Genomic DNA, 57,671 nt, shown 5'->3' with positions numbered 1-57,671 from the left:
CCCCTGTACCCGTCTGATGACCGACGAGGAGATCAACGGCGAGTACGAATGGGAAACCGGCGCGGTGATCGTCGAAACCTTCCGTGAAAAAGGCATCGATCCAGCGCAAATGCCCGGCGTGCTGGTGCACTCGCACGGCCCGTTTGCCTGGGGGAAAAACGCCGAAGACGCGGTGCATAACGCTATCGTGCTGGAAGAGATCGCCTATATGGGCATCTTCTGCCGCCAGCTGGCGCCGCAGTTGCCGGAGATGCAGCAAACGCTGCTGGATAAACACTATCTGCGCAAGCACGGCGCGAAAGCCTATTACGGGCAGTAGCGCCACGGTTTCCCGGCTCGCGCTGCGCTTAGCCGGGCTACAGGTGCACAACCGTCTGCAGGACGGGTAGCCGGGTAGCCCGGATAAGGCGTTTACGCCGCAATCCGGGAAACAGCGCGCAACCCAACCTCCGGACTATACCTGTATAAAACCCCAGCATCATTCCGTGAACCAGGCTATAATCAGGCCTGGTTTTCACTCATGAGAGCACGGCGTGACGCAGCCACGAGCAGGTTTTTTACTCACCCGTCACTGGCGGGATACCCCACAGGGCACCGAACTGACTTTCTGGCTGGCGACCGATGACGGCCCGCTTGAGGTTACGCTGCCGCCGCAGGAATCCGTAGCGTTCATTGCCGAATCCCAGCGTCCGCAGGTTGAACGCCTGCTGCAGGGGGAAAACGGCCATCGCCTTGCTGCGCTCAATCTGCAAGATTTTCATCGCCAGCCGGTTTTTGGCCTTTACTGCCGCGCTCACCGCCAGTTGATGCGGCTGGAAAAAAAGCTGCGTGAAAACGGCGTCACGGTATATGAAGGCGACATCCGCCCGCCGGAGCGCTATCTGATGGAGCGCTTTATTACCGCCCCGGTGTGGGTGGAAGGCGAGGCGCGCGGCCAGCAGCTGGTCAACGCGCGAATGAAGCCCAACCCCCACTACCGTCCGCCGCTGAAATGGGTTTCGCTGGATATCGAAACCAGCCGCCACGGCGAGCTCTACTGCATCGGCCTTGAAGGCTGCGGCCAGCGGGTCGTCTATATGTTAGGTCCGGAGCCCGCCACCCCGCCTGCCGTCGATTTCACGCTGGAGTACGTCGCCAGCCGCCCGCTGCTGCTGGAAAAGCTTAACGCCTGGTTTGCCGCTCACGACCCGGACGTGCTGATCGGCTGGAACGTGGTGCAGTTCGATTTACGCGTTCTGCAAAAGCACGCTGAGCGCTATCGCATCCCGCTGATGCTCGGGCGCGGCAACAGCGAACTGGAGTGGCGCGAGCACGGTTTTAAAAATGGCGTCTTCTTTGCTCAGGCCAATGGCCGACTGATTATCGACGGCATCGAGGCGCTGAAATCCGCGTTCTGGAATTTCTCCTCTTTTGCCCTGGAATCGGTCGCCCGCGAACTGCTCGGCGAGGGCAAAGCCATCGATAACCCCTGGGATCGGATGGATGAAATCGACCGCCGTTTTCATCACGATAAACCGGCGCTGGCGACATACAACCTGCAGGACTGCGAGCTGGTTACGCGCATCTTCCATAAAACCGAGATCATGCCCTTTTTACTGGAGCGCGCGACGGTCAACGGCCTGCCAGCGGATCGCCACGGCGGTTCGGTCGCCGCCTTCAGCCATCTCTATTTCCCGCGCATGCACCGGCTCGGCTACGTTGCGCCGAACCTTGGCGCAGTACCGCCGCAGGCCAGCCCCGGCGGCTACGTGATGGACTCGCGCCCCGGCCTGTACGACTCGGTACTGGTGCTGGACTACAAAAGCCTGTATCCGTCGATTATCCGCACCTTCCTGATCGATCCGGTGGGGCTGGTTGAAGGGCTAGCGCATCCCGATGACGCTCACAGCACCGAAGGCTTTCTTGGCGCGCGCTTCTCGCGAGAAAAACACTGCCTGCCGGGGATTGTCGGGCAGATCTGGCACGGGCGCGACGAGGCCAAGCAGCATAAAAACAAGCCGCTGTCGCAGGCGCTGAAGATCATTATGAACGCCTTCTACGGCGTGCTCGGCACCAGCGCCTGCCGCTTTTTCGATCCCCGTCTGGCCTCCTCCATCACCATGCGCGGCCACGCGATTATGCGCCAGACCAAAGCGCTGATTGAATCCCAGGGCTACGACGTTATCTACGGCGATACCGACTCCACCTTCGTGTGGCTCAAGCGGGCCCACAGCGAAGAGGAAGCCAGCAGCATCGGCCGCTCGCTGGTGGCCTTCGTCAACGAATGGTGGGCGGCGGAGCTCGCTAAAGATGGGCTGGCCAGCACCCTGGAGCTGGAGTTTGAAACCCACTTCTGCCGCTTTCTCATGCCCACCATCCGCGGCGCGGATACCGGCAGTAAAAAGCGCTATGCCGGAATGATTCAGGAAGCGGATGAGCAGCGCATGGTGTTTAAAGGGCTGGAAACGGTGCGCACCGACTGGACGCCGCTGGCCCAGCAGTTTCAGCAGGAGCTTTATCTGCGCATTTTCCGTCATCAGCCCTATCGCGATTACGTACGCGAAACCATCGATAAGCTGATGAACGGCGAGCTTGACGATCGGCTGGTCTACCGCAAACGCCTGCGCCGTCCGCTGGCGGAGTATCAGCGCAACGTGCCGCCGCACGTGCGCGCGGCCAGGCTCGCTGATGAGCAAAACGTCAGGCTGGGCAGGCCGCAGCAGTATCAGCAGCGCGGCAGCATTAAATACGTCTGGACCACCGGCGGGCCGGAGCCGGTGGACTATCAGCAATCGCCGCTGGATTATGAACACTACCTTTCTAAGCAATTAGAGCCTGTCGCCGAAGGAATACTTCCCTTTGTCGACGACGATTTTGCTACAATAGTGACGGGACAACTGGGGCTATTTTGATTTTTCCTCACCCATTCCGCTGGCGCAAAAGCCGTAAAATGAAGGGTGAGGAGGACGTGACGAACGTTCCGCCATCCAGTAATATAGCGCCCTTTCCATTCCTGGACCCAATTTTGACGTATCTCCGATTCTCCATGGAGATGATCAACTATTGCCTGCAATCAAAGAACTAAAGAGCCGAACATATATGCCTTTTACACTTGGTCAACGCTGGATTAGCGACACAGAGAGCGAACTGGGATTAGGGACGGTCGTTGCGCTGGACGCGCGCATGGTGACTCTGCTTTTCCCCGCCATCGGCGAAAACCGTCTGTACGCACGCAACGACTCCCCGATCACCCGCGTGATGTTCAACCCGGGCGATACCATCACCAGCCATGAAGGCTGGCAGCTCCAGGTTGACGAAGTTAATGAAGAGAACGGTCTGCTGGCCTACACCGGTACCCGCCTCGATACCCAGGAAGCCAACGTCACCCTGCGTGAAGTGCTGCTCGACAGCAAACTGGTCTTCAGCAAACCGCAGGACCGTCTGTTCGCCGGGCAGATCGACCGCATGGACCGTTTCGCCCTGCGCTATCGCGCGCGCAAATTTCAGAGCGAACAGTACCGCATGCCGTGGAGCGGCCTGCGCGGCCAGCGCACCAGCCTGATCCCGCATCAGCTGAATATCGCTCACGACGTTGGCCGCCGCCACGCGCCGCGCGTCCTGCTGGCGGACGAAGTGGGTTTAGGTAAAACCATTGAAGCCGGGATGATCCTGCATCAGCAACTGCTCTCCGGCGCTGCCGAACGCGTTCTGATCGTCGTTCCGGAAACTCTGCAGCACCAGTGGCTGGTGGAAATGCTGCGCCGCTTTAACCTGCGCTTTTCGCTGTTTGACGATGAGCGCTACGCCGAAGCGCAGCACGACGCCATTAACCCGTTCGAAACCGAACAGCTGGTTATCTGCTCGCTGGACTTCGTGCGCCGCAGCAAGCAGCGCCTGGAGCACCTGTGCGATGCCGAATGGGACCTGATGGTCGTCGATGAAGCGCACCATCTGGTGTGGAGCGAAGACGCGCCAAGCCGCGAATATCAGGCTATTGAACAGCTGGCCGAGCGCGTGCCGGGCATTCTGCTGCTCACCGCGACGCCGGAACAGCTCGGGATGGAGAGCCACTTCGCCCGCCTGCGCCTGCTCGACCCTAACCGTTTCCATGATTTCGCTCAGTTTGTTGAAGAGCAGCAGAACTACCGTCCGGTTGCCGACGCCGTCGCCCTGCTGCTGGCCGGGAATAAGCTGAACGACGCCGAGCTGAACGCGCTGAGCGATCTGATCGGCGAACAGGATATCGAACCGCTCTTGCAGGCGGCCAACAGCGATCGCGATGATGCCCAGGCCGCCCGCCAGGAGCTGGTCTCCATGCTGATGGACCGTCACGGCACCAGCCGCGTACTGTTCCGCAACACGCGTAACGGCGTGAAAGGCTTCCCGAAACGCGAGCTGCACACGATTCGCCTGCCGCTGCCGACCCAGTACCAGACGGCTATCAAGGTTTCCGGGATTATGGGCGCCCGTAAAACCGCCGAAGAGCGCGCCCGCGATATGCTCTATCCGGAGCAGATTTATCAAGAGTTTGAAGGCGATACCGGCACCTGGTGGAACTTCGACCCGCGCGTTGAGTGGCTGATGGGCCATCTCACCAGCCACCGTTCGCAAAAAGTGCTGGTCATCTGCGCCAAAGCGGCCACCGCGCTGCAGCTGGAGCAGGTCCTGCGCGAACGCGAAGGTATTCGCGCCGCGGTGTTCCACGAAGGGATGTCGATTATTGAACGCGACCGCGCCGCCGCCTGGTTTGCCGAAGAAGATACCGGCGCGCAGGTGCTGCTGTGTTCTGAAATCGGCTCAGAAGGCCGTAACTTCCAGTTCGCCAGCAATCTGGTGATGTTCGATCTGCCGTTCAACCCGGATCTGCTGGAGCAGCGTATCGGCCGTCTTGACCGTATCGGCCAGGCTCACGATATTCAGATCCACGTTCCCTATCTGGAGAGAACCGCCCAGTCGGTGCTGGTACGCTGGTATCACGAAGGTCTGGACGCGTTCGAGCATACCTGCCCGACCGGCCGTACCGTTTACGACAGCGTGCATAACGAACTGATTAACTATCTCGCCGCCCCGGAAAATACCGACGGCTTCGACGAGCTGATCAAAGCCTGCCGCCAGCAGCATGACGCGCTGAAAGCGCAGCTGGAGCAGGGCCGCGACCGCCTGCTGGAGATCCACTCCAACGGCGGTGAAAAAGCCCAGCAGCTTGCGGAAAGCATTGAAGAACAGGATGACGACACCAGCCTGATCGCCTTCTCCATGAACCTGTTTGATATCGTCGGCATCAACCAGGACGATCGCGGTGAAAACCTGATTGTCCTGACCCCCTCCGACCATATGCTGGTTCCGGATTTCCCGGGTCTGCCGGAAGATGGCTGCACTATTACCTTTGAGCGTGATGTCGCCCTGTCCCGCGAAGACGCACAGTTCATCACCTGGGAGCATCCGCTGATTATCAACGGTCTGGATCTGATCCTCTCCGGCGATACCGGCAGCAGCACCATTTCGCTGCTGAAGAACAAAGCGCTGCCGGTGGGAACCCTGCTGCTGGAGCTGATTTACGTCGTTGAAGCGCAGGCGCCGAAGCATTTACAGCTTAACCGCTTCCTGCCGCCGACGCCGGTGCGTATGCTGCTCGACAAAAACGGCAACAACCTCGCCGGTCAGGTGGAGTTCGAAAGCTTTAACCGTCAGCTGAGCGCGGTCAACCGCCACACCGGCAGCAAGCTGGTTAACGCCGTCCAGCAGGACGTCCACGCGATTTTACAGCAGGGCGAAGGCCAGGTCGCCAAAGCGGCCCAGGCGCTGATCGACGCCGCGCGTAAAGAAGCCGACGACAAGCTGACGTCCGAGCTGTCGCGCCTTGAAGCGCTGCGCGCCGTGAACCCGAACATCCGCGATGATGAACTGGCAGCTATCGAGAGCAACCGTCAGCAGGTGATGGACGCGCTGGCTCAGGCAGGCTGGCGTCTTGATGCGCTGCGCTTAATCGTCGTCACCCACCAGTAACGGAACGCGAATATGGCGATGGAAAACTACAATCCGCCGCAGGATCCCTGGCTGGTTATTCTTTACCAGGATGAGCACATTATGGTGGTCAACAAGCCGAGCGGCCTGTTGTCCGTGCCGGGGCGGCTTGCTGAGCACAAAGACAGCGTGATGACGCGCATTCAGCGCGACTTTCCGCAGGCCGAGTCGGTACACCGACTGGATATGGCGACCAGCGGCGTGATTGTGGTGGCCCTGACCAAAGCGGCAGAGCGCGAGCTAAAGCGGCAGTTCCGCGAACGCGAGCCGAAAAAGCAGTACGTCGCCCGCGTCTGGGGGCATCCGGAAAAAGCGGAAGGTCTGGTGGATTTACCGCTGATTTGCGACTGGCCGAACCGGCCAAAGCAGAAGGTGTGTTACGAAACCGGCAAAGCGGCGCAAACCGAGTATGAAGTGCTGGAGTTCGCGGCGGACAACACCGCCCGCGTACGCCTGAAGCCGATTACCGGGCGTTCGCATCAGCTGCGCGTGCATATGCTGGCGCTGGGCCATCCGATTCTCGGCGACCGCTTTTATGCGTCGCCGGAAGCGCTGGCGATGGCGCCGCGTCTGCTGCTGCACGCCGAAACGCTGACCATCACCCATCCCGCTTTCGGTAATTCGATGACCTTCCGCGCGCCGATCGACTTCTGATCGTTTATCTCTGTCCCGGGTCGTGCCGCCAGCGGCTCACCCGGGCTATCCGTCGCTCATCATCGCAACGGGAAACAGGCGTTAGTCGCGGGCAAACCACGCATCAATCATCTGCTCGACGCGGGCAACAACCTCCCCGGTATCATGACGGCGGCTGCGGGCGCAGGCATGCGCGGGCTCGTCGCACAGCAGGCAGCGGCGCTGGTTCTCCCCCATAGACTGACGGCCCACCAGGCCATTCTTCGGGCAAATCACATCAATATCCCACAGGCGGCCCAGCGGGTGAGTATGCTCGAGGTCGGTACAGAAGGCTTTGATTTCGCTGGCGGCGTGATCGACGCACCACAGCGCTTCCGGCCCGGTCGGCAGCCACAGCACCTGGCGATCCAGCGTCTGCCAGCGGTGTTTCCACAGCATCTGATCGCAGGCCTGCAGCGCCACGCCCATCATATTACGGTAGCGAATGCTGTCTTTCACCGCGCCCGGCGTCACCAGGGTCAGCGAAATCAGCGGCCGTTGATAATGGGCTAACCAGTCGGCCTGGCGAGCCGCACGCTGCTCTTTCGCCGCCAGCAGCGCTTCCATGCTTACGCCCTCACGGGCGAGAGTATCCACTGACATTTGTTTCTCTCCTCACTTAATAAAAGGCAGCGGACAGGCTGCCGTCGCGGTCGCGAATAATGGCGCTGATTGTATCGCTAAACGATCCCTGTTTTGGAGACGGGGCGCAGAAATTTTCTGCGCTATTTAGCACGAAAAAGCAGACTTAGCTGTTATATAAAAGTTAAATCACGCCAGAAAGTGACTGAGGAACAGCAATCCCAGCGATACATTAATCGCGCCGCCGATTCTTGTTGCGATCTGGGCGAACGGCATCAGGTTCATGCGGTTGCCGGAAGTCAGAATCGCCACATCGCCGGTGCCGCCCTGCCCGCTCTGGCAGCAGGAGACAATCGCCACGTCAATCGGGTGCATGCCAATCTTTTTGCCGACCAGGAAGCCGGTCGCCACCAGCGCCGATACGGTGCTGATAATCACCAGCAAATTGGTAAGGGTAAAGGCGTTGACCAGCTCCTGCCACGGCGTGATCGCCACGCCGACGGCAAACAGAATCGGATAGGTCACCGCCGTGCGGAAGAACTTATATACCATCTGCGAGCCCTCCTGCAGACGCGGAGAGACGCCGTTTACCAGCTTAAGCAGCACCGCGAGAAACAGCATTCCCACCGGCGCGGGCAGGCCGATGGTCTTCTGGCCAAGCATACCCAGCATATAGAGCAGCACCGCCAGCAGCGCGCCGGAGGCCAGCGTCGTCACGTCCATTTTGCCCTCGGCGGGCGTTTCGCGGTGCGTCTCGTTGCGGCGGTTCGGCATCAGCTGCCCCTCGCCGGTCAAATGCGGGAAACGCTTGCCCAGCTGGTTTAAACCGCCGGCGATCACAATCGCCGTCAGGCTGCCCAACATCACCATCGGCAGCACGCGACCGAGCGCAACGCCCTGATCCATATGCATCAGCGCGGCGTAGCCAATCGACAGCGGAATCGCCCCCTCGCCGACGCCGCCGGCCATGATTGGCAGGACGATAAAGAAAAACACCTGAAACGGCTCCAGCCCCAGGGCGGTACCCACGCCGACGCCGACCACCATACCGACGATTTCTCCGCACAGCATCGGGAAGAAAATCCGCATAAAGCCCTGAATCAGCGTGGTACGGTTCATGCTCATAATGCTGCCGACGATAATGCAGCAGATATAAAGGTAAAGAATGTTGGTCGACTTATAGAATTTGGTAGTCGACTCCACCACCACATCCGGCAGCAGGCCGTAGTGAACCAGCGCAGAAGGAATAAAGGTCGCGCAGATGGCCGCCGCGCCGAGTTTACCGAGTATCGGCAGGCGCTTACCGAATTCGCCGCAGGCAAAGCCGAAAAAGGCCAGCGTCGCCACCATCACGACGATATCGCTCGGCAGCTTGCCGCCCAGACAGTCCAGCGCGATCAGGCCGCCGGCCAGCAGGAAGAGCGGCAGCGGGATAATACCGACTTTCCAGTTATCGAGGATATGCCACCAACGCTGCTTAAGCGGCGCTTTTGGCGTATTAATAGGGTCGATGGTTGCAGGGAATGCATTGTCTGTGGTGCTCATAATTAAGCCCTCTGGTTATTATTATTTTTCAGGTTAGAGGGCCATACGCAGAGTTAATGTGAGGATCGGCAGATTAAAAACGAAGTTTTAATGGTCACTATGGTTTTTATGGTTTCTATTATTATTGTGAAACCGCTCTGATTTATAGCCGTGGTTTTTAAGGTTTTTAAATCCAGCGCCTGAATAACCTTGATAAATTCCCCGCCAGCGGATAATTGTGGTTCCCTGACGCCCGCGTGGACGTCCACCGGTCACCCTCAGCCACGATGCCGGTAGCGAAAAAATGATACGCTGCCGCATCCCTGATACTGTGCATTATACTTATGAAGGTTTCATTTCAGTTTAAGCTGTTCATTTCGCTGGTCGCTTTTTTCTCAGTGCTGTTCGCGCTCCTGGGAGTCTATTACTATTTCGACGCCAGCCATCAGCTTTATCAGGAAATGAGCGCCCGCGCGAGAATACAGGCGGAAGAAATCGCGCTGATGCCTAATTTACGTCAGCAGGTGACGCGTGAAGATGCGCAGGCGATAAAGCCTTTTATGCAAAATATCGCCGCCCACAGCGACGCCAGCTTTATTGTTATTGGCGACAAGCGGGGCGTGCATCTGTTTCACTCGGTACACCCGGAGTGGGTCGGCACGCGACTGGTTGGCGGCGATAACCAGCCGGTGCTCGAGGGGCAAAGCACGACCACTATCCGTAAAGGGGGGCTCGGTATTTCCCTGCGCAGCAAAGCGCCGATTTTCAATGACGCCGGCCGGGTGGTCGGTATTGTCTCCGTCGGCTATCTCACCAGCTATCTCGACAGCATCACGCTGGAAAAAGTCATCAACATCTTCGTCGCCGCGGTGCTGCTGCTTATCGCACTGTTTATCTTCTCCTGGTACTTCACCCGCAGCATTAAAAAGCAAATTTTCTCGCTGGAGCCGCGCGAAATCGGCCTGCTGGTGCGTCAGCAAAAAGCGATGATGGAGTCGATATACGAAGGGGTGATCGTGATTGACCATCACCGGCGTATCGAAGTGATAAACCACGCCGCCCGCAGCCTGCTCGGACTGAGCCAGCCCGCGCACCAGCTGCGCGGTAAGTCGATCGATAGCGTCATTACCCCGCAGCCGTTTTTCGCCAGCGGTGAGATGCTCGAAAACGATACCCACGATGAGCTATGCCGTTTTAATCAGCTTACCGTGCTCGCCAGCCGGGTGCGTATCATGCTGGAGAATTCGCTCCAGGGCTGGGTGATCACCTTCCGCGACCGCGATGAAATCAACTCGCTGAGCGCCCAGCTCAGCCAGGTGAAACGCTACGTCGATAATCTGCGCATCATGCGCCATGAACAGCTCAATCGGATGACCACCCTGTCCGGCCTGCTGCATATGGGCCACTATGATGAGGCGATTCGCTATATTCAGGCGCAGTCGGAGCATGCCCAGGAGCTACTGGACTTTATCTCATCGCACTTTAATTCGCCGACGCTGTGCGGCCTGCTGCTGGGCAAAGCCGCCCGCGCGCGGGAAAAAGGGGTCGAACTGAGCTTTGACCCGGCCTGCCGCATCGACCGTCCGCTGCCGTCGTTGATGGAGTCCGAGCTTATCTCTATCATCGGTAATCTGCTGGATAACGCCATTGAGGCCACCCAGCGCGCCGAACTGCCGCACGAACCGGTCGAGATCCTGATTCAGCTCAACGCCCGGGAATTAATGATTGAAGTCGCCGATCGCGGCGTCGGTATTCGCCCGGAGATCCGCGAGCATATCTTTGAGCGCGGCGTCACCACCAAAACTCGCGGCGATCACGGTATAGGACTGTATCTTATTGAACGCTATGTCACCCAGGCTGGCGGCACGATTGAAGTGGCCGACAACGCGCCGCGCGGGGCGATTTTCACGCTGTTTATTCCCGCCGACGGGCCAGCCCATCCGCAAGAAGAGAAGCACTATGCATCATGACCTGGTCGATGTTCTGATCGTTGAAGATGAAAGCGAACTGGCGCGGCTGCACGCCGAGCTTATCCAGAAACATCCGCGTATGCGGCTGGCGGGCACGGCGGCTTCTCTCGCCCAGGCGCGGCAGATACTCAACGCCAGGCCGCCGCAGCTGGTGCTGCTGGATAACTACCTGCCGGACGGCAAAGGGGTCACCTTGATGAACGACCCTATTATGGGCCACGCTGGCTGCTCGGTGATCTTTATCACCGCCGCCAGCGATATGGAAACCTGTAGCCAGGCAATTCGCAACGGCGCCTTCGACTACATTCTCAAACCGGTGTCGTGGAAGCGCCTGAGCCAGTCCCTTGAACGGTTCGTACAGTTCTACGACCAGCAGCGCGAATGGAAGATTGTCGACCAGCAGAACGTGGATTCGCTGTATCAGCTGCAGGCTAAAAACTACCGAGCCGATAGCGGCAGTAAAGGTATTGAAGAAAAAACGCTGGCGCTGGTGCAGAGTCTGTTTACCGGCGAAGATGAACGCTGCTTTTCGGTGGATGACGTGGTGAGCGAGGCTGGATTGAGCAAAACCACGGCCCGGCGCTATCTGGAGCACTGCGTGGAAATCGGTTTTCTGCAGGTAGAAATGCTGTACGGCAAGATAGGCCATCCGCGGCGCATGTACCGCCGCGCCGCCAGCGCATCGTGACGCCTCTCCCGTTCGGGAGAGGCCGGTCATTTAGAAGCCGCGCTGCTCTTTAATCAGCTCCCAGGCTTTCTGGATCTCCTGCGCTTTCTGCTTAGCCATCTCCATCATTTCCGGCGGTAGCCCTTTCGCCACCAGCTTATCCGGATGGTGCTCGCTCATCAGCTTACGATAGGCGCGCTTGACGGTGGCGGCATCGTCGGTCGCTTTAACCCCCAGCACATTGCAGGCGTCTTCCAGGGTTGGCCCGCGCTGCGCCTGCTGCCAGCCGGCGTTACCGCCGCGCTGCCCGTAAGATTGCTGCTGCGAACCGCCGCCAAACTGCGCCCCGCCCTGCATCATGCGCAGGAACTGCTCGAACTGAGCGCGGGAGATGCCCAGCTCATCGGCAATCACAAACAGCACGTCGCGTTCGTTGGGATGCAGTTCGCCGTCGGCGAAAGCCGCCTGCAGCTGAATTTCCAGAAACATCCGAATTAAATCAAAACGCCCAAAACAGACGCTGCGCAGCTGGCGCATTTTCTCACGCAGCGGGTAATCATCTGATTTCCCTACCCGAAACGCGTGCTGCGCCGCGGTTCGCGCTTCGCCGTGCAGACTCATGCGATCCATCAGCAAATTGGCGACATGAATATCGGCTTCGGTGACGCGTCCTTTCGATTTGGTCAGATGCCCCATCACTTCAAAAGTGGTGGAGAAGAACAGCGACTGACGCTCCTGCTGGTTGGCGAAGACATTCAGCCGGCGACTGCGCGCACGATCAAACATATGCCCGACTAAGAACCCCAGCACCACGCCCCAGAAGCCGCCCCCCATCATCAACGCAACCGCAACGCCAATTATTTTACCCAAATACTGCATAGACTCCCCAATCTCTCTGCCGCCAGTTAAGCTATATCTGACCGCACGTTACAAAGCGTTTACGCCTCGGTCAATTGTGGGACATAGCCTATAATTTGCTTTATCATACTCGTCATTCTACACAGTGCCTAACGCTCGGGAAGTAAACGGGCAGGATTAACACTAGCGCGATTTAGACGAGTACGTTAGGCTCTGACCGTTTGCAAGCCGCTGCCACACGATGACGGAACAACAAATACAACGTATGAAAAAACGTATTCCCAGCCTCCTGGCCACTATGATTGCCAGCGCCTTGTATAGCCAACAGGGCCTCGCTGCCGATCTCGCCACGCAGTGTATGCTTGGCGTACCAAGCTACAATCGTCCTTTGGTTGAAGGGAAACCCAACGACCTGCCGGTGACGATCGATGCCGATCATGCGAAAGGCAACTATCCTGATAACGCCGTATTTACCGGCAACGTTGATATCAATCAGGGGAACAGCCGACTGCAGGCCGATGAAGTTCAGCTTCACCAGCAGCAGGCCGACGGCCAGCCGCAGCCGGTGCGTACGGTTGATGCCCTCGGCAACGTTCACTATGACGACAATCAGGTGATCCTCAAAGGGCCGAAAGCCTGGTCGAATCTGAACACCAAAGATACCAACGTCTGGCAGGGCGATTACCAAATGGTTGGCCGTCAGGGGCGCGGTACCGCTGACCTGATGAAACAGCGCGGCGAAAACCGCTACACCATTTTAGAAAACGGCAGCTTCACCTCGTGTCTGCCCGGCTCTGACACCTGGAGCGTGGTCGGCAGTGAAGTTATCCACGACCGCGAAGAACAGGTCGCTGAGATCTGGAACGCTCGCTTCAAGCTCGGTTCCGTACCGATTTTTTACAGTCCCTACCTGCAGCTGCCGGTGGGCGACAAGCGTCGTTCGGGCTTCCTGATCCCCAACGCCAAATACAGCACCAAAAACGGCGCAGAGTTCTATCTTCCTTACTACTGGAACATCGCTCCGAACTTCGACGCCACGCTGACCCCGCACTATATGAGCAAGCGCGGCGGCGTCATGTGGGAGAACGAATTCCGCTATCTGACCAAAGCAGGAACCGGCTTAATTGAGTTCGACTACCTGCCTTCGGATAAAATTTACCAGGACGATCACTCAGGCGACAGCAATAGCCGCCGCTGGCTGTTCTACTGGAACCATTCGGGCGTCGTAGACCAGGTGTGGCGCTTCAACGCCGACTACACCAAAGTCAGCGACCCGGACTACTTTAACGACTTCAGCTCGAAATACGGTTCCAGTACCGACGGCTACGCCACGCAGAAGCTCAGCGCCGGTTACGCTAATCAGAACTTTGACGCCACCGTATCGACCAAGCAGTTCCAGGTCTTTAACCGCGACTCAAGCAATGCCTATTCCGCCGAGCCGCAGCTGGACGTGAACTACTACCAGAACGATGTCGGCCCGTTTGATACCCATCTTTATGGCCAGGCGGTGCATTTTGTTAACTCGAACAGCAGAATGCCGGAAGCGACACGCGTTCACTTCGAGCCAACTATCAACCTGCCGCTGTCTAACGGTTGGGGAAGCATCAATACCGAGGCAAAACTGCTGGCAACCCATTACCAGCAAAGCAACCTTGATGACTACAACGCGGCCAACGGTACCGATTATAAAGACTCCGTTAACCGCGTGATGCCGCAGTTTAAAGTCGATGGCAAAATGGTTTTCGAGCGCGATATGCAGGAGAACTATACCCAGACGCTTGAACCGCGCATGCAGTACCTGTACATCCCGTATCGCGACCAGAGCAAAATCGGCACCTACGACTCAACGCTGCTGCAATCGGACTACAGCGGCCTGTTCCGCGACCGTTCGTACAGCGGTCTCGATCGCATTGCGTCCGCCAACCAGGTCTCCACCGGCATCACATCTCGCGTTTATGATGCCGCCGCCGTTGAACGTTTTAATATTTCCGTTGGTCAAATCTACTATTTCACCGAGGCGCGTACCGGTGACGACAACATCAACTGGGAGAACAACGACACGCGAGGTTCACTGGTATGGGCTGGCGATACCTACTGGCGCATCACCGACGACTGGGGTTTACGCGGGGGAATTCAGTACGATACGCGTCTGGATAACGTCGCTACCGGCAGCGGAACCGTGGAATACCGTCGCGACGAAAACCGTTTAGTACAACTTAACTATCGTTATGCGAGCCCGGAATACATTCAGGCGACCCTGCCGTCTTATTCCACCGCTAAGCAGTACAAAGATGGTATCTCGCAGGTGGGGATGACCGCCAGCTGGCCAATCGTCGATCGTTGGGCAGTCGTCGGCGCGTATTACTACGACACGAATACCAGAAAGTCAGCGAACCAGATGTTAGGGGTTCAGTATAGCTCCTGCTGCTACGCTATCCGCGTCGGCTATGAACGTAAGATCAACGGCTGGGATAACAGCAGCAGCGAAAGCAAATACGACAACACCTTCGGCTTTAACATTGAGCTGCGCGGCCTGAGCTCCAACTACGGTCTCGGCACCCAGCAGATGCTGCGTTCGAACATTTTACCGTACCAGAGCTCCCTGTGATGTGGCTGGTTTACACGTAATCCGCAATTGCGGTTAATTGAAATGGAAAAAGTATGAAGAACTGGAAAACGCTGCTTCTCGGTATCGCCATGATCGCGAATACCAGTTTCGCTGCCCCACAGGTTGTCGATAAAGTAGCGGCTGTCGTCAATAATGGCGTTGTTCTGGAAAGCGACGTCGATGGCTTGATGCAATCGGTAAAACTTAACGCCGGCCAGGCCGGGCAGCAGTTGCCGGATGACGCCACCCTGCGTCATCAGATCCTTGAGCGTCTGATCATGGACCAGATTGTCCTGCAGATGGGCCAGAAAATGGGCGTGAAGATCTCTGACGATCAGCTCGACCAGGCCATCGCCAACATTGCTAAACAAAACAACATGACCATGGATCAGATGCGCAGCCGTCTGGCCTATGACGGTATCAACTACAGCACCTACCGTAATCAGATTCGTAAAGAGATGCTGATTTCGGAAGTGCGTAACAACGAAGTTCGTCGTCGTATTACCGTTCTGCCCCAGGAAGTTGAAACCCTGGCCAAACAGATTGGCGATCAGAACGACGCCAGCACCGAGCTGAACCTCAGCCACATTCTGATCCCGCTGCCGGAAAACCCAACTTCCGAGCAGGTGGCAGAGGCTCAGGAGCAGGCGAACTCGGTGGTTGAGCAGGCGCGCGGCGGCGCGGACTTCGGCAAGCTGGCTATCACCTACTCTGCCGACCAGCAGGCGCTGAAAGGCGGCCAGATGGGCTGGGGCCGGATTCAGGAACTGCCGGGCATCTTCGCCCAGGCGCTGAGCACCGCGAAAAAAGGCGATATCGTCGGCCCGATACGCTCCGGCGTTGGCTTCCATATCCTGAAAATTAACGATATGCGCGGCGGCAGCCAGAACATCTCCGTGACCGAAGTTCACGCCCGCCATATCCTGCTGAAACCGTCGCCGATCATGAACGACGATCAGGCTCGGGCGAAGCTGGAGCAGATCGCGGCTGACATCAAGAGCGGGAAAACCACCTTTGCCAAAGCGGCGAAAGAGTTCTCTGAAGATCCGGGCTCTGCCAACCAGGGCGGCGATTTAGGTTGGGCGACGCCGGATATCTTCGATCCGGCCTTCCGTGACGCCATTCTGCGCCTCAATAAAGGCCAGACCAGCGCTCCGGTTCACTCCTCCTTCGGCTGGCACCTGATTGAGCTGCTGGATACCCGCAACGTCGACAGAACCGACGCCGCGCAGAAGGATCGCGCTTACCGCATGCTGATGAACCGCAAGTTCTCTGAGGAAGCGGCGACCTGGATGCAGGAACAGCGCGCCAGCGCCTACGTGAAGGTTCTGAGCAACTAATCGCATTAGCCTCATACACAACATCACGCAGGGTGTATCGAGGCGGCTGAGCAAATCGCCCCGGTCTCTGACGGGGGCGACGAAGCGCAGCTAGTAAGAGACCGCCTGAAGGATGAAGTGTATGAATCGAGTTGTTATCACTCCCGGTGAACCTGCCGGGATTGGCCCCGACCTCGTTGTGCAGCTTGCGCAGCGCGACTGGCCGGTAGAGCTGGTGATCTGCGCCGATGGCGCTCTGTTATCCGACCGGGCAAAGCTGCTCGGTCTTCCTTTATCGCTTCTGCCTTACGACCTCACTGCCCCCGCTACGCCACAGCGCGCAGGCACCCTGACGCTTCTCCCCGTCGCGCTTAACGCGCCGGTTGAACCGGGCGTGCTCAACGTCAGCAACGGCCGCTACGTGGTGGACACGCTGGCCCGCGCCTGCGATGGTTGCCTGAACGGCGAATTCGCCGCCCTGATTACCGGGCCGGTGCACAAAGGCATTATTAACGATGCCGGGATCGCGTTTACCGGTCATACCGAGTTCTTTGAAGAGCGCTCGCAGGCCAGTAAAGTGGTGATGATGCTGGCGACTGAAGCGCTGCGCGTGGCGCTGGTGACCACTCACCTGCCGTTAAAAGCAATAAGCGATGCGATTACGCCCGAGCTGCTGCGGGAAATCATCACCATCCTGGATCACGATCTGCGTACCAAATTTGGCATCAGCAACCCACACGTGCTGGTTTGCGGCCTGAACCCGCACGCCGGCGAAGGCGGCCATATGGGTACGGAAGAGATCGATACCATCATTCCGGTGCTCGAAGAGATGCGCGCGAAGGGCATGAACCTCAGCGGTCCGCTGCCGGCGGATACCCTGTTTCAGCCGAAATATCTCGATCATGCCGATGCGGTGCTCGCGATGTATCACGATCAGGGCCTGCCCGTGCTAAAATACCAGGGCTTTGGCCGCGGCGTGAATATTACGCTCGGTTTACCATTTATTCGCACTTCCGTTGACCACGGCACCGCGCTTGAACTTGCGGGCCAGGGGAAAGCGGAAGTCGGCAGTTTTATCACGGCGCTTAATCTCGCCATTAAAATGATTGTTAATACTCAATGAATAATCGAGTCCATCAGGGCCACTTAGCCCGTAAACGCTTCGGGCAAAACTTTCTCAACGATCAATTTGTGATCGACAGCATTGTCTCGGCCATCAATCCACAAAAAGGTCAGGCGATTGTTGAAATCGGCCCCGGCCTCGCCGCGCTGACCGAACCGGTTGGCGAACGCCTCGACCAGCTCACCGTTATCGAGCTGGACCGCGACCTGGCCGCTCGTCTGCAAACGCATCCGTTCCTCGGACCTAAGCTGACGATTTATCAGCAGGATGCGATGACCATGAACTTTGGCGAGCTGTCGCAGAGCATGGGCCAGCCGCTGCGCGTCTTCGGCAACCTGCCGTACAATATCTCGACCCCGCTGATGTTCCATCTGTTCAGCTATACTGATGCCATTGCCGATATGCACTTTATGCTGCAAAAAGAGGTCGTCAATCGCCTGGTTGCCGGGCCGAACAGTAAGGCGTATGGTCGGTTAAGCGTAATGGCGCAGTACTACTGCCAGATCATCCCGGTGCTTGAAGTGCCGCCGAGCGCCTTTACGCCGCCGCCTAAAGTCGATTCCGCCGTAGTGCGTCTGGTGCCTTACCGCACGCTGCCGCATCCGGTGAAAGAAGTACGCGTACTGAGCCGTATCACGACAGAAGCGTTTAACCAGCGTCGGAAAACGATCCGCAACAGCCTCGGCAACCTGTTCAGCGTTGAGGTTCTGACCGAACTGGGTATCGACCCGGCGAAGCGCGCAGAGAATATTTCCGTGGCGCAGTACTGTCAGCTAGCTAACTGGTTATCTGAGAACGCGCCCACCAAGGAGAGCTAACCATGATTAATTCGCCCCGAGTATGTGTGCAGGTACAAAGCGTCTATATCGAATCGCAATCTTCTCCGGAAGAAGAGCGCTACGTCTTTGCTTATACCGTCACTATTCGCAATCTGGGGCGAACTCAGGTTCAGCTTCTTGGCCGCTACTGGCTTATCACCAACGGCCACGGTCGCGAGACCGAAGTCCAGGGTGAAGGGGTTGTCGGCGAGCAGCCGCATATTCCCGCTGGCGGTGAGTATCAATATACCAGCGGCGCGGTCATTGAAACGCCGCTGGGCACCATGCAGGGGCATTATGAGATGATCGATGTGAACGGCGCGCCGTTCTCCATTGAAGTCCCTGTTTTCCGTCTCGCAGTACCAACCCTCATCCATTAAAACAATGTCTACATACCTTATTGGCGACGTTCACGGTTGCTACGATGAACTGATCGCATTATTAGAGCAGGTGGAGTTTAACCCTGAGGTTGATACGCTGTGGCTCACGGGCGACCTGGTCGCGCGCGGCCCCGGTTCTCTGGAAGTGCTGCGTTTCGTGAAACAGCTTGGCGATAGCGTTCGCATCGTGCTGGGCAATCATGACCTGCACCTGCTGGCGGTCTTTGCGGGCATTAGCCGCAATAAACCCAAAGATCGGTTGAAATCGCTGCTTGAGGCGCCGGACGCCGACGATCTGCTCAACTGGCTGCGTCGTCAGCCGATGATGCAAATCGATGAAGAGAAAAAGCTGGTCATGGCCCACGCCGGGATCACTCCGCAGTGGGATCTGGAAACCGCCAAACAGTGCGCCCGCGATGTGGAAGCCGTGCTCGCCAGCGACTCCTATCCGTTCTTCCTCGACGCGATGTACGGCGACATGCCGAACAACTGGAGCAATGAGCTCAGTGGCCTGGCGCGCCTGCGCTTTATCTCCAACGCCTTTACCCGCATGCGCTACTGCTTCCCGAACGGGCAGCTGGATATGTACGCCAAAGAGGCGCCGGAAAACGCCCCCGCGCCGCTGAAACCGTGGTTTGCCATTCCCGGGCCGGTGGCCAACGAATACAGCATTGCCTTTGGTCATTGGGCTTCACTGGAAGGAAAAGGCACGCCGGAAGGCATTTACGCGCTGGATACCGGCTGCTGCTGGGGCGGCGATCTGACCTGTCTGCGCTGGGAAGATAAAACGTACTTCACCCAGCGATCGAACCGGCAGACAAATCTTGATGAAGGCGAGGCGATCGCCTCCTGAAGAGAGTCACCCCGGTGAACGAACGCCACCGGGGGAAACCTTAGCGACGCTCCAGGATCTCGAAGCAGTAGCTATGGGAATTCTGCGCATCGGCATCGTGGAACTCGCTGAATACCGACTCCCACTCGTCCGGGTCGTAATCCGGGAAATGAGTATCGCCCTCCACCTCCGCATCAATATGCGTCAGATAGAGCTTGTGCGCTTTCGGCAGGAACTGCTCATACACGCGACCGCCGCCGATCACCATCATCTCTTCCACATCGCCGCAGGCGGCAATCGCTTCATCAACCGACTTGACCCACTGCACGCGATCGTCGGTGCCGGGCTGGCTGCTAATCACGATATTTTTACGTCCCGGTAACGGGCGACCGATGGATTCCCAGGTAAGACGCCCCATCACTACCGGTTTGTTTAAGGTATTGCGCTTAAACCAGGCGAGATCGGCAGGCAGGTTCCATGGCATGGCGTTTTCCATACCAATGACGCGATCTACCGCTAACGCCGCAATCAGACTGATCATTAAATAATTCCCGAATGCAAAAAATTGTCGCCACTATACGGAAAGCGTAATACTTCGTCGACTGGGCGAAGGGTAAAGAATCAGAAAATTTTAAGTTTTGCTGGCGAGCCCACGTAAGCCCCGTGAGCCGCCAGAACAGGATTTAAATTGAAAACAAAATGTTACTTGTAAAGCTAACGTAACACCCTGAATTTACCCTATAGCGAGGGCTTATTCTCCGGCTCATCGGCGATGTCGCCGGTATGCCGTCCCTCTTCCGTCCCCTGCCAGCCGTGACGCTGAACCAGCGATAAATGATTGCGGTCCTCGTTAATGATGCCGGTCAGCATATCGCTGGTGCGCTTGAATACCGCCACCCGGGAAGCCGCGTCGTTTTCCGCCATCGCCACCATCTCTTCGACCATTTGCAGGTTGAAACGGCGGAACAGATCGGCGCGTTCGCGGGCCTCATACGCGCCGAGGCCCAGCGCTTCCAGCGTCATGCGCCCGGACTTCAGCGCCGCTTCGAAGGTTTCGCGCTCCGGCGCTTCGACCCCGGCCTGGCGCAGCTTAATATAATGATCGACATCGCGGGCGCGGGAGATGATCTGCAGATGCGGGAAATGCTCTTTTGCCAGCTCCGCCAACTGCAGATTCGTCTGCGGATCGTCGATGGCGTTAATCAGCACTTCCGCTTTTTCCGCCCCCGCCGACTCCAGCAGGTCTACCCGCGTCGCATCGCCGTAGAACACCTTCATATCAAACTTACGCAGGGTATCAACATGGTCGGGATCGTGATCGAGGATCACCATCTTCACGCCGCTGGAGAGCAGCACGCGGCCGGCAATCTGCCCGTAACGACCGAAGCCAGCGATAATCACCCGCGGCTGCTCTTCATCAATTTCATCGGCTTCGCGCTCCTGACCGCTGGCGGATTTCTCCAGCCGGGTCAGCAGCACCAGCAGGATCGGCGTCGCCGCCATCGATAGCGCCACGGCCAGGGTCAGCGCCTTCGCCCACTCGCTATCCAGGACATCGGCCATCTGCGCCGCGCCGAAAACCACGAAGGCGAATTCGCTTCCCTGCCCCAGCAGCACCGCAAACCAGCGGCGCTGGGCGCGCGGCACGCCTAACGGCCGGGCGATCAGCCACAGCATCAGGGATTTAATCACCAGGAATCCCACCAGCAAAATCAGGATCCGCAGCGGATGGGTGACCAGGGTACCGAAGTCGATAGACATGCCGACGCCGATAAAAAACAGCCCCAGCAGCAGGCCCTTAAACGGCTCAATATCGCTCTCCAGGGCGTGGCGATACTCCGAGCTCGCCAGCAGCACGCCGGCAAGGAAGGCTCCCATCGCCATCGACAGCCCGACCTCTTCCAGCAGCAGACCGAAACCAAATACCAGGAACAGGGCCACGGCGCTGAAGACTTCGCGCAGGCCGGAGCGCGCGACAAAACGCAGCATCGGCCGGGTCAGATAGCGCCCGAGCGCCACCACCAGCGCCAGCGCGCCCGCCACTTTCAGCGCCGAGAGCGCAAACGCGCCCAGGGTCGTCGAGCCGCCGCTCGCCGCCAGTAGCGGGATCATCGCCACCAGAGGAATGGCCGCGATATCCTGAAACAGCAGCACCGCAAAAGCGCTGCGGCCCAGCTGCGTGACCATCAGGTTACGTTCGTTCATCGCCTGCATGGCGATCGCCGTTGAGGAGAGCGCCAGAGTCATGCCAATCAGCTCGGCAACCTGCCAACGCAGACCAAGCGACATGCAGAACAGGCCGATCAGCACGCCGCAGACGACCATCTGCAGCGCCCCGCCGCCGAACACCGAGGCACGCAGTTTCCACAGCCGTTGGGGATCCAGCTCCAGGCCGATAACAAAAAGCATCAGCACCACGCCGATTTCGGCAAAATGCAGAATCGACTCGGCGTCGGTGACCAGCCGCAGCCCCCACGGGCCAATAATACAGCCGGCAATTAAATAGCCGAGTACCGACCCCAGCCCAAGACGTACGGCAATCGGTACAATCAGCGCGGCGGATCCTAAATAGATCAGCGCCTGTATCAACGTATGGCTATCCATTATTGTGCGCCTCCTGCCATTCGATTAAGCGTTGACGATAGCGGCGCGCCTGCGCCTGAAGGGTTTCGTCATCGCAGATAAAAGTGCAATGCATCGCGAACGGCGGCAACCATTTCATGCCGCAATACAGCGCGGTGGCCTGCAGCGGCTGCGCCAGCACGTCGAAACCGGGGAAGGAACCAATATCAAAGTGGCTTTCGCCGCCGCCGGTGGTGACCGCCCACATCAATGACTTACCGCGTAATGCGATACCGTTGTGCCCATACGCCCAGCCGTGCGCCAGTACCTTATCCAGCCACAGCTTCAGCAACGGCGGTACGCTGTACCATTGCATCGGATGCTGCCAGATGACCAGATCGGCACGGGCCAGCGCGGCCTGCTCGGCGGCGATATCGATATTGAAATCGGGATAAAGTTGATAGAGGGAGCGTATCTCTACGCCGTCAAGCGTCCCTGCCTGTTCAAGCATCCGCTTATTCGCATGCGAGTGCTGCGGATAAGGGTGCGCATAAATTATGAGGATCATTGATTAGCCTGCGTTTACTCTTGTTGTAATCAGCAAGAGTGTAGACAGTTAATGCTGATACTTACAGCTTCCGTTGGCGTAACCGCAGGAATTGGGGGTGCCTGACACCCCGCGAGTCATGGCCGGTTTGCCCGCTACAGGCGTCGGTCTTGCGCATTTGGATAGCTTAATGGCACGCTTTTTTAATTCCGCTAACCCGGCTTTTTACCGTCTCGTTATGATTTTTATCTAACGTATCAATATAGCGTAAAAACTGCGGCCCAATATCCGAATGGCAAATGGACCGTATCGCCTCATCATTAAATGTCTCGCCTGTATTGGGCCAGTGACTCCTATAAAAGTCATCAGCGGCGATCTCCCACAATTGTCGATCAGGGATGTTCGGTTGGTTACGTAACTGTGTATTCAGCAAAAGGGTAAAGATCTCAATTGCGTCCTTATTTGTTTCCAGCGAGGCATTATGGAAAGCGTTCTTAACGCGCCGTGCCGCGTAGGCTAAAACAAGGCTATTACCTTTATTATAATACAATTCAGGATCCTGCCAGTTTATGCGGGGAATGACCTGCTGAATGATATCTTTTTTGCCAAACATAACGACATAGAATAATAAATTAGTACTGCCGGAATAATACTTGCCAATATCAATTTGTTGACGCAATAACGAAGGTTGTTTTTTTAATATATCAACAAATTTATCCGTTTCTCCGCCAAGAACATAGCTTGCCGCAGTTAATATTTCTGAACCTGGTTGAGAATACTTTGCAAATAATCTCATAGCGCGAACATCCGCGTTTTGAATGGTACGATCAATAATAGCGGCACCCGTTTGGGTTTTAGCTAATTCAGGAAATGCGGAAAGCAGCAGTTCGGCTTGCTTAATAACGCTATCGGGGTGGGTGGGTCTTTTATAATAAACATCGATCGGCTGGGCAAAGGTATGCTCCAGTCCTGTCCATTGTGCAGGAGCAGCATAAACAATGTCCTGAGCCTGCTTGCGCTCTGCGGCAGATGAAGCCTGAATAGCGTCAATAAAAACCTGCAGCGCCGTTAAATTTTGAGAATGGATGGCCTCGAAAAAGGGAATGGTATAATAATCACTCTGATTCGCAACGTAATCAAAAGAGCCTTGCCGGTTTTTTAATGGGCTACCCAACTGCTGTACAAAATATTGATATAACTCTTTCGGCAATGATTTATCATAGATGGCAAATAAATAGATTTCGTATTGTTCCTGCTGAGATTTACTTTTAAACAAGCGGTCAAACTCGGGTAATTTTTGCACTGTAAACTTACCCAGCCTGAACTCAGCAATGCTGTTCGCGCGGTCCCGTTCGGCAAAAGACATGTCGACCTGTTCCATTGATGGGCCAATAAATTTATTGGCGATAAGCGCAAAGGTCAGCAAAGTCAACGCATGAATAAATCCCGCATTTTTTACGGAAAAAGTGCTAAAAAGTATTAACGCTAAAATCAACGCGGCGCCGGCAGCCCAACTAAAATAAATAAAGTGGTCAAGTGTAAATGTATATAAAAAACCTAAATACTTATAAACCGCACACAATATTATCGCAGCAAAAAACAGAAAAACATAGGCTACTGACATGTTTTTCCCAATAACCCTACCTTTACTCCATAAAATAAGGAAAATCAGGAATCCCCCACCGATGAGCGCGGGGATAATAAAAACGCAGAAGATAACAAACAAAAAACCGTTACCATTCATTGAAACCATCCATATTTATCACCTGTTGTATATTCCATTTCCATTTTTTTTTATGCGTATCAGGAACATCGGTAACTTAAAACAGAACGAGTATAGAATTAAAAATAAAAAGAATAAATGGATTAGTCACGGGCTGGTTGCAGTTTGCGTAAGACGTTACTGATGGCAGGGCAACACACTATTTTAATCGGCGTTTTTGAAACAGAATAAACCATTGCCGAACCGGCCCCGCCGTACTCCTCGCGAGGCCAGAGATAACGCTTAGTTATCCAGTTCATCCATCGATTTAACCTGATCGCGATTGATCTGCTCGGTACGACCGGTTTCCGCATTTTTGTAGGACACCAGACCGGTGTCGTCATCTACCTGCGGTTTGCCGTCGGTCACAATGGTTCTGCCGTCGGTCGTTTTCAACGACTGATTAGATGAACAACCGGCCACGGTAAGAAGCGCGGCGGCGGCGAAAACAGCTGCGGTGAGGGGCTTATAGTGCATCGTGTTTCTCTCCCATTATTCAGTCATATTCATTATCACCCTAACCATCTTAGGCTAGCTGACTGACCGGGGAGAGAAAACCAGAACTCTCCGAAGTAGGCTGTTAACGCCGATCCCCCTGTTTTTGTTCGAAGTTCACCGCCGCGCCGATCAGGTTAGCCTCGTTGCGGTACTGGCAGAGCACCACGTGCGGGAGAAATTCCGTTAACGCTTTTTCATTGACCAGCTCGGCCAGGCGTTGCTTAATACCACCGAAAATCTTATCGCTGGCGGAGATACCGCCGCCGATAATCAGACAGTCTGGGTCATAGCACACCTGCAAATTCAGTAAGCCTACCGCCATCCAGTGGTAAAACTGCGCCACTTCCTGCTGCGCGATATTGTCGCCCTCCTCGGCCAGGCGAAAGACATCCTCTCCGGAGACGGAGTCAGCCGCCAGCGACATGCGCCGGGCATAACGACGCGCCGTAGCGACGGCGGTTGCCAGTTCGCTAAAGGTTTGCCCCTCGTGCAGGGTCATCATGCCAAATTCGCCGGCGTAGCGATGGCTGCCGTGGCGCAGGACTTTATTGTCGACAATCGCGCCACCGATACCTGAACCGGCAATCACAAACAGTACGCTGTCATACTCGCGGCCCGCGCCCAATGCCGCCTCTGCGATACCCGCCGAGTTGGCGTCGTTCTCAATGCATACCGGAAGTGAAAACAGCCCGGAAAGCTCTTCGACGATGGGAAAGTGATGAATATAGGGAATGGCGCTCAGGCCGCTAATGACCCCGCTCTGCGGATCCACACACCCGGGAGCACTAATTGAGATCCCATCAATGGCGTAGCGCGGCTGGAACTGTTGATATAGATCCAATAGCCGATTTTTCATCTCTTCCCAGCTATCAGGCGTCTCAACCGATGCGGTGTCCTTCAGCTCCCCCTGCTGCCAGACGCCATATTTAATCGATGTACCGCCCCAATCAAACAAAAGTATCGCCATGTAGTTATCCTTGCGTGCGTCATGAAATGGTTTTGTTCCATTAAGGATGAACCCTCCCGCCCCGTTTCGCTTTATCGCGACGCAAAAAAAAGCGCCTCCGGCGTTGGCCACCGGAGGCGCTTTTACTGGCAGATGAGATTACTTTTTAATCTGCGCGTGCATTTCCTGTACCGAGGTCACCTTCTCCATCGCGTTGGCATTCAGCGCCATTGCGGTAGCGAAACCGCCGTTCAGCGTGGTGTCGTAGTGCACCTTGTACTGCAGCGCGCTGCGGCGAATCAGCTTGGAGTCTTCAATCGCCTGACGGCCCGCGGTGGTGTTGATGATGTAGGTATATTCGCCATTCTTGATACGGTCCTGAATGTGCGGACGGCCTTCATGCACCTTGTTCACCAGACGCGGGTTGATGCCGGCTTCGCCCAGCACAATCGCGGTACCGTGGGTCGCATCCAGCTCGAAGCCAAACTTCAGCAGTTTTGCCGCCAGATCCACCACGCGCTCTTTGTCGCCTTCGCGAACGGAGAGCAGCGCGCGTCCCTGTTTCTTCATCGTCGAGTTGCTGCCCAGCTGCGCCTTGGCGAACGCTTCCGCGAAGGTGCGGCCTACGCCCATGACTTCACCGGTAGAGCGCATTTCCGGCCCTAACAGCGGGTCAACGCCCGGGAATTTGTTAAACGGCAGCACCACCTCTTTCACCGAGTAGTACGGCGGGATGATCTCTTTGGTTACGCCCTGCTGGGCCAGCGTTTGGCCGACCATTACGCGCGCCGCGACTTTTGCCAGCGGTACGCCGGTGGCTTTCGAGACGAACGGGACGGTACGCGCCGCGCGCGGGTTGACTTCAATCAGGTAGACTTCGTTGTTTTTAACCGCAAACTGCACGTTCATCAGGCCGCGAACCTGCAGCTCAAAGGCCAGCTTCTGCACCTGCTCGCGCATCACATCCTGAATTTCCTGGCTCAGGGTGTAGGCCGGCAGTGAACACGCGGAGTCGCCGGAGTGCACGCCCGCCTGCTCGATATGCTCCATGATGCCGCCAATCAGCACCATTTCGCCGTCGCAGATTGCATCGACGTCGACTTCAACCGCATCGTCAAGGAAGCGGTCCAGCAGCACCGGCGCATCGTTAGAGACGCTGACCGCGGTCTGGAAGTAGCGACGCAGGTCGATTTCATCGTAGACGATTTCCATCGCACGGCCGCCAAGCACATAGGACGGGCGCACCACCAGCGGGTAGCCAATCTCTTTCGCCTTTTCGACCGCCATTTCGATCGCGGTCACGGTGGCGTTGGCCGGCTGCTTCAGCTTCAGGCGGTCAACCGCGTGCTGGAAGCGTTCGCGGTCTTCCGCGCGGTCGATAGCATCCGGGCTGGTGCCGATAACCGGCACGCCAGCCGCTTCCAGCGCGCGCGCCAGCTTCAGCGGAGTCTGGCCGCCGTACTGTACGATAACGCCTTTTGGCTTCTCTATACGCACGATTTCCAGCACGTCTTCCAGGGTTACCGGCTCGAAGTAGAGGCGGTCTGAGGTGTCGTAGTCGGTGGAGACGGTTTCCGGGTTACAGTTGACCATAATGGTCTCGTAGCCGTCTTCGCGCAGCGCCAGGGAGGCGTGGACGCAGCAGTAGTCGAATTCGATGCCCTGGCCGATACGGTTCGGGCCGCCGCCGAGCACCATGATCTTGTCGCGGTCAACGGACGGGTTCGCTTCGCACTCGTCTTCATAAGTGGAGTACATGTAGGCGGTGTCGGTGGCGAATTCCGCCGCGCAGGTATCCACGCGCTTGTAGACCGGGTGCAGGTCGTACTGGTCGCGCAGCTTGCGGATTTCCGCTTCGCGCACGCCAGCCAGCTTCGCCAGACGCGCATCGGCAAAGCCTTTGCGCTTGAGCTGACGCAGGAAGTCGGCGTCGAGGCCGGTAATACCGACTTCAGCCACTTTCTCCTCCAGACGCACCAGCTCTTCAATCTGTACCAGGAACCAGCGGTCAATATTGGTCAGGTTGAACACGCCATCAACGGAGAGGCCCGCGCGGAAAGCGTCAGCGATGTACCAGATACGCTCTGCGCCAGCATCTTTCAGTTCGCGGCGAATCTTGGTCAGTGCTTCCGGGTCATCAAGGCTCACTTTCGGGTCGAAACCAGTGGCGCCCACTTCCAGGCCGCGCAGCGCTTTCTGCAGGGATTCCTGCTGGGTGCGACCAATCGCCATCACTTCGCCCACCGATTTCATCTGGGTGGTGAGGCGGTCGTTAGCGCCGACGAATTTTTCAAAGTTGAAGCGCGGGATTTTAGTCACGACGTAGTCGATGGACGGTTCAAACGACGCCGGGGTACGGCCGCCGGTGATATCGTTCATCAGCTCATCAAGGGTGTAACCTACCGCCAGCTTCGCCGCGACTTTGGCAATCGGGAAGCCGGTGGCTTTCGAGGCCAGCGCCGAGGAGCGGGAGACGCGCGGGTTCATCTCGATAACGATCAGGCGACCATCTTTCGGGTTCACCGAGAACTGAACGTTGGAACCGCCGGTTTCGACGCCGATTTCACGCAGTACCGCCATCGAGGCGTTACGCATGATTTGGTACTCTTTGTCGGTCAGGGTTTGCGCCGGCGCCACGGTGATGGAGTCGCCGGTATGGATGCCCATGGCGTCGAAGTTTTCGATAGAGCAGACGATGATGCAGTTGTCGTTTTTATCACGCACCACTTCCATCTCGTACTCTTTCCAGCCGATTAGCGATTCATCAATCAGCAGCTCGTTAGTCGGCGAGAGATCCAGGCCGCGTTCGCAGATTTCTTCGAACTCTTCACGGTTGTAGGCAATACCGCCGCCGGTGCCGCCCATGGTAAAGGAAGGACGGATGATGCACGGGAAGCCAACGTCAGCGGCAACCGCCAGCGCTTCTTCCATGGTATGGGCGATGCCGGAACGCGCGGTGTCGAGGCCGATTTTCTTCATCGCCACGTCGAAACGGCGGCGGTCTTCGGCTTTATCAATCGCATCGGCGGTCGCGCCAATCATGGTCACGCCGAACTCGGCCAGCACGCCCTGACGCTCCAGCTCCAGCGCGCAGTTCAGCGCCGTCTGGCCGCCCATAGTCGGCAGAACCGCATCCGGACGCTCTTTCTCAATAATCTTGCGCACCACTTCCCAGTGAATCGGCTCGATGTAGGTGGCATCGGCCATTTCCGGGTCGGTCATGATGGTAGCCGGGTTAGAGTTCACCAGAATGACGCGGTAACCCTCTTCGCGCAGCGCTTTACACGCCTGGGCGCCGGAGTAGTCAAACTCACACGCCTGACCGATAACAATCGGGCCCGCGCCCAGAATCAGGATACTTTTTATATCTGTACGTTTTGGCATGGCTCTCTTAACTCCTGATTATTTCGCGGACTGACGGTACTGCTCAATTAATTCGATAAAATGGTCGAACAGCGGTGCGGCATCGTGCGGGCCAGGGCTCGCTTCCGGGTGCCCCTGGAAGCTGAACGCCGGTTTATCGGTACGGTGAATGCCCTGCAGGGTGCCGTCGAACAGCGACTTGTGGGTCACGCGCAGGTTAGCGGGCATAGACGCTTCATCCACCGCAAAACCGTGGTTCTGCGCGGTGATCATCACCACGTTGTTATCCATATCTTTTACCGGATGGTTGCCGCCGTGGTGGCCGAACTTCATCTTCACGGTCTTCGCGCCGCTCGCCAGCGCCAGCAGCTGATGGCCGAGGCAGATGCCGAATACTGGAATGTCGGTTTCCAGGAACTTCGTAATCGCGTCGATAGCGTAATCACAAGGCGCCGGGTCGCCAGGGCCGTTGGACAGGAAAATACCGTCCGGATTCATCTTCAGCACCTCTTCGGCGGAGGTCTGCGCCGGAACCACCGTCAGACGGCAGCCGCGATCGACCAGCATGCGCAGAATGTTGCGCTTGGCGCCGAAATCGTAGGCCACCACGTGGAACGGCAGCTCGCTTTCCGCTTTGGCTTCCGGCAGGTCTCCCGCCAGCGTCCAGCTCCCCTGCATCCAGCTGTAGGTTTCTGCGGTCGTCACTTCCTTCGCCAGATCCATACCGTTGAGGCCCGGGAACGCTTTCGCTTTTTCCAGCGCCAGCTGCGCGTCCGGACTGTCGCCGGCGATGATGCAGCCGTTCTGCGCGCCTTTTTCACGCAGCAGACGGGTCAGCTTACGCGTATCGATATCGGCAATCGCCACGATGTTATGGCGCTTCAGATAAGAAGAGAGGTCTTCGGTATTGCGGAAGTTGCTGGCAATCAGCGGCAGATCGCGAATGACCAGACCCTGAGCATGTACCTGAGAAGACTCTTCATCGGCGGCATTGGTGCCGACGTTGCCGATATGGGGATAGGTTAGAGTGACGATTTGGCGGGAATAGGAAGGATCAGTGAGGATTTCTTGATAACCGGTCATTGAAGTATTGAAAACGACTTCCCCAACCGCCGTGCCGGTAGCCCCTATGGCCCGACCGTGAAACTGGGTTCCGTCTTCCAGAACCAATAGCGCTGACTTAATCAAAACACCCTCCAGAGAATATCCACTCACTTTATTTGCATATTAATTCATAATGTAGATCTGAATCAATGCAAATCTGTTGCCCGCAGAATTTTGGCAAACGGCGGCATTCTGGAGAGATGGCCGGTAAAAGTCAACTTAAAGCGGATATTTTTAATCTTGTTTCAGGCGACTATTCAGCAATACCGGTCTTAACGGGCAAAAAGATCAACTAACTAGCCTGGGAAAACGCTTGCGGAGGTGGATGATTGTAAAATCTTAGCGCAGGGATTGAAAAAGTAGACCAGACGGTCAAAATTTACAATAAAACAACAAAAAATACGCAGATAACGTATTATTTTGTAGCTTTAACAATAAAAAATATCTAAAACCCAAAAAATAAAAAAGGGCAATAAAATATTGCCCCTTGCAATCAATTACTTATTGAATGCAATAACCACATCACGATGGGTAATAATCGTTATAAAGAGTTCAGTTCAAGCACATCACGCATATCAAAAAGACCGTTTTTCTTACCTTTCAACCATAAAGCAGAGCGTACGGCGCCATTAGCAAAAGTCATCCGGCTGGAGGCCTTGTGACTGATTTCAATGCGTTCACCGATATCCGCAAACATCGCCGTATGCTCGCCGACGATATCCCCGGCGCGGACGGTCGCAAAACCAATAGTGCCGGGAACGCGTTCGCCGGTGTAGCCTTCGCGACTGTAGACCGCACACGCTTTCAGATCTTTATCCAGGGCACCGGCAATCGCTTCGCCCATCGCCAGCGCCGTACCCGATGGCGCATCCACTTTGTGGCGATGATGCGCTTCGATAATCTCAATATCGGTATAGTCGCCCATCACCTTCGCTGCCTTCTCCAGCAACTTGAGCATCACGTTGACGCCGACGCTGAAGTTGGCGGCAAAGACGATGGCGATCTCCTGCGAAGCCTCGCGAATGGCCTGTTTGCCGGCGTCGTCAAAACCGGTGGTGCCGATAACCATTCCTTTACCGTGTTGACGGCAAAAGGCGAGATGGTTCAGCGTGCCTTCCGGGCGGGTAAAGTCGATGAAAACGTCGAAATCATCTTTTACCGCCTCAAGGCTGCTTTGCACCACAACCCCCGCCTTGCCTGCGCCCGCCAGCTCGCCCGCGTCGCTGCCGAGCAGCGACGAACCTTCGCGCTCCAGCGCCGCGCCAAGCGCCGCGCCGTCCATCTGCTGTACTGCCTGAATTAACTGGCGTCCCATCCGGCCGCCCGCGCCCGCGATGGCCACGCGGATTTGTGCATCATGCATAGCTATTCTCTTTTGTTAACACTACGTAAATTGTTTTCAGAGTAACCAGCCCATCGATGGGCCGCTACTCAAAAACACCGATAATTAGAAATTTATGACAAACTGCCGCCGATATCAGTAAAAACTATAAGATTGTGCCGGGAATTTGCCGTTGAGTAGTGAGGAGAGAGGAGCAAGCGCGGTCCGCAACCCCGGATCGGCCCTCTGCTGGCCAATCCGGGTAAACCGTCGAGATAAAAGCGAGCGATTAGTGCAGGAACAGCTCCCCGGCCGGGAAACCGGACAGGAACGAGGTGACCGCCAGCAGGTCGGCGCTGCCGCCGGGGCTAAGGTGACGGACAATCAGTTCATCATCCAGCTGGCGAAGCGCTTCCAGACCGCCGTCGGTCAGCACACCGCCTTCCCACAGCAGCCTTTGCGCCTGCTGCTGCACAAAATTCAGCCCTTCAAGCCCGCCGCGCGACACCAGGTTGGTGTCGTCATTCCAGGCCATCAGGTGCAGCAGGGTCTGCAATAACGCCAGATTGGTATCGCCGGTCTCCGCCATAACGCGATTGAATACCGGCATCGCCTGGGTGCGCACGGTGCGAAAGCCACTCTCCGCTTCGCCCCGGGCGCCGGAGAGCCCGTAGCGCAGGAAATGACCTTCGCCTTTACTCACCTTCTTTCCCGCGGCAGAGGAGAGCTCACGCCCGACCAGCCCCCGGCAGAAGCGGGCCACCTGATCGCAAACCCGGTGCTGCTCAACCGGCTCCCCTCTGGCCACCAACCTTCCCACCGCCGCGCTGAGCAGGCCAAAAGCGAAGATCGCGCCGCGATGGGTATTCACTCCGCCGGTGGCTGCCAGCATATCCGTCTCGCAGGCCATGCCCACCGGACGCAGCATCGTCAGCACCTTTTCCGGCATGATATTGGCGGTGTCGTGGCCCATAATGAAAAACTTCTCCATCCACGGGGCGACAACCGCCGTGCTGGCCTCAAAGGAGGCCAGATCCATATCCCGATGCGCGCCGGCGTTACGAATATCCACCAGCCCGGGCTTCGGCGTCAGGCGAACTTCGGTCAGCAGCGCCCGTTCCACACGTGAAACCATCTCCTCCGCCGCCACCGTTTGACGGCTCGATGGGCGATGCTGGCTCATCATCACTTCGCTCATGCCTTTCTCCTCAGCGCGTTTAACCGGCGCTTTTAACCTGATGAATGACGTCGATCACCGAACCGTCGCGATAGCGCACGACGGCCACCACCCGATCGGTAAATGCGATCGGCTCAGGCTTGCCGGTCAAAAGCTCGGCGCGCTGCTGTAGCGCTTCGATGGTCATCAGCGGGATATCCGCCTGACGCAGGCGATCGATCAGATCCTGACGCGCCGGGTTGACGGCGATACCGTGGTCGGTCACCAGCACATCCACGCTGGCGCCCGGCGTCACGCGGGTTAGCACCTTCTCGACCACGCACGGAATGCGTCCACGCACCAGCGGCGCGGTGATAATGGTTAAGTCAGCACCCGCCGCCGTATCGCAGTGGCCGCCGGATGCCCCGCGCAGCACGCCGTTAGAGCCGGTCATCACGTTAACGTTGAATCCGGTATCGATTTCCAGCGCGCTCAGCATCACCACGTTCAGGCGTTCGCAGGCGATGCCTTTCGAACCCGGATTGGCGTATTGATTAGCGGAAATTTCGATATGGTTAGGGTTATTGGCCAGCGAACGCGCGGCGTCGCCGTCGAAAGACTGGGTATCCAGCAGCGCTTTGATCAGGCCCTTTTCGTGCAGATCGACCATTGTGCCGGTAATCCCGCCCAGACCAAAGCTGGCGGTAATGTTGTGACGGCGCATCTTATCTTCGAGGAAGCGGGTCACCGCCAGCGAGGCGCCGCCGGTACCGGTTTGCAAAGAGAAGCCGTCTTTAAAATAACCGGAGTGCTCGATCACTTTCGCCGCCTGGCGGGCGATCAGCAGTTCGCGCGGGTTGCTGGTCAAACGGATCGCCCCGGCGGTGATTTTCGCCGGATCGCCGACCTCGTCGACCTGCACGATCAGATCGACCTGATCCTGGGCGATGCTGGCCGGATAGTTTGGATAATCCACCCACTCTTCGGTCAGCAGCACCACGCATTTGGCGGCATCGGCATCCACTTTGGCGTAGCCCAGCGATCCGCAGCGGGATTTACCGCTAAAGCCGTTGGCGTTGCCGTATTCATCGCAGCACGGCACGCCGAGGAACGCCACGTCAATGTTTAGCTCGCCGCTTTGTACTAAATACGCGCGGCCGCCGTGGGAGTGGATTTGGACCGGATTTTCCATCAGACCGGCGGAGATCTCTTCTCCCAGCTTACCGCGCAGGCCGGAGGTGTAAATCTGGCGGATCACGCCATTTTTAATATGTTCAATCAGCGGCCAGTGGGCGTCGATCAGCGAGCTTGAGGCCAGCGTCAGATCGCGAAAGCCCATTTCAGCCAGCTTCGCCACCACCATATTGACCACCTTGTCACCGCCGCGAAAGGCGTGGTGAAAAGAGATGGTCATGCCGTTTTGCAGGCCCGAACGGCGAATCGCCTCCTCCAGCGAGGCGCAGATTTTACGTTGGCGCTTTTCGCTTTCGCTGGCCAGCCACGGGCTTTTCGCCGTCACGCCCGCATAGGGCGCTAATCCTTCCGGCATCACGTACTGCTGATTAAGCATTGCTACGGTCTCTTTCATTATTTGCTCCTTAATCACGAATGCCGGAAGCCGACAGCGCCACGACTTTGCGCGCATGGTCGATAATCGGTCCATCTATCATCTTACCGTTCAGCGATACCACGCCCAGACCGCGCTCTTCCGCCTCTTCCGCCGCCGCGATCACATCGCGCGCATGCTCAACGTCTTTCAGGGTTGGGGCATAAACCTGATGCAGCAGTTCAATCTGGCGCGGGTTGACCAGCGATTTGCCGTTAAAGCCGAGGTTTTTCGCCAGATTCGCTTCCGCGAGGAAACCTTCTTCATTGTTAATGTCCGACCACACCACGTCATAGGCCGCGATCCCGGCGACGCGCGCCGCGTGCAGCACCGCGCAGCGGGCATAAAACAGCTCGGTGCCGTCGCCGCGGCAGGTGCCCATATCCATCACGTAGTCAAAGGCCGCCAGCGCGATCGCCGACAGACGCGGGCTGGAGCGCGCGATCTCGACCGCGTTCACCACCCCCAGCGCCGACTCAATCGCCGCCATGAGCTTAGTGCTGCCCACTTCCCGTCCGCACTCGCGCTCAATACGCACAACGTGCGCTTCCAGTTCGTGGATATCTTCTTTGCTATCGGTTTTCGGCAGGCGCACCATATCCACCCCCGCGCGCACTACCGCCTCCAGATCGGCGAGGCCAAACGGCGTATTGAGCGGGTTAATACGCACCACGGTTTCCACATCCCGATAGAGCGGATGCTGTAGCGCGTGATGCACCAGCAGGCGGGCGGTATCTTTTTCACGGAGCGAGACGGCATCTTCGAGGTCAAACATCACCGCGTCGGCGCCGTACACAAACGAGGTGCTTAACATCGCGGCGTTGGCGCCGGGGATAAACAGCATACTGCGACGAGGTTTCATAGCTGGCTCCATTGCAGTTGAGATTGTTGCGCCGCGCGCAGCGCCGCGGCCTGAACGCGAGCCTTCAGCACGCACTCCAGCGCGCCTTTATCATCGACGACCACATTCGCGCGAGTGACACCAAGCTGCGCCAGGGTCTCTCTGACCACCTGCTCAATCGCCGCGCCGAACTGCTGCTTCACAATACTGTCGATTTCAAGCTGAATACCCGGCTCATTGGCAGGCCCAATCCTGACCATGACATCGCTGGATTCCAGCGTGCCGGCCAGGGCGTCAATCATCATTTCCATAGAGGCTGATCCTTAGTTATGGAGGTAATATCTAGGCGGTTTGATGTTCGCTTTCCGCCAGCTGCATCAGAAAAGAGAGCGTTCCCGGCGGAACCAGCGGCGCAATAGCCGACCACTGGCGCTCCTTATAGAGTTTGCGCACCCGTGAAGCCGAAATCGGTGCGCCGTCTTTCTCGACCCGCTCCAGCTCCACCACCTGAATCGCGGGCGTCTCGCCGGGCGCTTCCAGCAGTTCCTTCATGCGCAGGTTGTAGTTACGGGTTAAAGAGCACAGCGGCTCGCTACCGACAAAACGGTGGGTAATCTGTAGCGCCGGGGCTAAATGTTCGCGGAAAAGCTGTAGGTCGATCTGGCAGTGGCAATCATCGACCACGCCTTTATCTTTGAGGAAATAGCCGGGGAAAGTCGCCCGGGAGATCAGATAAGCCGAACCTGGATGTAAGGTCACGTTGGCGATCCCGGCGATCCCCTGTTCAATCAGCGCCACGCGATCCTGATAGCTGAAAAATGAAGCGTCTTCTTTCACCACAAACAGATGCAGCCAGTCGCACTGGCGAGCGGCCTGCTCTACCAGCCAACGGTGTCCCAGGGTGAATGGATTGGCGTTCATCACGATGGCGCCGATTTTTTCCCCGGGCTGGCGGTACATGGTCAGCTGGCGGCAATAGCGCGCCAGGCGTTCGCGGCTATTTTCCATTAACACCGCCTGGTCACCCGCGCGGGCGATAGGCCAGAATCCGGCGCTGGAAAATAGCGCCGCGTTATCGGGTTTAGTGAACAGGAACAGCTCGCTGCGGCCCAGCTCATACGCCAGGGTCATCAGCTCAGTCAGCAGCTTCAGGCTGAGCCCTTCTCCCTGTAGCGACGGGTCGACGGCAATACACTTCAGGACGCATCCGGCAATCGCGCCGCAGCCGACAATGCGCCGCTGATCCTCGGCGACAATCACCCTTTCGCAATCCGCCTCCAGCGAGAGCTGATGCTGATGAAGAAAGAGGTCAACGGCCTCTCGCCGCCGGGGATCTTTTTGTACGGTGACGCGTTTTATTATCAGATTCATTTTTTAGCGCTTCATTAACCAAAAACGGACTGTATTTCGCCACCGTTCCCGCAGCGGTTCTTTTATTTAAATCACATTTTTCCGCGTACCTTAATTGGCTTTATGGTTTTTATGTTGTTAATTAATTCAGAAGAATAAAAACAATTAAATTAATTAAAAACACGGCCAATCAGTGAAGATAATCACATATCGCCGTGGAACATATTTATTATTATGCCGCCGTTCTATTATTGCTTGTTCTAACGCCATTATTCCTTTTTTTAACAGGGTGACGTCATATGACTAATATGAGCCAGGCTCCATCTGCGGAGAAAAAAGGCGTTAGCGATATTCTGGGGTTTAAAATCTTCGGCATGCCGCTACCGCTTTACGCCTTTGCGTTAATCACTTTACTACTTTCACATTTTTATAATGCCCTGCCGACCGACATTGTCGGCGGCTTCGCCATCATGTTTATTATTGGCGCTGTTTTTGGAGAAATTGGCAAACGCCTGCCAATCTTCAATAAATATATCGGCGGCGCGCCGGTGATGATCTTCCTCGTTGCCGCCTATTTCGTTTACGCTGGCATTTTTACCCAGAAAGAAATTGAGGCGATCACCAATGTGATGGATAAAAGTAATTTCCTGAATTTATTCATCGCCGTGTTGATTACCGGCGCCATTCTCTCGGTTAACCGTAAACTGCTGCTGAAATCTCTGCTCGGCTATATTCCAACCATCTTAATGGGGATCCTCGGCGCATCCATCTTCGGTATTCTTATCGGCTTGTGCTTCGGTATTTCCGTAGACCGCATCATGATGCTGTACGTCCTGCCGATTATGGGCGGCGGCAACGGCGCTGGCGCGGTGCCGCTGTCTGAAATTTATCACTCCGTTACCGGCCGTTCGCGTGAAGAGTACTACTCAACCGCGATCGCTATCCTGACCATCGCCAACATCTTTGCCATCGTCTTTGCCGCGCTGCTCGATATTATCGGTAAAAAACACACCTGGCTGAGCGGCGAAGGCGAGCTGGTACGCAAGGCCTCCTTCAAAGTAGAAGATGATGAAAAAGCGGGCCAGATTACCCATCGCGAAACGGCCGTCGGCCTTGTGCTCGCCACCACCTGCTTCCTGCTGGCCTACGTTATCGCCAAGAAAATTCTGCCCAGCATTGGCGGCGTGTCTATCCACTATTTTGCCTGGATGGTGCTGATTGTCGCAGCCCTGAACGCTTCAGGTCTCTGCTCGCCGGAAATCAAAGCTGGCGCCAAACGTCTGTCTGACTTCTTCTCTAAACAACTGCTGTGGGTGCTGATGGTCGGCGTCGGCGTGTGCTACACCGACCTGCAGGAAATTATCGACGCGATCACCTTCGCTAACGTGGTGATTGCCGCTGTGATTGTCGTCGGCGCCGTCGTCGGCGCCGCTGTCGGCGGCTGGCTGATTGGCTTCTTCCCGATTGAATCGGCGATTACCGCGGGCCTGTGCATGGCTAACCGCGGCGGTTCCGGCGACCTGGAAGTACTCTCTGCCTGTAACCGTATGAATCTTATCTCCTATGCGCAAATCTCTTCCCGTTTGGGCGGCGGAATTGTGCTGGTCATCGCGAGCATCGTGTTCGGCATGATGATGTAACCAACACGCACGATGGCGATATTTGAGCGTCAACCACAGAGGTGCAAATTAGGGTCCAGAGCCGGGGGCGGCTTCGGGAAATCCACCCTACTCCTTAGCCGGAAGCACCGATTGGTTAACCTTCAAAGGCGCCATCGTGCCCTTACTTTTGGATCGTTTCATGACTGATGCAGCACTGTTACTGGGTGAAGGCTTCACCCTGATGTTCCTCGGCATGGGGTTCGTGCTGGCGTTTCTGTTTGTGCTGATTTTCGCCATCCAGGGCATGTCCGCCGCCGTCAACCGCTTCTTCCCCGAACCGGCTCCGGCGCCGAAGGCCGCACCTGCCGCCGCGCCCGCTGACGACTTCGCCCGCTTAACGCCGGTGATTGCCGCCGCCATCCACCACCATCGCCGCCTTAACCCTTAATTCACGGAGGAATCCATGACCGTTGCCATTACCGATGTCGTCCTGCGCGACGCCCACCAGTCCCTGTTCGCCACCCGCCTGCGCCTTGACGATATGCTCCCCGTCGCCGCGCAGCTCGACGACGTGGGCTACGGCTCCCTCGAGTGCTGGGGCGGCGCCACCTTTGACGCCTGCATCCGCTTTCTCGGCGAAGACCCGTGGGTCCGCCTGCGCGAGCTGAAAAAGGCCATGCCGAAGACCCCGCTGCAGATGCTGCTGCGCGGCCAGAACCTCCTCGGCTACCGCCACTACGCCGATGACGTGGTCGAACGCTTCGTTGAGCGCGCCGTCAAAAACGGCATGGACGTCTTCCGCGTCTTCGACGCCATGAACGACCCGCGCAATATGCAGGCCGCCCTGCGGGCGGTGCGCAGCCACGGGGCGCACGCCCAGGGGACTCTGAGTTACACCACCAGCCCGGCGCACACCCTGCAGACCTGGCTGGACCTGACCGAACAGCTGCTGGAAACCGGCGTCGACTCCATCGCCATCAAGGACATGTCCGGTATCCTCACCCCGATGGCGGCGTATGAGCTGGTCAGTGAAATCAAAAAGCGCCACAACGTGCGCCTGCACCTGCATGCTCATGCCACCACCGGGATGGCGGAGATGGCCCTGCTGAAGGCCATCGAGGCGGGCGTGGACGGCGTGGACACGGCGATTTCTTCCATGAGCGCCACCTACGGCCACCCGGCCACCGAGGCGCTGGTGGCGACGCTGGCCGGAACGGAACACGACACCGGGCTGGATATCCTGAAGCTGGAGAGCATCGCGGCCTACTTCCGCGAGGTGCGCAGGAAATATCACGCCTTTGAAGGCCAGCTGAAGGGCACCGACAGCCGTATCCTCGTGGCCCAGGTGCCGGGCGGGATGCTCACCAACCTCGAGGGCCAGCTGAAGCAGCAGAACGCCGCCGACAAACTCGACCAGGTGCTGGCGGAAATCCCCCGCGTGCGCGAGGACCTCGGCTTTATTCCTTTAGTCACCCCGACCTCGCAGATTGTCGGCACCCAGGCGGTGCTTAACGTCCTGACCGGAGAGCGCTACAAAACCATCGCTAAAGAAACGGCGGGCATTCTGAAGGGTGAATACGGCCACACCCCGGTGCCGGTCAATGCCGCCCTGCAGGCGCGCGTGCTGGAGGGGGCCGCCCCGGTGACCTGCCGCCCGGCGGACCTGCTGAAGCCGGAGCTGGCTGCACTGGAAGCGGACGTGAAGCGCCAGGCGCAGGAGAAGGGCATCATGCTTGCCGATAACGCCATCGACGACGTGCTGACCGTGGCCCTGTTTCCGCAAATCGGCCTGAAGTTCCTTGAGAACCGCAATAACCCGGCGGCCTTTGAGCCGGTCCCGCAGGCGGAAGAGGCGAAACCTGCCGCTGCCCCGGTAAAACCTGCCGCTTCGGGCATCTACACCGTGGAAGTGGAAGGTAAAGCCTTTGTGGTGAAGGTCAGCGACGGCGGCGATATCAGCCAGCTCACTGCGGCGGCGCCCGTTCAGGCTGCTGCGCCGGCCCCGGCAGGCGCCGGCGCCCCGGTGACCGCCCCGCTGGCGGGCAATATCTGGAAGGTGACTGCCACCGAGGGCCAGACGGTCGCCGAAGGCGACGTGCTGCTGATTCTCGAAGCCATGAAGATGGAAACCGAAATCCGCGCCGCGCAGGCCGGCACCGTGCGCGGTATCGCGGTGAAATCCGGCGACGCGGTGGCGGTCGGCGACACCCTGATGACGCTGGCGTAAGGAACAGGAACCATGGAAAGTCTGAACGCCCTGATTCAGGGCATGGGCCTGATGCACCTCGGCATCGGCCAGGCCATCATGCTGCTGGTGAGCCTGCTGCTGCTGTGGCTGGCGATTGCGAAGAAGTTCGAGCCGCTACTGCTGCTGCCGATTGGCTTCGGCGGCCTGCTGTCGAATATCCCGGAGGCCGGGCTGGCGCTGACCGCCCTGGAGAGCCTGCTGGCCCACCACGACGCCGGGCAGCTGGCGGTGATTGCCGCGAAGCTCAACTGCCTGCCGGACGTTCACGCCATCAAAGAAGCGCTGGCCCTGGCCCTGCCGTCGGTACAGAGCCAGATGGAGCAGCAGGCGGTGGATATGGGCTACTCCGCCGGGGTGCTGGCGGTGTTCTATAAGGTCGCCATCGGGTCGGGTATCGCCCCGCTGGTGATATTTATGGGCGTCGGGGCGATGACCGACTTCGGCCCGCTGCTGGCCAACCCGCGCACCCTGCTGCTGGGGGCGGCGGCGCAGTTCGGTATCTTCGCCACGGTGCTCGGGGCGCTGACGCTGAACTACTTCGGGATTATCAGCTTCACCCTGCCGCAGGCGGCGGCGATAGGCATTATCGGCGGCGCGGACGGCCCGACGGCGATTTACCTGTCGGGCAAGCTGGCGCCGGAGCTGCTGGGAGCCATCGCGGTGGCGGCGTACTCATATATGGCGCTGGTGCCGTTAATCCAGCCGCCGATTATGAAGGCGCTGACCACGGATAAGGAGCGGAAAATCCGCATGGTGCAGCTGCGCACGGTGAGCAGGCGGGAGAAAATCCTGTTCCCGGCGGTGCTGTTGCTGCTGGTGGCGCTGCTGCTGCCGGACGCGGCGCCGCTGCTGGGGATGTTCTGCTTCGGCAACCTGATGCGCGAAAGCGGCGTGGTGGAGCGCCTGAGCGACACGGTGCAGAACGCGCTGATAAATATCGTGACCATTTTCCTCGGGTTATCGGTGGGCGCCAAGCTGGTGGCGGACAAGTTCCTCCAGCCGCAGACGCTGGGGATTCTGGTGCTGGGGGTGATTGCGTTCTGTATCGGGACGGCGGCGGGGGTGCTGATGGCGAAGCTGCTGAACCTGTTCAGTCACAACAAAATCAACCCGCTGATTGGCTCGGCCGGGGTGTCGGCGGTGCCGATGGCGGCGCGGGTATCGAACAAGGTGGGGCTGGAGTCGGACGCGCAGAACTTCCTGCTGATGCACGCGATGGGCCCGAACGTGGCGGGAGTGATTGGCTCGGCGATTGCCGCCGGGGTGATGCTCAAGTACGTGCTGGCGATGTAAATCGTTACCTTTCCCGGATTGCGGCTGACGCCTTATCCGGGCTACCGGCGCGATCGGGTAGCCCGGACAGGCGCTACGCGCCGCCTCCGGGAAATACCCCAGGCGACGGTGCCAAAGCCCAAACCGAAGGTACGTAAAACGTCGTATTCCGACTAAGCGAGTTCTGAAATCAGTCAATCTGTGGGCCGATTCCGCGCCGACGGCCACTAAAAAAGAGAAAATAACCTTTTGATGTCAATTCGCCCAATGTTTGCTCGAAAAATCACGCACTGGTTTGCCCGACGTTCGTTTCAGAACCGCATCTTCCTGCTGATCCTGTTTACCTCGACAATCGTGATGCTGGCGATGTCATGGTATCTCACCAACATTACCGAGGAGCGCCTGCATTACCAGGTCGGGCAGCGCGCGCTGATTCAGGCGATGCAGATCTCCGCCATGCCCGAACTGGTTGACGCGGTGGAAAAGCACGATTTACCGCGCATTAAAGCACTTATCGACCCGATGCGTTCGTTTTCCGACGCCACCTATATCACCGTCGGCGACGCGAAAGGCCAGCGCCTGTATCACGTGAATCCTGAGGAGATCGGTAAATACATGGAGGGCGGAGACAGCGACGAGGCGCTATATAACGCCAAAAGCTACGTGTCGGTGCGTAAGGGATCGCTGGGTTCTTCACTACGCGGCAAGTCGCCGATCCAGGACAGCACCGGGAAAGTGATCGGCATCGTATCGGTGGGATACACCATCGAACAGTTAGAGAACTGGCTGAGCCTGCAAATCGGATCGCTGATGATCCCGATGGCGATTATGCTGCTCCTGCTGCTTTACTGCGCGCGGCGCTTCTCGCTGCATATTAAAAAGCAGATGCTAAATATGGAACCTCAGCAGCTATCACAGCTGCTCATCCAGCAGAGCGTCCTGTTTGAATCGGTTTTTGAGGGGCTGATAGCCATTGATTCTCATTACAGAATTACCGCCATCAATCAGACCGCGCGGAGGCTATTAAACCTGAGCCAGCCGGAAACCATCCTGATTGGCAAAAGCATCAATAGCGTGATCTCTCAGGAGGCATTCTTCTATGACGCGCCGCAGACCAATAAAAAAGACGAAATCGTCACCTTTAACCAGATTAAAGTGATCGCCAGCCGCATGGCCGTCACGCTCAATAGCGAGCCTCAGGGCTGGGTCATTAGCTTTCGCAGTAAAGACGATATCAACACCCTGAGCCTGCAGCTTAGCCAGGTTCAGCAGTACGCGGATAATCTGCGGGCCGTGCAGCACGAGCATCGCAATCTGATCTCCACCATCGCCGGGCTGCTGTTTTTAAAACGCTATGACAACGCGCTGGATCTTATTCAGCAGCAGTCTGAAAGCCACCAGAAGGTGCTCGATTTTATTGCCCGTAACTTTAAAGTGAATCACCTTGCCGGGCTGCTGATCGGCAAGTATTACCGCGCCAAAGAGCTCGGAATAGAGCTGGTATTCGATCCCGCCTGCCACGTTGAGACCTTACCCTCGTCGCTTTCGCATAATGAGTGGATCTCGATCGTCGGTAATTTGCTGGACAATGCCTACAACGCCACCTTGCGCCAGCCGACAGGTTCAAGGCAGATCGAATGCCTGATCAACAGCGAGGGCGACGAAGCGATCGTCGAGATCGCCGACCAGGGCTGCGGAATTGACGAATCGCTGCGCGATCGTATTTTTGAACGCGGCGTCACCAGCAGCGACAGCGGCGATCACGGCATCGGACTCTGGCTGGTTCGCAGCTACGTTGAGCAAGCCGGCGGCAATATCGTCGTCGATAACAACATTCCTTTTGGCACCATTTTTACCCTTTATATCCCCCTGACCAGAGATGAACATCATGGATAGCATTACAACTCTTATCGTTGAAGACGAACCTATGCTGGCGGAAATCCTGGTGGATACGATCAAGCAATTTCCCCAGTTCGAAGTCATTGGCATTGCCGATAAACTGGAAAGCGCGAAAAAGCTGCTTCGCCTCTATCAGCCCCAGCTCACTCTGCTGGATAACTTCTTGCCCGATGGTAAAGGGCTCGATTTGATCCGCCACGCCGTCAACACGCATTATCAAGGGCGTATCATTTTCATCACCGCCGATAACCATATGGATACCATCAGCGAAGCCCTGCGGATGGGCGTTTTTGATTACCTGATTAAACCGGTTCATTATCAGCGATTGCAGCATACCCTTGAGCGTTTTGCCCGCTATCGCAGCTCTCTGCGCTCAAGCGAACAGGCAAGCCAAACCCATGTTGACGCCCTGTTCAATATCCAGGCAAAAGAGCATACGGAAGCCGCAGGCTCTCCGCTGCGCGGTATTGATGAGAGCACCTTTAACCGGGTATTGCAGCTCTTCGCCGACCCGGAAACGGTCCATACCGCAGACACGCTCGCCCGTATTCTCGGCAGCAGTAAAACCACCGCCCGCCGTTACCTTGAGCAAGGGGTTAAAAATGATTTTCTTGAAGCTGAAATCAGCTATGGCAAAGTCGGCAGACCGGAGCGGATTTATCACGGTAAACATCCTGCGCCTCTTTAAGCCCCAGGAGATGCCCTGTTTATCGCGCATCTCCTTTCATGCGCTTATTCCACGGTGTAGCTGACAATAATTTGGCCTTTTTTCATCTTCACCTGGCTAATGACGATTTTCCCCAGCTCGGACAGGCTGGCAACGTGCGTACCGCCGCAGGGATAGCTCTGCATATCGCCGAACCCAATCTGGCGCAGGCCATCGGCAAAAGCGACCTGACGCGGTAAATTTCCTGCCTGCCAGGCGGCGACTTTTTCCAGCAGCGCGCTGGCTTCGGGCAGCCCGCCGTTAGCCCCGGCGGCAAAAATGATACGGCTTTCTCCCGGCCAGTGATGTCCTTTCATCGGCTGCCAGCCTGACTGCTCGCCGGCCTGGGCAAGCACGTGCCCGGCGGAGTGCAGGCGCGCGTGAAGCCGTCGGCTTTCCGCATCGATACGGATCGTGACCTCGCCTGACGGCAGCGGCTGTGAAACGATATGCGCTACGCTATCGCCGCGCGAAACCACGCCTTCGACCGCCAGATCGGCAATCCAGCCGCGATCCGCCGGCTGACCGCCGCCCTGCGGGTGAAATAGCGTACGGTCCAGCTCAATGGCATAGCGGCCATCGGCTTCGCTCAGGCAGTTGACGACTCGCGCCAGGCATTCAGTGGCGTCGCTGGTGTAATAAAGGCGTTCAGTCATGGTTGTTCTCCTCTCTGTCAGGACAGTATATTGATATTACTGATGGCGATAATCCCGCCTGACATCAATGCAATTTTGCCCTGGAAGCACAAATGAATCTAAGCCTACTGCCCGACCTCGCCCTGTTTGTGCAGATTGTTGAACAGGGCAGCTTTTCCGCCGTCGCGCGCCAGACGGGCGCGACGCCCTCGGCTATCAGCCGCAGCGTTTCTCGCCTTGAACAGGAGATGGGCTGCAAGCTGCTGCATCGCACAACGCGCAAGCTACGCCTCAGCGAGTCCGGTAAGACGGTGTATGAACATGCGCTGGAGATGCTGGAGTCGGCGCGTCTGGCTATGGATTCCGCCAGCAGTACCCAGGCGGTGGCGCAGGGCAAGCTCACGCTAAGCGTGCCGAAAGCCGTGGGCCGGTTTGCCATTCACCCGCTGATGCTGGAATTTTTTACCCGCTATCCGCAGGTCGACGTCTGTCTGCGGCTTGAGGATCGGGTTCTCGATTTTATCGATGACGGTATTGACCTGGCGCTGCGTATCACCCACACCCCTTCCCCGGGTCTGCACGGTAAACCGTTGATGACGATAAGCCACGTCGTCTGCGCGACGCCCGGCTACCTGGAACAACATGGAACGCCGCGAATGCCGCAGGATCTGCGCGCTCATAGCTGTATCAGCCTTGGCGAAACGCCCGCCGATGCGCGCTGGAAATTCCGCCGTGCGGGGAAAACGGAGACGATCCAGACCCACGGCCGCTACGCCGCCAACCACACCGCCGTGCGCCTCGATGCCGTGAAGCAGAATCTGGGGATCGGCAGCCTGCCGCTGTTTACCGCCCGTGAGGCGCTGGCGCGCGGCGAAATTGTGCAGGTTTTACCGGAGTGGGAGTTTATCAGCAGCTATTCCGGCCAGCTGTGGCTACTGTGGTCGGGCAATAAGCATATGCCCGCCAGAATGCGGGCGATGATTGATTATCTCAGCGAGAAGATGCAGCCGGCTTCAGGCAGCACAGCCATAGCGCGACGATCAAAAACCATGGAATAATAAGGCACAGGGCGAACCACCATCCTGAACGACCGATATCGTGCATCCTGCGGCAGCCAACGGCCAGCAGCGGAACAATCATCGGCAGCGAAAGAAGACCGCTGAGCGGCGCAGCGAAAAAAATGAAAACGCCGTACTGAGAGTTATGCTGTATCGCCAAAAACCAGGCCGCCAGCGGCAGGGCAAGAATCAACAGGTTGATGAGCAAAAAAGACCAAAACTCCTGCCTGCTGGCCACTCCGCTAAAATCGAGGCCCTTTTTCCATCCGTTAAAATACGCTTGTCCATTCGTCATTTTTCTCTCCCTGTTCATAGCCCAATCCAGTATTGGCTGCGTACCGGAGAGATTACGCCAGAATAACCCATCATGCGATAGCGCAAAACGGCGAGAGTTTTGAACGTGAGTTATTTTGCCTCGGCTATGAATAAAACGGGGATGATATATCATCCCCATTTATTCATCATGCCGATGAAGATCATTTAATGTTGGTGGGTTGTTAAGCGTAATTTATTATAATTAATTAAGCTCCCCGCTTTAATAATCTCCCGCTCTGATGCGGTTAATCCCTCCATATAAAGCGAGATCTCTTTAACGGGATGCTGAGGGCTAATCACGAAGGCGGTAATTTGACTCATATTGGTTTCCAAAGCGGACTTGATTCCCGGGATATAGATGAAGTCGCCCACTTCAAATTCCGGCAGCGCCTCCATCTGCAGCGGCAGCATCCCCCAGTTGATAACGTTTGAACGATAGCGCTTGGTCGCATACTGCTGGGCAATATTCGCCAGGCCGCCGAGGACTCTCTGGCAGCTGGCGGCCTGCTCGCGCGCGGAACCATCGCCGGGTTTTACCGCATACACCATACTGCCTATCTCCGTCTGCTCGAGGGTGACATTTTCCTGTCCCGGCAGCTGTCGGATCCGGGAAAAAACCGCCTCAAGCTCCGGCTCCAGACGACAAGGGTTGTCGCCTGTCATCCGCCTTGTTTCCAGAGCGGCAATCTTCTTACTGCGGCCAACGTAGCCCGGGTCGCGTCGTGAAAGGGTAAACTCGGCCAGCCCTAAAGGATTGGAGCGGAATGAAGAGGTTTCTCCTGATGGAATAAGTTCATCGGTGGTGGTCACCGGATCCATTATCTTTGAGGTCACGTTTAACAGAATATTTTCCGTTAGCGCACTCATCTCCGGCCAGTCTTTAATATTCGGACCATAAATCAGCGATTGTTGCGTCGCCCCCTTAATAAAGCCTTGATAAACGCGATTTTTATAAGGCGAAGCATCAAATTCATACTGCGGAATGTTTTCCCAGCAATCGAGTTCGCAAGCCGATGTCAGCACGCCCCCATTGGCTGCCGTCGCCGCAATGGAGCGGGCATCCATCAGCGCGACAGCCGACATTTGCCCATTCCCCGGTTTTGACCCTTCCCGGTTTGGAAAATTACGCGTCGTGTGGCGAATGCTTAAACCGTTATGCATGGGCGTATCGCCTGCGCCAAAACAGGGTCCACAAAATGCGGTGCGCATAATCGCGCCGGCGCTCAACAGCGCGCTGGTCATGCCTTTTTTAGTCAGGTCCATCAATACCGGTTGGGAGGAGGGATATATCGACAGAGAGAAATCGTTGTCACCACAGGAGCGGTTTTTTAAGGCATGCGCCGCTTCGACCACGTTAACATAATTTCCGCCGGCGCAACCGGCGATAATTCCCTGCTGAATCCGCAGTTTGCCATTTTCGATTTTATCCCGCAGGGTGAGCGCTGCGCGTCCCTGGGAAATTTTATCGGCCGCCGTTTCGACCTCATGCAAAATATCCTGCAAATTGTCATTAAGCGTATCAATTTCATATACGTTGGCGGGATGAAAGGGCAAGGCGATCATCGGCTTGATGCTACTTAAGTCCACTTCTATGCAGCCATCATAGTAAGCCATCTCTTTTGCCGAGAGCGGACAATAGTCCTGCTCCCTGCCATGAAGGCGTAAGTAGTGTTTGGTCTCTTCATCGGTTTGCCAGATAGAGGATAAACACGTGGTCTCCGTTGTCATCACATCCACGCTATTTCTGAAGTCGGTAGACATCGTCGCCACGCCCGGGCCAACAAACTCCATAATTTTATTTTTCACGTAACCGCGCTCAAACACCGCGCCAATGATCGCCAGGGCAATATCCTGAGGGCCAACGCCGGGAGAGGGTTTACCCGTCAGATACACCGCAACTACCTCTGGATAATCAATATCCCAGGTCTCACCGAGCAGCTGCTTAACTAATTCTCCGCCCCCCTCGCCAACCGCCATCGTTCCCAAAGCGCCATAGCGGGTATGGCTGTCTGAGCCCAGGATCATTTTCCCGCCGCCGGCCATCATCTCACGCATATATTGATGAATAACGGAAATATGGGGCGGGACATAAATGCCGCCGTACTTTTTCGCTGATGACAAGCCAAATATATGGTCATCGCTATTGATCGTCCCGCCGACTGCGCAAAGGGAGTTATGACAATTCGTTAAAACATATGGCAATGGAAAACGCTCCATGCCTGATGCCTTAGCGGTCTGGATGATGCCCACAAAAGTAATATCGTGGGAAGCCATTGAATCAAATTTAATTTTTAACTTATGATCATCCCCTGACGTATTATGGGCGGAGAGAATCGACCATGAGATCGTTCTCTTGCGCGCCTCCTCCTTCTCCTCTACCGCGGCTGAACGATTATCAGCACAAATAATACCATGCTGATGCGAGATATAGACTCCATGGTCATATAATTTAATCATGACATATATCCTTAGATGTAGAAAAAATCACGCCTGAGCGATTAGCCCTACTTTTTAAAAGATCGCTGGCCGCGATTAATAAAATGGAAAGAAAATGGGCAGCAAAACAAAGCTAACAATTACCGATATCAAAATAAGCGGCAAACCAACTTTTACATAATCGACAAACTTATATCCGCCGGCGGAAAAAATCATCATATTGGCAGGCGTTCCCACTGGCGTCGCATAAGCGCATGAACAGCCGATAACAATCGCCATTAACACCGCCCGGGGATCGGCGCCCATCGAATGGGCAATAGACAGGCCAATCGGCATTAATAAAGCCGCCGTTGCCGTATTTGACATAAAATTGGTTAATATGCAGGAGATGATTAATACGGCGCTTAAAAGTAAGAAAGGCGAGGCCTGGTGTCCGAGCAAGTCTATTATTGAGCGCGCCATGATCGCGCCAGCGCCGGTGGTTTCCAGTGCCTTTGCTAATGCCAGAGTACCGCCGAACAGGAAAATCGTCTGCGAGTCGATGGCCTGGTAGGCCTGTTTTTCAGTAATCACCCGGGTAATAACCAACGATAAAGCGCCAATTGAACCAATAATCGCGATCGGCAAACCAATGCGCTTTTCGAAGATCATGCCCAATACCGTCGCGATCAATACCGACAGCGCAATCACCTGCTTATACGTCGGGCAATCGACCGTCCTGATGCTTTCAGCGCCGTGCTTCTGAAGCGTATTTTTGCCGGGTAATATCCGGTAGCCGATAGTCACAAAATAGAGAATACCGCAGGCTAACATGGGAATACCTAACTTAGCGTATTCAAAAAAACCGAAACTTTGGCCAACCTGTTCCAGCGCCGATTGCGCGATCAGGTTGCCGGGTGAACCGATCAGCGAAAGATTACCGCCCAACGCCGAGGCAAACGCCAGCGGCATAAGAAGCCGGGAGCGGGCGTACCCTGATTTAATCGCTGCGCCTATTACCACAGGAATTAAAACCGCCGCCGTGCCGGTATTGGACAAGACTCCGGAAAGGAGCCCACAGACTAACATAATGATGACAATGAGCTGCTTTTCGCTCCGCGCATAACGCGTCACAATACCGCCAATCTTATCCGTTACGCCGGTTTCAAATAAGGCGCCGCCGACCACAAACATTGCCACAAACAAAATGACATTTTGATTAATAAAACCGGAAAAAGCCGTTTGCACATCAAAAACGCCGGTAACCACCAGAGTAATACAAACAATCATGGCCGTTACAGCCAGCGGGATTTTTTCCCATACAAACATTACTATAGAAAAAACTAATAGCGACAATGTAATCGTAACTGGAGACATAAATATATCACACCTCACCTTATCAAAGGCCATATAATCATATTTGAAATCAGGTAACTTCACCCACACTTAAACGCTCAAATAAAAAGAGCAGATAAGCCACATGCCGCTCTGAATAATAAACCTTGCCCCTGGGCACCCTGTGATGCCCAGCTAAGCTATCATTTCCTCAAAAAATTTTTAAATTACCTTCCAGGCGATTAATATTTCCCACCACCATACTCCTAGCGTGATTTGCAGGAGGAAAGTAAGTAACGCTAATATTCCACCGATAATCCACCATGATTTAATATCATTATAGCCAACGCCAAAAATAACTGGCCCTGCCGCCCCGCCGTAGTGGGTTACCATGCCACCATAAGAGTTGCTGAAGAGTAAGGCGAGCGCAGTTAGCATGACCGGTGCGCCAGAAACGTTCGCCAGCATAGCAAAAACGGGAACCATCGCCACAATATAAGCGCTGCCTGACGCAAAGAAGTAACGCACTAAAATGCTTAAGGCAACAATAACGATGAAAGCGACATTACCATGACCGTTAAATGAAATATTATTTTTTAATAAATCAGCCAACCATAAGAAAAAGCCAACTTTGGAGAGCAGGGAACTTAAACCAATAATACCGCCGTACCATATGAGCGTATTCCATCCCCCCTTATTCTTAATCACGTCATCCCAGGTGACGATTCTCAACACCAGCATTAACGCCATAACGCCGATCGCCACGGTAGACTCATTCACTCCCAGCGATTGACTAAATACCCAACCGCCAAGCGCAAGAACAAAGAGGCAGGACAGCATCTTTTCACGTAGCGTCATTGGCCCCAAAGCTTCCATACCGGCTTTGGCGATCTTTTTGTTATCGACTTTCTTCAGTTCTGGCGGGTAAAGCTTGTAGGTAATCAGCGGCGTCAACAGTAACATGATAATTCCGGGTAATCCGGCCGCCAGCGCCCATCCTCCCCAGCTCAATTTTATATGGCAAATATCTTCGATCATTTTTAGCGCAAGTATATTTCCGGCCATCGCGGTGAAGAACATATAGCTGGTCGTTTTGGTCACCATATAGACGTTCAGCATGAGATAATGACCAACGCGTTTTGCGCTGCGCTCCGGCTCGGACCCAAGAGCGACGGCAACACTGTTAATAATCGGCAGTACAATTCCGCCGGCACGCGCTGTATTTGAAGGCGTCGCGGGCGCCAGGATCAGGTCAAGGAAGGCGGTAACGTAGCCCAGACCCAACGTCGTACTGCCAATTTTGCCGATCAGAATATATGCAATTCTTTTCCCCAATCCGGTAATGACAAATGCCGCGCTCAGGGTAAATGCAGAAAACACCAACCAGGTGGTACCTGATGAATATCCGCTTAACACGCTGGCCGCTTTTATCGAACCGTCGCCTAAATTTCCCACAACCACCATTGATGCGGCCACCGCGATCAGCAGGACCACGGGCTCAGCAAAAGGTTTAATGACTAACCCGACAATCGCGGCCAGATAGATACCGGATAATACCCAGGCAAGTTTTGATAACCCTTCTGGCGCTGGGAATAAACTGATGAGTAACGGTATTGCTATTATAACAAGCAGTTTCCATAATTTATTCTTTTGCATTTCATTCCTTCCCTGCAATCAATATGTAAGGATGCTGGTGAAACGTATTCACATCACTCCCTCCCCGATTCCGGGTATTTTTATAGATACTCAGAGAGTGGGTATTTATTCGGGAATGTAAACCGTTCCTGAAAGGATCTTCCGCGCAGTACGAATAACCGAAGCCCGGATATCTTCTGGGCGTTCAGTCGTCTGGCTTAAGTCGACTTCAATACCGCCGCTGGGGTGTTCGACTTTAATGATTCCGTCGCCTGATAGCTTCGTCAGTTCATTAGCAATGGTTTTCGGAATAATACATGCGCTTGCCAGACCGATAGCACCGGTAATCGCCAGCGATTTATGGCAATTATGCGGCATAAAATAGCGTACGTTTATACTTCCGCCGCTTAATGCAGGAGAAATCAGAACCGGTTTTGGGATAACCATATTCGTTACATCCCCAAACCCCATCGCCTTACCGGCCTGGATACGAATAGATTCAAGCGATTTTAATAACCCGCTATCCCGATCTAATTCACTCGCAGATTCATATCCGGTTTTGCCCAGACTCTGAGCCGGGATCACCACCATGGGCATCGCCATATCAATACAGGTCACTCGCACATCATCGAATACGTCCATACGATTACCCGTCGGGAAAAGGCGTCCGGATTTGGCCCCCGCCGCATTCAAAAAAGTCAATGCAACCGGCGCGGCGCGCCCCGGAACGCCATCGATTTGGCTATCCCCTTCATAGATAACCTTGCCGTCAGGTGTTTGAACGTCAGCGTCAATAAAAGTATTGGTGTTCACGTTTCTTATACGCACTCGCGTAACCGGAGACGCCGCCTCAACTAACCCATGTTCAATCGCAAACCCGCCTACCGCACACAGCATATTGCCGCAGTTTGGCGTTGTATCCACCCGCCGTTCATTAACGATGACCTGAACAAACAGATAATCGATATCCGCTTCTTCGCTAAGCGATTGACTGATAATCGCCACCTTACTGGTTTGTGGGCTCCCTCCGCCAATGCCGTCAATTTCCAGCTCATGACCCGAACCCATGATGGCTAATAAGCAGTCATCACGTTTCTGAATATCCTTGGGTAAATCATCTGCTAAAAGAAAGGCACCTTTCGATGTCCCACCACGCATTAATACACAGGGAATGCTCTTCATAGCATGTTCCTTATTCGCTAAGAAATAGAAGAATGGTGTAAAACGGCTCCGTGAATTTAATTGGTTTTATGTTTTTTAAGATTTTTATTTACTTAATTAACGGCCAATATCAATCACCTCAGGCATTTTACAAATTCATTCTACTTGCCAGAATCTCACCGGTTGATAAAATTTTGCCATAACAGTTATTCCTGCTGAGTATTAATAAAAAAGCATTCCCGCTTAATAATGACTAGTCATCTACTTAGAGAAACGCTTATTAACCCCTACGGAGCAATAATGAAAAATGAACTATCCGGTATGAAAGCCTTTGTCACGGTTGCGGAGCTAGGCTCATTTAGTAAAGCAGCCGAGCAGCTCAACCTCACGCAACCCGCGCTGACTAAAAAGATAAAAAAAATAGAGGATAATCTGAATATTGCGCTGTTCGAACGAACCACGCGAAAAATTGCGCTTACTCAGGCCGGAAAAATGCTTCTCCCAAAGGCCAAAGCGTTGATTTCCAGCCTTGATGCGGCAATATTTAACCTCAACGATTTAACGTCTCAAATACATGATACGGTAACGCTATCTTGCATTCCGACCGCCGTATTTTACTTTTTACCGCGTGCTATCGTGCAATTTAATCAAAGCTATCCCAACATCAAAGTACGAATTTATGAACAAGGTATAGAAACGTGCATGAACTCGGTACGCAAAGGCGATGTTGATTTTGGAATAAACATGAACTTCATCACATATCCAGACATCGATTTTATCCCTCTGGTGAATGAACCTTTTGTTCTGGCGTGTCGGCAAGACCATCCGCTGGCGGGGAGACAATTAGTTGAATGGCGGGAACTGGTGAGCCAAACCTTAATCGGGGTAAGGAAATCAAGCGGCAACAGACAGTTAATCGAGAAATGCCTGGCTGATAAGCCCTGGCGACTGGATTGGTTTTATGAAGTCCGACACTTGTCGACCTCGCTCGGTCTTGTCGAAGCCGGGTTGGGCGTCTCGGCGCTCCCCTGCCTGGCGATGCCCCATAGCGGCAACAGCACCGTCGTGAGCGTTCCGCTTGTCGAGCCGGTGATCCGGCGCACGCTGGGTATGATCCGCGTAAAGAACCGGCCCCTTTCCGCGGCGGCAGAACGATTAGCGTCGCTATTACTGCTGATGTGGACCGATGAAGCGGGCACGCTATGGCGCAACGTCGTCGACCCCATTCAGAGCACCTGAGCGCCATGCCCGGCCGCTTCGTTACCGGGCTAGGGCGCCAGCGCAATCACCTCGGCCGCCCAGCGCTGAAATCCTTCGACATCCAGCCCCAGCGCCACCTGCGCATTTGCCGGTTGGCCCAGTTTGCCTTCGATATCCACCACCGTGGTGCCTGAGGTCCATATGCCCTGGGTTTCTACCGCCACAAAGCACGGTGCAAGGGTAAACAGCTGCGGACGGACCAGCCAGGCAATCGCGCACAGGTCGTGCATACGCAGCCCGCTGCTCATGCTCCCGCTACGGTAGTGGCTAAACAGCGCGTGCAGCATCTTTCCGGTCTGATTAAGCGTCGGCAGAGTGGCGAGATACGCCGGCGCCAGCATCGCCTGATTGGTGACATCCAGCCCGCACATAACGATCTCCAGCCCGCTGCTGAACACTTTAGCCGCCGCTTCCGGGTCGATGGCGATGTTAAATTCCGCGTTCGGCGTAAAGTTACCGCGCCCGGCGGAGCCGCCCATAATCACCAGACGACGGATGTTAAAACGGCATTCAGGGTACTGGGTCAGCAATAGCGCGATGTTGGTTAACGGGCCAATCGCCACCAGCGTCATCGGCTCCGGAGCGTGCATCAGCGCGTCGCGGATCGCCTGAAACGCCGGTTTCGCCAGCGGCTGACGGTGATGTTCAACAAAATCGTAGCCTTCCATCCCGGATTCGCCGTGCACGGAAGCGGCGTCGCGCAGCGGGCGAACCAGCGGCATCGACGCCCCCTGGGCCAGCGGGACACCAGCGTTCCAAAAATGCAGAAGCTGCAGGGCGTTGCGGGTCGTTTTCTCCACCGACACATTCCCCGCGACCGTGGTCATCAGCTGCAGATCCAGCTCGGGGGCGAACAGCGCGGCGGCAATCGCCGCGGCGTCATCAATGCCGGGATCGGTATCCAGAATGATAGGTAAGCGCATAGTTTCTCCATAAAAAATGCCAGACGTTAAGCCTGGCATCTTCTCATACTGCGGCGGAAAAGAACTTACTCTACTTCACGGACGTCTACGCGCAGCTCTTTCGGCACCTCGAAAACGATGTTCTCTTCGCGCCCTTCCAGCGGCACCGCTTCGCCGCCGCCCAGCTCCTGCAAACGCGTAATCACGTTCTGGACCAGAATATCCGGCGCCGAAGCGCCCGCGGTGACGCCGACGCACTGCGCTTCTTTCACCCACGCTTCCTGGATATCGGTCGCGTCGTCGATCAGATAGGCCGCTTTCCCCATCCGCTGAGCCAGCTCGGCCAGACGGTTAGAGTTAGAGGAGTTCTTCGACCCTACCACCAGCACCACATCGGCCTGCCCGGCCAGCGCGCGGACGGCTTCCTGACGGTTAGTCGTGGCATAGCAGATATCATCTTTGCGCGGCCCGACGATTTTCGGGAAACGCTCGCGCAGAGCGTCAATCACGTCGGAGGTATCGTCGACGGAGAGCGTCGTCTGGGTCATAAACGACAGCTTAGCGTCGTTTTTCACGTCCAGCGTCCAGACATCGTCCGGCGATTCCACCAGGTACATTCCCCCCTGCGGGTTGCTGTACTGGCCCATGGTACCTTCGACTTCCGGATGACCGGCGTGACCAATCAAAATGGATTCTTCGCCGCGACGGCTGGCGCGGGCGACTTCCATATGCACTTTGGTGACCAGCGGACAGGTAGCGTCAAACACCGTCAGATCGCGGCTTTTCGCCTCGTTGCGAACGGCCTGAGAGACGCCGTGGGCGGAGAAGATCAGGATTGCGCCGTCCGGCACTTCGCTAATCTGCTCAATAAAAATCGCGCCGCGCTGCCGTAGGCTATCGACAACATAGCGGTTGTGCACGACTTCATGACGCACGTAGATCGGCGCGCCGTACAGCGTCAGCGCGTTTTCAACAATGCTGATAGCGCGGTCAACGCCTGCGCAGAAGCCGCGCGGGTTAGCCAACAGAATCTGCATCTTACCCCTCCAGCGCCGGATCGATCTCCAGCACTTCAACATCAAAATGAACGGTACGCCCGGCCAGCGGGTGATTGAAATCAACGGTGATCGAATCGCCGTTCACTTCGCGGATCACGCCGGGCATTTCGCTGCCATCCATTGCGGTAAAGAGCATAATCGCGCCGATTGAAGGCTCGCCCGCGTCGATAAATTCCCGGCGCGAGAAGTATTGGATCAGGTCCGGGCTCGGTACGCCAAACGCGGCGTCCGGCTCCAGCGAAAAGGTGGTTTTATCCCCTTCTTTCAGCCCCAGCAGATGCTGTTCAAGACCTTCAGAAAGCGAGGTATCGCCCAGGCGAAACAGCGCGGGTTTACCGTTATTGCGTGTTGACTCTGCGGTGGAGCCATCGTCGAGCTTTAAGGTGAAGTGCACCAGCACCGCACTGTTGCTCTGTACTGATTTAGACATGCAGGTTGCTCACTTGTTTTGCCCGGCGGCGATGGCGCCGCCGGGCGAGTTTTGTTACGCCTGTTTCTTCGCAGCCGCGTTCGGTAAGAAGCCTTCCAGCACGATCAGCGCCGCGCCGATACAGATAGCGGTATCGGCAAGGTTGAAGGTGGCGAAGTGCCAGTCCCCGACGTAGAAATCGATCATATCGACGACAAAACCATGCCACAGCCTGTCGAATAAATTCCCCAGCGCGCCGCCAATAATCAGCGCATAGGCAATGTTATTCAGCTTTTGCGTCGCCTTAGAACGATACATCAGCACCGCGAGGATCACGCAGATACCGATAGCGATACCGGCGAAGAACCAGCGCTGCCAGCCGCCGCTGTCGGCGAGGAAGCTAAAAGCCGCGCCATAGTTGCGCGCATAGTGCAGATTAAGCGATGGGAACAGCGATACCGTATCCCCCAGAGCGAAGTTCTGGAGGATCAGGAATTTACTGCCTAAATCGATAATCAGCACGGCTACGACGACCCACAGCCAGCGTAGCCCCGTTGAACAAATCGGTTTACTCATCAGGCAAACTTACGTTTTTCGCCGTCACCGGCGATGTTGCTGACACAGCGTCCGCAGATATCCGCGTGTTCCGCCACCTTGCCGATATCCGTGGTGTAATGCCAGCAGCGCGGGCACTTGTCACCTTCGGCTTTGCTCAGCACGACTTTCAGGCCTTTCAGCAGCTCACTCTGCCAGGCGTCGGCCGGAGCCTGCGCATAATCGGCAACTTTCGCCCCAGAGGTCAACAGGACAAATCGTAATTCGTCGCCCAGCGCGTTGAGCTTCGCCGCCAGATCGGCATCGGCGTACAGGGTCACCGCCGCCTCCAGCGAGCCGCCAACCTGCTTATCCGTACGCGCCTGTTCGATAACCTTGTTGACTTCGCCGCGCACCTTCAGCAGCGCGTCCCAGAAACCGTCGTTCATCGCTTCGTCAGCGTCCAGGCCAAACAGGCCGGTATACCATTCGCCGGTAAAGACGTATTTCTCGCGGTCGCCCGGCAGGTAACCCCAGATTTCGTCAGCGGTGAAGGACATGATCGGCGCCATCCAGCGCACCAGCGCTTCGGCAATATGGTACAGCGCAGTCTGGCAGCTACGACGCGCGATGCTGTCGGCCTTGGTGGTGTACTGGCGGTCTTTAATGATATCGAGCCAGAACGAGCCCATTTCGATGGAGCAGAAGCGCATCAGGCGCTGCACCACTTCGTGGAAATCGTAAGATTCGTAGGCTTTGACGATATCGTCCTGAGCCGCTTGCGCGCAGCCTACAGCCCAGCGGTCCAGTACGACC

At 56.2% G+C, this 57,671-nt stretch carries 48 protein-coding genes (2 of these 48 running past the window's edge); 20 read left to right on the top strand and 28 right to left on the bottom strand.

Annotation, left to right across the window (positions count from 1 at the left end):
• The 4 genes from araD to rluA form a co-directional block, all read left to right on the top strand.
• A protein-coding gene (gene araD, locus KOSB73_RS06820) for an L-ribulose-5-phosphate 4-epimerase (RefSeq protein ID WP_004872223.1) crosses the window boundary here: on the top strand, window positions 1-319 show its final stretch. The gene continues 377 nt to the left of window position 1, outside the view; 319 of the gene's 696 nt are visible here — the last part of the coding sequence; its start codon lies off the left edge, out of view; its stop codon occupies window positions 317-319.
• A gap of 214 nt (window positions 320-533) precedes the next feature.
• Window positions 534-2,891 carry a DNA polymerase II gene (polB, locus tag KOSB73_RS06815; RefSeq protein ID WP_082237608.1) on the top strand — a complete coding sequence of 786 codons (2,358 nt, stop codon included), beginning with the start codon at window positions 534-536 and terminating at the stop codon, window positions 2,889-2,891.
• 187 nt (window positions 2,892-3,078) lie between these two features.
• Complete coding sequence (rapA, locus tag KOSB73_RS06810; RefSeq protein ID WP_064342159.1) at window positions 3,079-5,985, top strand: RNA polymerase-associated protein RapA; 2,907 nt, start codon at window positions 3,079-3,081, stop codon at window positions 5,983-5,985.
• A gap of 12 nt (window positions 5,986-5,997) precedes the next feature.
• Window positions 5,998-6,657 (top strand): bifunctional tRNA pseudouridine(32) synthase/23S rRNA pseudouridine(746) synthase RluA, encoded by a 660-nt coding sequence (rluA, locus tag KOSB73_RS06805; RefSeq protein WP_004872228.1) that lies wholly within the window; start codon window positions 5,998-6,000, stop codon window positions 6,655-6,657.
• Window positions 6,658-6,738: 81 nt separating this feature from the next.
• Here the strand turns inward: rluA and citX are convergent, their stop codons facing one another.
• The gene (gene citX / locus KOSB73_RS06800; protein WP_004872231.1) at window positions 6,739-7,278 is read right to left on the bottom strand and encodes a citrate lyase holo-[acyl-carrier protein] synthase; all 540 of its coding nucleotides are present in this window, start codon (window positions 7,276-7,278) and stop codon (window positions 6,739-6,741) included.
• Window positions 7,279-7,446: 168 nt separating this feature from the next.
• On the bottom strand, window positions 7,447-8,802 hold the full coding sequence (locus KOSB73_RS06795) for a 2-hydroxycarboxylate transporter family protein (RefSeq protein WP_004872233.1): 1,356 nt from the start codon (window positions 8,800-8,802) through the stop codon (window positions 7,447-7,449).
• Window positions 8,803-9,125: 323 nt separating this feature from the next.
• On the opposite strand from KOSB73_RS06795, the gene KOSB73_RS06790 reads away from it, so the two are divergent.
• Complete coding sequence (locus tag KOSB73_RS06790) at window positions 9,126-10,751, top strand: ATP-binding protein (protein ID WP_004872236.1); 1,626 nt, start codon at window positions 9,126-9,128, stop codon at window positions 10,749-10,751.
• The gene (locus KOSB73_RS06785) at window positions 10,741-11,439 is read left to right on the top strand and encodes a response regulator (protein WP_024360293.1); all 699 of its coding nucleotides are present in this window, start codon (window positions 10,741-10,743) and stop codon (window positions 11,437-11,439) included. Before KOSB73_RS06790 ends, KOSB73_RS06785 begins: the two co-directional genes overlap by 11 nt.
• A gap of 30 nt (window positions 11,440-11,469) precedes the next feature.
• Here KOSB73_RS06785 and djlA read toward each other — a convergent pair whose 3' ends face one another.
• Complete coding sequence (djlA, locus tag KOSB73_RS06780; RefSeq protein ID WP_024360292.1) at window positions 11,470-12,297, bottom strand: co-chaperone DjlA; 828 nt, start codon at window positions 12,295-12,297, stop codon at window positions 11,470-11,472.
• 244 nt (window positions 12,298-12,541) lie between these two features.
• On the opposite strand from djlA, the gene lptD reads away from it, so the two are divergent.
• The 6 genes from lptD to apaH all read left to right on the top strand — a co-directional run bounded on the left by lptD (window position 12,542) and on the right by apaH (window position 19,377).
• Window positions 12,542-14,884, top strand: a complete 2,343-nt coding sequence (gene lptD / locus KOSB73_RS06775) for an LPS assembly protein LptD (protein WP_024360291.1) — start codon at window positions 12,542-12,544, stop codon at window positions 14,882-14,884.
• A gap of 53 nt (window positions 14,885-14,937) precedes the next feature.
• A complete protein-coding gene (gene surA, locus KOSB73_RS06770; protein ID WP_004872241.1) occupies window positions 14,938-16,224 on the top strand; it encodes a peptidylprolyl isomerase SurA in 1,287 nt (428 codons plus the stop codon).
• Window positions 16,225-16,345: 121 nt separating this feature from the next.
• Window positions 16,346-17,326 carry a 4-hydroxythreonine-4-phosphate dehydrogenase PdxA gene (pdxA, locus tag KOSB73_RS06765; protein WP_098140337.1) on the top strand — a complete coding sequence of 327 codons (981 nt, stop codon included), beginning with the start codon at window positions 16,346-16,348 and terminating at the stop codon, window positions 17,324-17,326.
• Window positions 17,323-18,144, top strand: a complete 822-nt coding sequence (gene rsmA / locus KOSB73_RS06760; RefSeq protein ID WP_004098527.1) for a 16S rRNA (adenine(1518)-N(6)/adenine(1519)-N(6))-dimethyltransferase RsmA — start codon at window positions 17,323-17,325, stop codon at window positions 18,142-18,144. Before pdxA ends, rsmA begins: the two co-directional genes overlap by 4 nt.
• A 2-nt stretch (window positions 18,145-18,146) precedes the next feature.
• A complete protein-coding gene (gene apaG / locus KOSB73_RS06755; protein WP_004128828.1) occupies window positions 18,147-18,524 on the top strand; it encodes a Co2+/Mg2+ efflux protein ApaG in 378 nt (125 codons plus the stop codon).
• A 4-nt stretch (window positions 18,525-18,528) separates the two neighbouring features.
• Window positions 18,529-19,377 carry a bis(5'-nucleosyl)-tetraphosphatase (symmetrical) ApaH gene (apaH, locus tag KOSB73_RS06750; RefSeq protein WP_049085644.1) on the top strand — a complete coding sequence of 283 codons (849 nt, stop codon included), beginning with the start codon at window positions 18,529-18,531 and terminating at the stop codon, window positions 19,375-19,377.
• A gap of 40 nt (window positions 19,378-19,417) precedes the next feature.
• Here the strand turns inward: apaH and folA are convergent, their stop codons facing one another.
• The 14 genes from folA to citC form a co-directional block, all read right to left on the bottom strand.
• Window positions 19,418-19,897, bottom strand: a complete 480-nt coding sequence (gene folA, locus KOSB73_RS06745) for a type 3 dihydrofolate reductase (protein WP_004098524.1) — start codon at window positions 19,895-19,897, stop codon at window positions 19,418-19,420.
• Between the two features lie 197 nt (window positions 19,898-20,094).
• Window positions 20,095-21,960 carry a glutathione-regulated potassium-efflux system protein KefC gene (gene kefC / locus KOSB73_RS06735; protein WP_098140336.1) on the bottom strand — a complete coding sequence of 622 codons (1,866 nt, stop codon included), beginning with the start codon at window positions 21,958-21,960 and terminating at the stop codon, window positions 20,095-20,097.
• Complete coding sequence (gene kefF, locus KOSB73_RS06730; protein WP_004872246.1) at window positions 21,953-22,486, bottom strand: glutathione-regulated potassium-efflux system oxidoreductase KefF; 534 nt, start codon at window positions 22,484-22,486, stop codon at window positions 21,953-21,955. The genes kefC and kefF overlap by 8 nt, the downstream gene beginning before the upstream one ends.
• 166 nt (window positions 22,487-22,652) lie before the next feature.
• Window positions 22,653-24,209, bottom strand: a complete 1,557-nt coding sequence (locus KOSB73_RS06725; RefSeq protein ID WP_098140335.1) for a hypothetical protein — start codon at window positions 24,207-24,209, stop codon at window positions 22,653-22,655.
• A 261-nt stretch (window positions 24,210-24,470) separates the two neighbouring features.
• On the bottom strand, window positions 24,471-24,704 hold the full coding sequence (locus KOSB73_RS06720) for a YgdI/YgdR family lipoprotein (protein WP_004872248.1): 234 nt from the start codon (window positions 24,702-24,704) through the stop codon (window positions 24,471-24,473).
• 103 nt (window positions 24,705-24,807) lie between these two features.
• Window positions 24,808-25,692 (bottom strand): ROK family protein, encoded by an 885-nt coding sequence (locus tag KOSB73_RS06715; RefSeq protein ID WP_004872251.1) that lies wholly within the window; start codon window positions 25,690-25,692, stop codon window positions 24,808-24,810.
• A gap of 138 nt (window positions 25,693-25,830) precedes the next feature.
• Window positions 25,831-29,055, bottom strand: a complete 3,225-nt coding sequence (carB, locus tag KOSB73_RS06710; RefSeq protein ID WP_024360287.1) for a carbamoyl-phosphate synthase large subunit — start codon at window positions 29,053-29,055, stop codon at window positions 25,831-25,833.
• An 18-nt stretch (window positions 29,056-29,073) separates the two neighbouring features.
• Window positions 29,074-30,222 (bottom strand): glutamine-hydrolyzing carbamoyl-phosphate synthase small subunit, encoded by a 1,149-nt coding sequence (gene carA / locus KOSB73_RS06705; RefSeq protein ID WP_098140334.1) that lies wholly within the window; start codon window positions 30,220-30,222, stop codon window positions 29,074-29,076.
• A gap of 457 nt (window positions 30,223-30,679) precedes the next feature.
• The gene (gene dapB, locus KOSB73_RS06700) at window positions 30,680-31,501 is read right to left on the bottom strand and encodes a 4-hydroxy-tetrahydrodipicolinate reductase (protein WP_004872257.1); all 822 of its coding nucleotides are present in this window, start codon (window positions 31,499-31,501) and stop codon (window positions 30,680-30,682) included.
• 247 nt (window positions 31,502-31,748) lie between these two features.
• Window positions 31,749-32,642 carry a triphosphoribosyl-dephospho-CoA synthase CitG gene (citG, locus tag KOSB73_RS06695; protein ID WP_370512068.1) on the bottom strand — a complete coding sequence of 298 codons (894 nt, stop codon included), beginning with the start codon at window positions 32,640-32,642 and terminating at the stop codon, window positions 31,749-31,751.
• A gap of 34 nt (window positions 32,643-32,676) precedes the next feature.
• Window positions 32,677-34,203, bottom strand: coding sequence for a citrate lyase subunit alpha (gene citF / locus KOSB73_RS06690; RefSeq protein WP_024360284.1), 1,527 nt, complete (start codon window positions 34,201-34,203; stop codon window positions 32,677-32,679).
• Window positions 34,204-34,213: 10 nt separating this feature from the next.
• Complete coding sequence (gene citE / locus KOSB73_RS06685; protein WP_098140333.1) at window positions 34,214-35,083, bottom strand: citrate (pro-3S)-lyase subunit beta; 870 nt, start codon at window positions 35,081-35,083, stop codon at window positions 34,214-34,216.
• A complete protein-coding gene (gene citD / locus KOSB73_RS06680; protein ID WP_004872262.1) occupies window positions 35,080-35,373 on the bottom strand; it encodes a citrate lyase acyl carrier protein in 294 nt (97 codons plus the stop codon). The genes citE and citD overlap by 4 nt, the downstream gene beginning before the upstream one ends.
• A 31-nt stretch (window positions 35,374-35,404) precedes the next feature.
• Window positions 35,405-36,433, bottom strand: a complete 1,029-nt coding sequence (gene citC, locus KOSB73_RS06675) for a [citrate (pro-3S)-lyase] ligase (RefSeq protein WP_004872264.1) — start codon at window positions 36,431-36,433, stop codon at window positions 35,405-35,407.
• 278 nt (window positions 36,434-36,711) lie between these two features.
• On the opposite strand from citC, the gene citS reads away from it, so the two are divergent.
• The 6 genes from citS to citB all read left to right on the top strand — a co-directional run bounded on the left by citS (window position 36,712) and on the right by citB (window position 44,120).
• On the top strand, window positions 36,712-38,052 hold the full coding sequence (citS, locus tag KOSB73_RS06670; protein ID WP_004872267.1) for a citrate/sodium symporter CitS: 1,341 nt from the start codon (window positions 36,712-36,714) through the stop codon (window positions 38,050-38,052).
• A 160-nt stretch (window positions 38,053-38,212) separates the two neighbouring features.
• Window positions 38,213-38,461, top strand: a complete 249-nt coding sequence (locus KOSB73_RS06665; RefSeq protein ID WP_004139751.1) for an oxaloacetate decarboxylase subunit gamma — start codon at window positions 38,213-38,215, stop codon at window positions 38,459-38,461.
• Between the two features lie 15 nt (window positions 38,462-38,476).
• Window positions 38,477-40,240 (top strand): sodium-extruding oxaloacetate decarboxylase subunit alpha, encoded by a 1,764-nt coding sequence (oadA, locus tag KOSB73_RS06660; RefSeq protein ID WP_098140332.1) that lies wholly within the window; start codon window positions 38,477-38,479, stop codon window positions 40,238-40,240.
• A 12-nt stretch (window positions 40,241-40,252) separates the two neighbouring features.
• Entirely contained in the window at window positions 40,253-41,554 is a 1,302-nt protein-coding gene (locus tag KOSB73_RS06655; protein ID WP_049089739.1) for an oxaloacetate decarboxylase subunit beta, read from the top strand.
• Between the two features lie 246 nt (window positions 41,555-41,800).
• Entirely contained in the window at window positions 41,801-43,429 is a 1,629-nt protein-coding gene (citA, locus tag KOSB73_RS06650) for a citrate sensor histidine kinase CitA (RefSeq protein ID WP_004872278.1), read from the top strand.
• Window positions 43,422-44,120, top strand: coding sequence for a citrate response regulator transcription factor CitB (gene citB / locus KOSB73_RS06645; RefSeq protein ID WP_049130048.1), 699 nt, complete (start codon window positions 43,422-43,424; stop codon window positions 44,118-44,120). Before citA ends, citB begins: the two co-directional genes overlap by 8 nt.
• A 44-nt stretch (window positions 44,121-44,164) precedes the next feature.
• On the opposite strand, the gene KOSB73_RS06640 is transcribed toward citB, so the two are convergent.
• Window positions 44,165-44,794 (bottom strand): alanyl-tRNA editing protein, encoded by a 630-nt coding sequence (locus KOSB73_RS06640; protein WP_049088265.1) that lies wholly within the window; start codon window positions 44,792-44,794, stop codon window positions 44,165-44,167.
• Window positions 44,795-44,886: 92 nt separating this feature from the next.
• Between KOSB73_RS06640 and KOSB73_RS06635 the strand changes: the two genes are divergently transcribed.
• Complete coding sequence (locus KOSB73_RS06635) at window positions 44,887-45,831, top strand: LysR family transcriptional regulator (protein WP_082236765.1); 945 nt, start codon at window positions 44,887-44,889, stop codon at window positions 45,829-45,831.
• Here KOSB73_RS06635 and KOSB73_RS06630 read toward each other — a convergent pair.
• The 5 genes from KOSB73_RS06630 to KOSB73_RS06610 all read right to left on the bottom strand — a co-directional run bounded on the left by KOSB73_RS06630 (window position 45,764) and on the right by KOSB73_RS06610 (window position 52,713).
• The gene (locus KOSB73_RS06630) at window positions 45,764-46,126 is read right to left on the bottom strand and encodes a DUF805 domain-containing protein (RefSeq protein WP_082236766.1); all 363 of its coding nucleotides are present in this window, start codon (window positions 46,124-46,126) and stop codon (window positions 45,764-45,766) included. The genes KOSB73_RS06635 and KOSB73_RS06630 overlap by 68 nt on opposite strands.
• Before the next feature lie 185 nt (window positions 46,127-46,311).
• Window positions 46,312-48,603, bottom strand: a complete 2,292-nt coding sequence (locus tag KOSB73_RS06625) for a hydratase (RefSeq protein ID WP_098140331.1) — start codon at window positions 48,601-48,603, stop codon at window positions 46,312-46,314.
• 75 nt (window positions 48,604-48,678) lie between these two features.
• Entirely contained in the window at window positions 48,679-49,971 is a 1,293-nt protein-coding gene (locus KOSB73_RS06620) for an SLC13 family permease (RefSeq protein ID WP_370512084.1), read from the bottom strand.
• Window positions 49,972-50,118: 147 nt separating this feature from the next.
• Complete coding sequence (locus KOSB73_RS06615; protein ID WP_004872289.1) at window positions 50,119-51,552, bottom strand: anion permease; 1,434 nt, start codon at window positions 51,550-51,552, stop codon at window positions 50,119-50,121.
• A gap of 105 nt (window positions 51,553-51,657) precedes the next feature.
• Window positions 51,658-52,713 (bottom strand): 4-oxalomesaconate tautomerase, encoded by a 1,056-nt coding sequence (locus tag KOSB73_RS06610; RefSeq protein ID WP_004872291.1) that lies wholly within the window; start codon window positions 52,711-52,713, stop codon window positions 51,658-51,660.
• 279 nt (window positions 52,714-52,992) lie between these two features.
• On the opposite strand from KOSB73_RS06610, the gene KOSB73_RS06605 reads away from it, so the two are divergent.
• On the top strand, window positions 52,993-53,931 hold the full coding sequence (locus tag KOSB73_RS06605) for a LysR family transcriptional regulator (protein WP_098140330.1): 939 nt from the start codon (window positions 52,993-52,995) through the stop codon (window positions 53,929-53,931).
• A gap of 29 nt (window positions 53,932-53,960) precedes the next feature.
• On the opposite strand, the gene rihC is transcribed toward KOSB73_RS06605, so the two are convergent.
• From rihC to ileS, 5 genes are all read right to left on the bottom strand, one after another.
• Window positions 53,961-54,875 (bottom strand): ribonucleoside hydrolase RihC, encoded by a 915-nt coding sequence (rihC, locus tag KOSB73_RS06600; protein WP_049088261.1) that lies wholly within the window; start codon window positions 54,873-54,875, stop codon window positions 53,961-53,963.
• 65 nt (window positions 54,876-54,940) lie between these two features.
• Complete coding sequence (gene ispH, locus KOSB73_RS06595; protein ID WP_049086835.1) at window positions 54,941-55,891, bottom strand: 4-hydroxy-3-methylbut-2-enyl diphosphate reductase; 951 nt, start codon at window positions 55,889-55,891, stop codon at window positions 54,941-54,943.
• Between the two features lies 1 nt (window position 55,892).
• The gene (gene fkpB, locus KOSB73_RS06590; RefSeq protein WP_004872298.1) at window positions 55,893-56,342 is read right to left on the bottom strand and encodes an FKBP-type peptidyl-prolyl cis-trans isomerase; all 450 of its coding nucleotides are present in this window, start codon (window positions 56,340-56,342) and stop codon (window positions 55,893-55,895) included.
• Between the two features lie 54 nt (window positions 56,343-56,396).
• Window positions 56,397-56,897 carry a signal peptidase II gene (gene lspA / locus KOSB73_RS06585; RefSeq protein WP_024360376.1) on the bottom strand — a complete coding sequence of 167 codons (501 nt, stop codon included), beginning with the start codon at window positions 56,895-56,897 and terminating at the stop codon, window positions 56,397-56,399.
• Window positions 56,897-57,671 carry the 3' portion of an isoleucine--tRNA ligase gene (gene ileS, locus KOSB73_RS06580; protein ID WP_024360377.1) on the bottom strand. The gene runs 2,042 nt beyond the window's last position, so the window shows 775 of its 2,817 coding nt (coding positions 2,043-2,817); its start codon lies beyond the right edge, outside the window; the stop codon is at window positions 56,897-56,899. The genes lspA and ileS overlap by 1 nt, the downstream gene beginning before the upstream one ends.

This window comes from Klebsiella grimontii, assembly GCF_900200035.1.
Taxonomy (GTDB): Bacteria; Pseudomonadota; Gammaproteobacteria; order Enterobacterales; family Enterobacteriaceae; genus Klebsiella; species Klebsiella grimontii.
The sequence above is the reverse complement of the archived record's forward strand: the minus strand, read 5'-3'. Positions and strand labels throughout refer to the sequence as shown.

Excerpts from the sequence above, each read along its gene's own strand:
- rapA (WP_064342159.1), top strand. The coding sequence starts at position 3,079 with ATGCCTTTTACACTTGGTCAACGCTGGATTAGCGACACAGAGAGCGAA.
- rluA (WP_004872228.1), top strand. The coding sequence starts at position 5,998 with ATGGCGATGGAAAACTACAATCCGCCGCAGGATCCCTGGCTGGTTATT.
- citX (WP_004872231.1), bottom strand. The coding sequence starts at position 7,278 with ATGTCAGTGGATACTCTCGCCCGTGAGGGCGTAAGCATGGAAGCGCTG.
- KOSB73_RS06795 (WP_004872233.1), bottom strand. The coding sequence starts at position 8,802 with ATGAGCACCACAGACAATGCATTCCCTGCAACCATCGACCCTATTAAT.
- KOSB73_RS06790 (WP_004872236.1), top strand. The coding sequence starts at position 9,126 with ATGAAGGTTTCATTTCAGTTTAAGCTGTTCATTTCGCTGGTCGCTTTT.
- KOSB73_RS06785 (WP_024360293.1), top strand. The coding sequence starts at position 10,741 with ATGCATCATGACCTGGTCGATGTTCTGATCGTTGAAGATGAAAGCGAA.
- djlA (WP_024360292.1), bottom strand. The coding sequence starts at position 12,297 with ATGCAGTATTTGGGTAAAATAATTGGCGTTGCGGTTGCGTTGATGATG.
- lptD (WP_024360291.1), top strand. The coding sequence starts at position 12,542 with ATGAAAAAACGTATTCCCAGCCTCCTGGCCACTATGATTGCCAGCGCC.
- surA (WP_004872241.1), top strand. The coding sequence starts at position 14,938 with ATGAAGAACTGGAAAACGCTGCTTCTCGGTATCGCCATGATCGCGAAT.
- pdxA (WP_098140337.1), top strand. The coding sequence starts at position 16,346 with ATGAATCGAGTTGTTATCACTCCCGGTGAACCTGCCGGGATTGGCCCC.
- rsmA (WP_004098527.1), top strand. The coding sequence starts at position 17,323 with ATGAATAATCGAGTCCATCAGGGCCACTTAGCCCGTAAACGCTTCGGG.
- apaG (WP_004128828.1), top strand. The coding sequence starts at position 18,147 with ATGATTAATTCGCCCCGAGTATGTGTGCAGGTACAAAGCGTCTATATC.
- apaH (WP_049085644.1), top strand. The coding sequence starts at position 18,529 with ATGTCTACATACCTTATTGGCGACGTTCACGGTTGCTACGATGAACTG.
- folA (WP_004098524.1), bottom strand. The coding sequence starts at position 19,897 with ATGATCAGTCTGATTGCGGCGTTAGCGGTAGATCGCGTCATTGGTATG.
- kefC (WP_098140336.1), bottom strand. The coding sequence starts at position 21,960 with ATGGATAGCCATACGTTGATACAGGCGCTGATCTATTTAGGATCCGCC.
- kefF (WP_004872246.1), bottom strand. The coding sequence starts at position 22,486 with ATGATCCTCATAATTTATGCGCACCCTTATCCGCAGCACTCGCATGCG.
- KOSB73_RS06725 (WP_098140335.1), bottom strand. The coding sequence starts at position 24,209 with ATGAATGGTAACGGTTTTTTGTTTGTTATCTTCTGCGTTTTTATTATC.
- KOSB73_RS06720 (WP_004872248.1), bottom strand. The coding sequence starts at position 24,704 with ATGCACTATAAGCCCCTCACCGCAGCTGTTTTCGCCGCCGCCGCGCTT.
- KOSB73_RS06715 (WP_004872251.1), bottom strand. The coding sequence starts at position 25,692 with ATGGCGATACTTTTGTTTGATTGGGGCGGTACATCGATTAAATATGGC.
- carB (WP_024360287.1), bottom strand. The coding sequence starts at position 29,055 with ATGCCAAAACGTACAGATATAAAAAGTATCCTGATTCTGGGCGCGGGC.
- dapB (WP_004872257.1), bottom strand. The coding sequence starts at position 31,501 with ATGCATGATGCACAAATCCGCGTGGCCATCGCGGGCGCGGGCGGCCGG.
- citG (WP_370512068.1), bottom strand. The coding sequence starts at position 32,642 with ATGAGCCAGCATCGCCCATCGAGCCGTCAAACGGTGGCGGCGGAGGAG.
- citF (WP_024360284.1), bottom strand. The coding sequence starts at position 34,203 with ATGAAAGAGACCGTAGCAATGCTTAATCAGCAGTACGTGATGCCGGAA.
- citE (WP_098140333.1), bottom strand. The coding sequence starts at position 35,083 with ATGAAACCTCGTCGCAGTATGCTGTTTATCCCCGGCGCCAACGCCGCG.
- citD (WP_004872262.1), bottom strand. The coding sequence starts at position 35,373 with ATGGAAATGATGATTGACGCCCTGGCCGGCACGCTGGAATCCAGCGAT.
- citC (WP_004872264.1), bottom strand. The coding sequence starts at position 36,433 with ATGAATCTGATAATAAAACGCGTCACCGTACAAAAAGATCCCCGGCGG.
- citS (WP_004872267.1), top strand. The coding sequence starts at position 36,712 with ATGACTAATATGAGCCAGGCTCCATCTGCGGAGAAAAAAGGCGTTAGC.
- KOSB73_RS06665 (WP_004139751.1), top strand. The coding sequence starts at position 38,213 with ATGACTGATGCAGCACTGTTACTGGGTGAAGGCTTCACCCTGATGTTC.
- oadA (WP_098140332.1), top strand. The coding sequence starts at position 38,477 with ATGACCGTTGCCATTACCGATGTCGTCCTGCGCGACGCCCACCAGTCC.
- KOSB73_RS06655 (WP_049089739.1), top strand. The coding sequence starts at position 40,253 with ATGGAAAGTCTGAACGCCCTGATTCAGGGCATGGGCCTGATGCACCTC.
- citA (WP_004872278.1), top strand. The coding sequence starts at position 41,801 with ATGTTTGCTCGAAAAATCACGCACTGGTTTGCCCGACGTTCGTTTCAG.
- citB (WP_049130048.1), top strand. The coding sequence starts at position 43,422 with ATGGATAGCATTACAACTCTTATCGTTGAAGACGAACCTATGCTGGCG.
- KOSB73_RS06640 (WP_049088265.1), bottom strand. The coding sequence starts at position 44,794 with ATGACTGAACGCCTTTATTACACCAGCGACGCCACTGAATGCCTGGCG.
- KOSB73_RS06635 (WP_082236765.1), top strand. The coding sequence starts at position 44,887 with ATGAATCTAAGCCTACTGCCCGACCTCGCCCTGTTTGTGCAGATTGTT.
- KOSB73_RS06630 (WP_082236766.1), bottom strand. The coding sequence starts at position 46,126 with ATGACGAATGGACAAGCGTATTTTAACGGATGGAAAAAGGGCCTCGAT.
- KOSB73_RS06625 (WP_098140331.1), bottom strand. The coding sequence starts at position 48,603 with ATGATTAAATTATATGACCATGGAGTCTATATCTCGCATCAGCATGGT.
- KOSB73_RS06620 (WP_370512084.1), bottom strand. The coding sequence starts at position 49,971 with ATGGCCTTTGATAAGGTGAGGTGTGATATATTTATGTCTCCAGTTACG.
- KOSB73_RS06615 (WP_004872289.1), bottom strand. The coding sequence starts at position 51,552 with ATGCAAAAGAATAAATTATGGAAACTGCTTGTTATAATAGCAATACCG.
- KOSB73_RS06610 (WP_004872291.1), bottom strand. The coding sequence starts at position 52,713 with ATGAAGAGCATTCCCTGTGTATTAATGCGTGGTGGGACATCGAAAGGT.
- KOSB73_RS06605 (WP_098140330.1), top strand. The coding sequence starts at position 52,993 with ATGAAAAATGAACTATCCGGTATGAAAGCCTTTGTCACGGTTGCGGAG.
- rihC (WP_049088261.1), bottom strand. The coding sequence starts at position 54,875 with ATGCGCTTACCTATCATTCTGGATACCGATCCCGGCATTGATGACGCC.
- ispH (WP_049086835.1), bottom strand. The coding sequence starts at position 55,891 with ATGCAGATTCTGTTGGCTAACCCGCGCGGCTTCTGCGCAGGCGTTGAC.
- fkpB (WP_004872298.1), bottom strand. The coding sequence starts at position 56,342 with ATGTCTAAATCAGTACAGAGCAACAGTGCGGTGCTGGTGCACTTCACC.
- lspA (WP_024360376.1), bottom strand. The coding sequence starts at position 56,897 with ATGAGTAAACCGATTTGTTCAACGGGGCTACGCTGGCTGTGGGTCGTC.